Below are 57,671 nucleotides of genomic sequence, written 5' to 3'. Positions count from 1 at the left end.
AACATTAAGCAGTAACGATGGCAAAGTTAGCATTGTGTTAGATGGTGATTTTACTGATGTTTTGGATAGTGCCTCTGACTGGGTTGATCAGAGTCAGGTAAAGAATCTGACATTATTGCAGCACGATGATGACAGCAATATTACACTGGCGGTAAATAATCTGGGCGTAATGAAAATCAAACCAGACGAATATTTTAAAAATTTAGCAGATAGCTTGAAAAACAACGCAGCCATAAGCAAAGTTAAGCTGGGAATTGCTACTGAAAACCGCATGAATTACCGCTTCAGCCATCAGCAAAACGGTACTTTATTAAATGAAAGCTGTGTTGCATTAGTGGCAAATGGAAATCTGTATACAGTTTGTGCCAGCAGCGATAGTGCCTCTGATGATGCTCTGGCAGCTACTTTGAAAACAATTAATTTACAGAATAGTTAATGATGAGCTTTTCCGAGCTGGATAGAAAATTTATGCAAACCGCCCTTGATCTGGCCTGGCAAGGGCGGTTTTCTACTTCTCCCAATCCCCGGGTTGGATGTGTAATTGCTCATGGTGAGCAGATAGTAGGTGAGGGTTTCCATGTGCAAACTGGTTTAGCTCATGCTGAGGTTAATGCGTTGAAACAGGCTGGATCATTGGCTCTCGATGCTACTGCATATGTCACACTAGAGCCTTGCAGTCATACAGGTAAAACGGGGCCCTGTGCACAGGCGTTGATTGAAGCAGGTATTAAGCGCGTTGTTGTGGCCATGCTAGACCCTAATCCACAGGTTAGTGGCAAGGGTATAAAGATGCTGGAACAAGCTGGTGTGAATGTTGAAAGCGGATTGTTTACCTTACAGGCGCGTGAACTTAATCCAGGTTTCCTTTCTAGACAAGAAAGAAACAAACCTTATATCAGACTAAAAATTGCAGCCAGTCTTGATAGTAAAACTGCATTGAGTAATGGGCAAAGCCAGTGGATTACAAGTGATGCTGCTCGTAATGATGTTCATACATTGCGCGCTGAGAGCTGTGCAGTCTTAACAGGTATCAATACCGTTATTGCAGATGATCCACTGTTGAATGTGCGGAGGTTTACAACCTTGCGCCAGCCAGTGCGTATTATTTTGGATAGTCAGCTGCGTATTACTCCTGCTTTCCATGTGATTCAGGATGCAAATAGTCCATCACTAATTGTGACTACAATCCGAGACAAGGCTAAACATGCCGTTTTTGCACCATATCCCCATGTTTCCGTTGTAACCATGCCTCCAAACCAGTACGGACAAATAGAACTTTCCGAACTTTGGCCGATACTGGTTCAACGTAATATCGGTTTGATTCTCGCGGAAACGGGCGCGACCTTGAATTCTGCTTTACTGGCAAGCCAAGCAGTAGACGAAATTATTTATTATCAGGCGCCTAAGATTCTAGGTTCATCCGCAAGAAACGCAATCGAACTTCCTGAAAATCAAGAGGCATTGAATGAATCTGAATGGCAATCAGTCGATCTTAGACTGCTGGGTAATGATTGTCGCTGGACAATTCGCCATGAGCAGAGTGCTTCTTGGTTAAAAGGTAGTTTGTTATAGCAGTTAAAAATCTACCTATATCAAACATTCTTTAATTAATGTATCAAACACAGCTGAAAATAAAATTTCGTTGTGTAACAATATTCTCATTGTTAGTTTATTTTACTAATCCTACATAATGTATGCAGCATTATTGATATTACAATATTAATTATTACATTGCTCATTGATAATAAAGGCTTCGCTATGCGTATTCTATTAACGGGTTCAAAAGGTCAGGTAGGAAGTTGCTTGCGGGAAAGATTTCCTGAAAACTGGGAATTGATAGCCAGTGATTCTCAGACACTGAATATTACAGATGCACATAATGTGCTCAATATGGTTAAGACATTTGAACCGGATATGATCATCAATGCTGCCGGTTATACTAAAGTCGATGCCGCTGAAACAGATAGCGATAAAGCATTTGCAGTTAATGCAACCGGAACTCTGAATCTAGCACAGGCTGCACAGTCGATTGGTGCACGTTTGATTCATTTGTCCACTGAGCAGGTATTTGATGGCCATCATCATGTAGTGCTCACTGAAAATATGGCTCCTAATCCAGCAAATATTTACGGACACAGTAAATTGGCAGGTGAATTACTTGCTTTAAATGCCCATGTTGAAACTGCAGTCATCCGAACTTCTTGGGTTTACAGTGAACATGGCCACAATTTTGTTAAAATTATGTTGCAAAAAGGTTTGGAAGCACCGACTATCAGGGTCGTTGATGACCAAATTGGTTGTCCAACCTATGCCGGAGATTTAGCTGAAGCCATCATCCGCCTAGCTGAATTAAATAGTTCGCCACGTGGAATATTCCATTTTGCTGGTAGTCAGCAAATGAGCTGGGCAGATTTTGCTCAGCGCATTTTTATCGAAGCTGCCAAAATAGATGATCGCTATAGTAAAGTAAAGGTAGAACGCATCGCTACCGCAGATTATAAGTGTGCAGCTAAGCGTCCTGAGTTTGGTATTCTAGATAGCCGTACCTTGCAAAATATCCTACAGCAACCAGTAACCGATACGCCTTTATCGCAAGTCGTTAGCAAACTTTTAAAATAAAAAATATAAAATTAGCGGGTTAATAAAAACCCGCTAATTTTAGTTTGACGATTTATTTTTCTTTACGCATATCATGGTGTTCGATTACGAATCCTGCTTCCTTATAAGTACGGAATCTTTGTCTTGCCATTGCGACTTCATCCAGATCATTAGCCACCAGCTCTAATACACGCTCTGGTCTTTGTGGTGCGTCAGACCAATAAACATCTGCCAGATTAATAACCACCCAATCAGTTTTAATAGCAGGTAAATCATTGCCATAAGAAAGTAATACCCATTGTCCTTCTACGGGTAAAGGCTGTGAGTGAGGCCAGATTTCATGGGGTAGAAAACTAGTAGCGTTAAAAGACCACAAAGCATGATCAAGTTCGTTGACTTTACCTGCATCTTCTAGCCAAATTAATACACTTAGCCCGCTTTTAAACACTTTTTGTGTCAGCCGGCAGGTGAACGAAACTATGTCAGAGAGGTGCGTGTAAAAAGTGGTAGTGGCCATATCATCTCGCATTTAGACTTGTTGAAGCAGATACTCCACTAGTAGTGGCACGGGTCGGCCTGTTGCACCTTTATTAGATCCGGAATGCCATGCTGTACCAGCGATATCCAAATGTGCCCATGGGTAGGATTTTGTAAAATAAGAAAGAAATGCCGCAGCAGTAATCGTGCCAGCAGGCCGGCCACCTATATTTTGCAAATCCGCAAAATTGGATTTCAGCTGTTCTTTATATTCATCAAATAACGGCAACTGCCAAGTTTTATCGTTAATATTGTTGGCTGCTTCTAACAACTGTTCTATTAGTGGTTGATTATTGCCTAGTACTCCCTGAGCTACATGACCCAGAGCAATAATACATGCACCTGTCAAAGTAGCGAGATCGATAACAGCTTTAGGCTGGAAACGCTCCGCGTAGGTCAGCGCATCACATAAAATCAGCCTGCCTTCTGCATCAGTATTTAGCACCTCGATGCTTAATCCATTCATGGCTTTTACTACATCACCCGGCTTGACAGCATTACCCGATGGCATATTTTCACAAGTAGGAATAACTGCAACTAGGTTTAAGGGCAGCTTAAGTTTTGCTGCAGCTGCAAACGCTCCGATAACTGAAGCTGCGCCGCACATATCAAATTTCATTTCATCCATAGCTGCGCCGGGTTTAAGCGAAATACCTCCCGAATCAAAGGTTATACCTTTACCTACCAATACCACTGGTTTCTTATCCGCTTCAGGAGCGCCATGATATTGCAGTTCAATCAGGTATGCACCTGCTGTACTGCCCTGAGCTACAGCCAGTAACGCATTCATCCCCATTTCCTGAAGTTCTGCAGTAGACATGATACGAGCACTGGCACCTACGTTTTCAGCAATCCTAGCCGCTGTAGAGGCCAGATAGGATGGAGTACATACATTACCGGGTGCATTACCAAGGTCTTTACAGATATTCATTCCATAAACTATGGCTTCAGCTTTTATAAGGTATTCATTTACTTCTTGACTAGTATAATAATGTACTTGTTCCAATTTGATTGGCTTAGTATCTTTTTTAAAAGTGTCAAAACGATAAACTGCTTCACCTACAGCGATAGTAAATGCCTGTACCCATTTTTGCACAATGGCTTTTGAAACTAAGCTCAGATCCACATCAATCCGAATTTGTTCTTTGGCCCAGCATGCTACAGATGTTGCCAGTTTTTGTATGTTGACATAATCCTCTTCTTCTATACGTGCGACAGCTACAGCTTGTAGCTGATTCTGCTCAAATGTATGTGTAGCAAGAAAATCTTTTTCTTGCTGGTCTAATTGAGACAGCAAAGTATCGATAACAGTGTTATTGCGATTATTGTTGGCAGCGGCGATAATCAGTAAAGAACTGTTGTTTTGCGGCTGCAATAGTTCGGTTTTTATGCTAAATTCCATATTTCTTCTCCCAATCTAAGGGCGTTGTATATATTCTGTTCAAATCAGCTTTAGGCAGATTTGGATTCCCCTATTGTAACGCAGGCTGTCAATAAAATATGGACAGTCGCTGATGTGTTTATTAATTTATGATTTATCAACGCCAATTTATTAAAGAATTATCATGGACGGCCGTTGGCATATTCGTGATTTTACTTGTTGTACTGGTGGCTACTCAGGCAATCAATTTACTTGGAAGAGCAGCCAGCGGGCGAGTAGCCATTGATGCGGTAACAGCGCTGATTGGTTTTTGGACGATAGGTCTGACGCCGGTATTACTAATTCTGACAGCTTACATCAGCATCATTACAGTATTGACACGCTACTGGCGTGACAGTGAGATGGTAATCTGGCTATCCAGTGGCTTATCATTAAGAAATTGGATTTTTCCAATTATGAAATTCAGCATACCATTTTCTGTGCTGGTTGCACTGGTATCAATGCTGATACAGCCCTGGGCAGAATGGCGCAGCCGAGAATTTGCAGAATTACTGAAACAGAAACAGGAAATGTCTTTGCTCGAACCGGGCGTATTCAGGGAAATAGGCAAAAGCCATCCTCGAGTTTATTTCATTGAAACTTTTGATCCTGATACGGGCAAGGCCAGCAATCTTTTTGTACGTGAAAAAGAAAAAAATGGCAAAGACAGTACCATATTTGCCAAAAGAGGGGAGTTTAAACAGGATGGAGAAAAAAGAATTCTGACACTTGAAGACGGATTCCGCTATTACGGACAACCCGGACAAGCAGATTATCAAAGAGCTTCATTTAACAAAATGACACTTGTAATCAGTGTCAATACAATGATTATTGATCCGAAGCAAAATAGACATACCATACCAACAGCGGCACTATTAAGTAGTAATGAAGCTATTTATAAAGCTGAGCTGATGTGGCGGTTGTCACTACCGATTAGCGTAATTATTCTGGCTCTGCTTGCCTTACCTTTGTCTTATTTTAATCCGCGTACAGGACATACCTACAATATCCTGATTGCAATAGCCATCTTCCTGATTTACCAGAACGGACTCACTTTTCTACGTGACTTAGTTGAGAATGGACGTATTCCGCTTTGGTTGGGTATCATACCAATGCATCTGTTGATGTTTCTGGTATTTTTATTTCTATTACGCTGGCGGGATATGCCTTCAGCACCATTTAAAACAGCATTTACATCATTGCTGGGAGGCCGCTCCTAATGCGTCTGCTCAATCGTTATGTAATTAGCCAACTATCGATTTGTACAATTTATGCACTTTTAGCGCTGATTAGCTTGTACAGCTTTTTCGATATTATGGGGGAAATTAGCCATGTTGGTGACGGACGATATACGGCTGATAAAATGCTGTTTTATGTTTTATTGCTTATTCCTACTCATGCTTATGAACTGATGCCTCTGGCCGTACTGGTAGGTGCTTTGGTTTGTCTGAATCAAATGGCCAGCCATAGTGAATTTACCGTCATCCGAACATCTGGAATCAGTTTGGCCAGCATCATTGGTATGATGCTGCAATTTGGTCTAATGTTTGCAATTATCGCAGCATTATTAGGTGAATATGTGGTTCCTAAAACAGGACCATATGCAGAACAATATCAGTTGCACGCTCGTCAAAACACTATTAGTGCTGGAGATAGCGGTATCTGGCTCAAACAGGGCCAAGATATTGTAAATGTAGCAGAAATGTTGCCAGATGGTAGTTTAAAAGATATCAGCATATACCGACACGATGATCAATTTCATTTAAGTGAAACATTACATGCTGCCAGTGCTAATGTAGATGTGCATACTCAGGCGGGTAAACAGACAAAATGGCACTTGCATCAGGTAGACCAATCAATATTACAAGCACATCAGATTGTCGTAAACCATCTGGAAAATGTTGATTGGCATATGTCCATAAATCATCAGCTGCTCAATATTTTGCTGGTAGCACCAGAGCAAATGTCTATCATCGCATTATCTACGTATATCAAGCACCTGAAAAATAATCACCAGCAAATAATTCGTTATGAACTCGCTTGGTGGCGCAAAATTGCTTATCCATTAGCCTGCATTGTTATGGCACTGGTGGCATTGGCATTTACCCCCCAACAAAACCGGCGCGGTAATATGGGCTTGAAACTATTTTACGGCATCTGTTTGGGTTTGTTTTTTCATTTCTCGGGTCGTTTATTTGGTTTTACCAGTCAATTATATGGAGTGCCAACACCGGTAGCAGCATTTTTGCCGACACTTTTATTTTTAGGTTTGGCAGTCTATCTTATAAGACGACAAGAAAAAAGGTAGTAAGAATATATTGATGCCCTATAGGTAAAGAAGTTTATCAGTAGGGTATCAATTATATTTATCCACTATAGTAGTACATAATAAATAATTCACATAAAATTCAACAGAAATGAAATATTATTTTGATATTGAATACAGCTTAAGTTACAACTCTTCCGAATAATCAAAAATCATTTTTTTTACAATATCATATTATGATTTTTTTATATAAATAAGAATGATAGAGATAAGCTAGCTATTTTAAGCAAAATCGAATACAACTGAGCAAAAACAAATACGTCAAAAGAAATACTCTAAATAATTAGAATTTTGGATATAACTTTTTAAAAATATCTTTCAAATGTACGTGAATATTTGTTATTCAATATATTTTAATTTATTCATATAATTTCAGTTCATGATTCATCATGGGGAAATATAGGTCAGCAAAGTTACTCAAGAAACTAAATTTTAATTTATCAAAACTTTCAATGAATGATTAAATAATAATCTAAACAGCTTTTAAAAAGAGTTATCAAAGTTAATTTTAATAGCTATTTAATTTTTTCTTAAATCAAATAATATATATATTTAATAAAGCAATTTATGCAGTTTTTTCTGTTCGTTCATTTGTGTCAGAACACCTGCACTTTGAAGTAACTGAATATATGTAGTAATGTAACTATACTGCGCTTCTGCCAGTTTTTGCTCTGCATCAGCTTTGGCCTGCAAAGCCTGTAATTCGTCCAAATTGCTCCGTATGCCAACCTTACGTCCCAATTGCGTAGCTTGTAGTTTTACTGCATTGGCTTTCAATAATTGTTGTTGAGCCTGAATCTGGTATAGATTACCTAATGTTGTTTGATAAGCCTGATCTATGTTCAGTTCAATTTTACGTTCAGTAGCAATTAGTTGAAATTTATTTTGCTGTTCTTTGGCTGCTGCTTCCTTAATTTTACTGTGAATTATTCCTCCTGAAAATAAAGGCATAGAAAGTTGAACGGTTACAATTCCTCCTTTACTTCGCGTGCCATGATCCATACCATAAAACTGCTGAATCTGATGATTATCCTGATACCCACCATTTAGAGTTAATTTAGGCCAGTTTTCAGCTTTGGCGGCAATATAAGCCTGTTTAGCATTTTGCAGAGCCATTTTTTGCTGCTGCCATTCCGGATTATTTTTTTGTGCCAGCAACAGCCAGTCTGATTTACTTGTTTTCCCAAGTAAATCACCAAAATCGGTGTGTTTCAACCGCTTTATTTGTTTGGGATCCAATCCTGTAATATTAGCTAAAATATTTTGTGCTACCAACAAATCCGTCATAGAACTGACTTTTTTTGCGCGTGCAGCTTCATAGCCTGCCTGAGCTTCATTGGTATCTACAATAGTGGCCGCACCCTTATTGAATAAAGCTTTAGCCTGTTTGATTTGCATGGCGTAAGCTTCTTTTTCTTTTTCAATTGAAACTAATTTGTCTTCTATCAATAAAACCTGAAAATAGGCTTTTGCAACTTTAAAAAGTAAATCTTCTTTCACATTTTCCAGCTGCCAATCAGCCATGCTGGCCGTGATTTTCCCCTGCTGATATTGTGCCCATTTGGATTTATCAAATAATGATTGACTTGCCTGAACATTCCATCCGTGAGTCTGAGTCGTACTGGATAAAGAGGAAGGTTGTTTCTGGTATACATAGTTAGTATTTACTTGCGGCAGTAAAGCAGCTCGAGTTTGTGGCAGTTGTTCCTTTTGTACATCCCGCTCGCTTTGTGCCGCAGCATAATCTGCAGAGTAATTGATTGCAGCCTGCCAAGCTTCGAATAAATCGAATGCCTGTGCATTAGAGTGTAGAAATACGAAGCCGAGTAAAGTACAGATAAATTTTCTGCAATTTAAGGGGTAATTTTTGTGCATCAGCGTTCTCGCATACTTTCATCTACTTTGGTTTGTAACGGGCTTAATAAATAAGTAATAACGCGACGCTTACCGGTTTTAATTTCAGCAGTAACATTCATACCTGCAGTCAAATTAACTTTTTTACCATCTATCATTAAATAATTTTTGTCTAGAACAATTGTTGCAGCAAACACCAATCCCAGTTTTTCATCTTCAATAGCATCAAAGCTAACATTTTTTACTTTTCCGGTTAGATAACCATAACGAGTGTAGGGGAAAGATTCGATTTTAATAACTGCATTCTGCCCAGCTTTGACAAAACCGATATCTTTATTTGATACCATTGCTTCAATTTCCATCTGATCCTGATCAGGCACCACCACCATAATCTGTTGAGCGGCAGTCACCACACCGCCCACAGTATAGGTGGCTAGCTGCTGTACTGTACCATCAACAGGAGATTTCAAAGTCATTAGCTGTTTGCGTTGTAAAGCTTTTTCTGTTGCTTGAGTGAGTTGCTGTATTTGTTCGTTTGCCTGTCGAAGCTGATCTAGCGTATCTCGTTTAAGTGTACTGGTTTGTAATTGACGATTTTGCTCTGCTTCACGAATACTTTCCTGTATTTGCCGTAACTGACTGCGCTGACTAGCTAAATCGTTTTTATTCTGAATAAATTTGCTTTCCTGTTCATAGTAAGCGTGTTTCGAAACAAAATTTTGTGCCAGTAAGTCTTTATAGTCTGATGTACGGCTTTGTTCAATGGCTGTAGTTTGCTCCAGCTTGCTTACCTGAGACTGAGTACCTTGAAGCTGAGCCTGATGTTCACGCAGCACCGTTTGCAATTGTGCATCTTGAGTAAACCAAGTCTGATACTGATTTAAAGCCAGAGATTGTGCTTCTGTAATCTGATCAGGACTAAGGTGCCACTGTGTCGCAAGCTTCTTATCCAGTATAGGAGGCTGATGAGTATCTAATGCGCGGATTACGGCCTCCAGACGCAATTTATTCAAACGAGCCGCCTGTAAAGATTTTTCCGATTGTGCATAATCACTGTCAGAGCCAATGCCACTTAACTCGACAAGTACTTGCCCGTTTTTTACATGGTCGCCATTTTTTACTGCAATTTTATCTACTACCGAAGTTTCTAATGGTTGAATAACTTTGCTGCGTCCACCTGGTGTTGTTTTGCCCGTGGCCACTGCAACAATATCCAGCTTACCGATTAAAGCCCATAGAAGAGCGATTACTGCGAACAGGATAATCAGTCGAGCGGTCCACTTTGGTGCCGCAGAAAGTGGAGTTTCGGTTAATTCCAGATGTGCTGGTAAAAAGGCACGTTCATCTTTATCGCGTTTAGGTGGATCGAGCTGAAACCGTACGGCCCACACATTTTTCCATACTGTGCTATAGCGTTGCAGGAAATCTTTAAATGCTTGAATGCGAATACTCATATATTATTTTCTTATTCTGATTCGTTTCAGCTGTTTTGCAGCTGATATAAATAGCGATAATAGCCATCTGGTTTGGCCAGTAATTCTTGATGAGTACCTTCTTCTACAATGCTACCCTTATCCATGGCAATAATGCGATTAGCCATACGCACTGTAGATAAACGATGAGCAATAATCAAAACGGTACGACCTTTACAAATAGCCTGCATATTTTTCATAATTGCACGTTCAGACTCATAATCTAGCGCACTTGTCGCTTCATCAAGTATTAAAATACGCGGATTACCAACCAGTGCTCTAGCAATGGCAACACGTTGTCGTTGTCCGCCAGACAATCCTGCACCTTGCTCACCAACGATTGTGTCGTATCCTTCAGGCAACTCCATAATAAAATCATGTGCACCAGCCATTTTTGCTGCATACATTATTTTTTCTAACGGCATGCCAGGATCTGCAAGTGCAATATTAGCGCGGATACTTTGATTTAGCAGAACGTTTTCCTGTAAAACAACGCCCACCTGACGACGTAACCACGCAGGGTCTGCCAGTGCCAAATCATTACCATCTACCAGTACCCGTCCACGCTCTGGCGTATATAAACGTTGCACCAGTTTGGTTAATGTAGATTTGCCAGAACCGGAACGACCAACAATGCCTAGTATTTCACCCGGTTTAATCTTTAAGTTCAAATCACGTAGAATTTCTGCACCATCTGGACGATAGCGAAAAGAGATTTTTTCAAACTCGATTTGTCCTTTAATATTGGGTAAGGCCATACGTGAAGTGGGATTTTCTGTTGGGGTATTTAAAATGTCCCCAAGTCTGGACACAGAGATACCCACCTGCTGAAAATCCTGCCATAACTGAGCCAGACGGATAACTGGAGCGGCTACTTGCCCTGCAAGCATGTTAAAAGCGATCAACTGTCCTACAGTCAGTTCACCTTTAATTACCAGATGTGCGCCAAGCCATAAAGTAATAAGTGTGACCATTTTTTGGATAAACTGTACGCCTTGCTGGCCAATAGTAGCCAGACGGGCAACACGGAATCCAGAGCTGACATAAGCTGCGAGCTGCTGATCCCAGCGTCTGGTCATCTGAGGTTCTACAGCCATGGCTTTGATCGTACCAATGGCAGTTACCGATTCAACAAGAAAAGACTGATTATCAGCATTGCGCGCAAATTTTTCATTCAGTCTAGAACGTAGTATGGGACTGATGGTGGCAGACCAGAAGGCATAACAGGGTAGTGAAATAATCACTACCAATGTAAGCCATCCACTATAAAACCACATGACTATCAGAAATATAAAAGAAAAGCACAAATCCAGAACAGAGGTCAGTGCTTGCCCGGTTAAAAAGTTACGGATTTGCTCAAGCTCCCGTACTCTTGCCACCGTATCACCTACTCGGCGATGTTCAAAATAAGCCAAAGGCAGGCTTAAAAGATGACGAAAGAGTCTTGCACCTAATTCGACATCAATACGTGAGGTAGTATGGGCGAAGATATAAGTACGCAGTCCACTGAGGACTACATCAAAAATAATAATTACCAATAATGCAAAGGTAATTACATCAAGAGTAGAGAAACTGCGGTGTACTAGAACTTTATCCATGACTACCTGAAAAAACATAGGCGTCACCAGAGCGAAAAGCTGAATAAAAACCGATACTACCAATACTTCTAGAAAAATTCGGCGATATTTAATTACAGCAGGAATAAACCATGTGAAATCAAATTTAGCTAATTGCCCAAGTACAGATGCTCTAGAAGTAACCAGAATCAGTTGGCCAGAGTAACGCTGTGCAAATTCTTCTTGGCTGAGTATAACCGGCTTGCCCTGTGCTATATCCTGTATCAGATACCGGTCGCCATCTACTCTGGCTAAAATAAAATGTTGTCCATCCTCACGCCAGACTACTGCTGGTAATGCTACTAATGAAAGCCGCTCTATACGATGTTTTACCAGCTTTGCTTTCAGCCCTAAATCTTTTGCAGCAAGAAGCCATTGTTCAACATTTAAATCTTCTTTTTCTGTGTATTTATGCGTTATATCTGCCGGATTAACTGCAATACCATGATAGTGAGCCAATAAAACAAGCGCTGATAACGCAATATTACTTTTTTGTGCTGAAGATGTTTCAGATAATTCCGAAGATGGTTGCATAGGGGTGAGTAAACAAGTTAGTATAATTTACCACAATTTAACATAAATACTTAAAAATTAATACACCTAGAATAGTATAAAAAATTATGTGGTTATTATATTTATTAGTTAGTTATAATTTTTAATATTGAAATGGTATGTAATTTGATTATTAAATATAAGTATATATAATGAATTAAAAAATGAATTTTATATATATTTGTCTTACAAAATTAATGCCTATGAAATTATATTTAAATAATTTGCTAATCATACACTCTAATATTAATTTCAAGTTTCTCTTTAATTATATTAAAGAGTTTGTAACTTTATAGCCATATTCAGACTCAGGCTTAGATTGGAAAAGATATAATGAATATGGAAAAAATATTTAAATTATTAAATTTTTCATATTGTTAATAACATATTCTTGGCTTGCTAGGTTTAAAAATAAAACACTATGATTGGAACTAAACAAGAAAATGATAATAGATATATCGTGAAATAATAGATACATACAGATTATGGCAATTTAGATTTGCAGATTTTATAATTTATCTTTAACAGCCTTTTATTTACTAAAAAACATGAAAATTAGGCTAATAAATATTAAAATATTTCTACTTAATTGTATGATATTATTTATTTTTTTTCAACAGTTATTTTGACTATCGATTTATTTTAAGTTTTAAACAATATTTTTTAAACAAAAATAAAAATCAGAAATCCTTAGTCTCAAATGTTTAAGGATTTCTGATAGACATTAATAATTAAATTAAAACTGCACAACCTTGAGCTGGATCGCTGCTACGCGCAGCCAGCGCATCTTCAACGGTCATGCCTAAGGCTTTGGCTACACCGGCGCCATAATCAGGATGGCAGGCATGGCAATTGCGGATGTGGCGATATTTAATAAAATCAAGTGCATCCCCCATGGCTCGTGCGGTATTTTCGAACAATACTTGTTTTTGAGCATCACTCATCAGATTAAAAAGAGCTCGAGGCTGACTGAAATAATCATTATCGTCTTCATGAAAATTCCAGAAGTCTGCATCTCCGTGTATTTTTAATGGTGGCTCTCTGAATTCCGGTTGTTCTTGCCACTGATGAAAACTATTTGGTTCGTAATGTGGCAGACTACCGTAGTTGTCGTCTACTCGAGTTAAACCATCACGATGATTGCTGAATACGGGACAACGGGCTTTATTTACTGGTATCTGATGATGATTTACGCCAACGCGATAACGAGCAGCATCTGCGTAGTTATATAACCGAGCCTGTAATACTTTATCGGGTGAAACGCTTATTCCCGGAACCAAATTGCTGGGGGCGAAAGCAGCTTGTTCAACATCAAGATAATAGTTATCGGGATTACGGTTTAGTTCGAATTCGCCTACTTCGATCAGCGGATAATCTCCATGTGGCCAAACTTTGGATAAATCAAATGGGTGATAAGGTACTTTTTCTGCATCGGTTTCGGGCATGATTTGAACGTACATAGTCCATTTTGGAAAATCACCTTTTTCTATAGCATTGTAGAGATCTCTCTGATGACTATCCCGATCCTGTCCCATGATGTTGGCAGCTTCTTCATCGGTAAGATTTTTGATGCCTTGTTGGGTACGGAAATGAAACTTAACCCAAAATCGTTCTTTGTTGGCATTGATAAAGCTGAAGGTGTGGGAGCCAAAACCATGCATATGACGATAACTAGCTGGAATGCCTCTGTCTGACATAGTAATAGTAACTTGATGAAAAGCTTCGGGAAGCAGTGTCCAATAGTCCCAGTTGTAAGTAGGGCTACGCAGGTTAGTACGAGGGTCCCGTTTGACTGCTTTGTTTAAATCTGGAAATTTGCGAGGGTCGCGCAGAAAAAAAACCGGTGTGTTATTGCCAACTATATCCCAATTGCCTTGCTCGGTGTAGAACCGCATGGCAAATCCTCGAATATCCCTTTCTGCATCGCCGCCGCCACGTTCGGCTGCTACTTCTGAAAAGCGAACAAACATTTCGGTCTTTTTGCCAATCTGACTAAACAATTTGGCACATGTGTATTGTGTAATATCGTGAGTGACAGTAAATGTACCAAATGCACCAGAACCTTTGGCATGCATTCGTCGTTCGGGAATAACTTCGCGCACGAAATTAGCCAGTCTTTCATTTAGCCACAGATCCTGCGCCAATAATGGGCCACGAGGACCGGCGGTGAGACTGTTTTGATTATCAGATACCGGGGCACCCTGATCGGTGGTCAGGTGGGTAACTGGACATTTTTTTAAATCATGGTTCATGGTAAAGCTCCTTATTAATTTATTATTAACTAAGAAAGGCCTTTACTGCTCTGGCACCTTGATTATTATAAGCTTGGTATAAAAATACTAATGTAAATAACTTGTTATTTTACATTTTATTGAAGATGACAAATTTTTTTAAAACTTGTCAATTTAATTATATTTTAATGTTCATTGTTTAATTAAAAACATCAACCAGCCTGTTTTGGCTGGTTGATGTTTTTTAAATTTAGTTAATTATGATTTATTTTAGCTGAATTGATATTTTAAAGTTTTACGGTTAAACAGAAAAAGATGAGCCACAGCCACATGTGGTGGTGGCATTTGGATTGCGGATGACAAATTGCGAACCATGCAGGCTTTCGGAGTAATCAATTTCTGCTCCGACAAGATATTGGTAACTCATTGGATCAATCAAAAAGGTTAATCCGTCTTTTTCAATTTCAAAATCATCTTCATTTACGATTTCATCAAACGTAAAGCCATACTGAAAACCAGAACAACCTCCTCCAGTTACAAATACCCGCAGTTTAAGATCGGGGTTATTTTCTTCAGCAATCAAATCTTTAACTTTGGTACAGCAGCTTTCGGTAAATACAATGGGTGTTTCAATGTCGGTTTCTGACATGGCAATTCCTTTTAAAAGATGTGTGCATACTGGATTGTCTATCCTGCCGGCTAGTTATGGCAATAGGGGAACAAATGTTAATCCACAGCTTTCGTCAAGCCCATACATGATATTCATATTCTGAACTGCTTGTCCGGCTGCGCCTTTAACTAGATTGTCTATAACCGACAGAATTATCCATGTGTTATTTTCAGGAGCTGGCTGTAAGCTGATTCTACAAAGATTTGCTCCGCGAACAGATCGAGTTTCCGGCGTACTGCCAACTGGCATGACATCTACTACTTGGCTGTTACAATAGTATTCATCAATCAGTTCGGCTGGATTGTAACCATTTTTTACTTGTACATATATGGTGGCATGCATGCCGCGAATCAAGGGGGTGAGATGGGGAACAAAAACGAGATTGTTTCCCATCTGGGGGTGTAGATAATTAAGGGTTTGTCTTATTTCGGGTAAATGACGATGGCCGCTGATGCCATAAGCCCTAAAATTATCGCTGCATTCAGCATACAGATTGCTGGAGCTCGCTTTGCGCCCTGCACCGGAAACGCCAGATTTGCAGTCTGCTATTACTGGCTGATTATCAATCAGGCATTGCTTTTGCAGCAATGGGATTAAAGGCAGGCTGACGCAGGTCGGATAACAGCCTGGGTTCGCTACTAATTGTGCATTGGCGATGGTTCTACGGTTTAGTTCGCACAGACCATATACAGCTTTCGCAACCCATTCTGGGCTACTATGAGTAAATGGATACCATTGTTGCCACAGAGAAACATCTTTGATGCGGTAATCCGCTGATAGGTCAATAACTTTTACACCTTGTGCCAGTAAAGGTGGTGCTTCCTGCATAGCTATGCCATTGGGAGTAGCAAAAAAAACGACGTCACAATCCTTTAAACAGGCTTGTTCTGGATGTTGAAACACCAGATCATCGTACTGCCCACGCAGACTGGGAAAGTATTCACTTAATTTTATTCCTGCTTCACTTCGGCTGGTAACGGCAATGATTTCTGCTTCGGGGTGGTGGGCAAGAAGGCGCAGTAATTCTACTCCTGTGTATCCTGTAGCACCGACAATACCAATTTTAATACTCATAAATTTTTCCTGTTTTGGTAACGGGTATGTTGGTTAAATGACTACTTGAGCGCCCAGTTCGACTACACGGTTAGCAGGGATATGGTAGTAGTTTGTAGCTGTTGCGCTGTTTTTATATAGCCATTTAAATATGCGGGCGCGTAAGCGTCCCATATTGCCATGTTTGGTTCGAGCAGCAACGACGATGCTGTCATGAGAAAGAAAAAACGATGTATCCATGGTATCAAGTGTGATGCCTTGTTCGGCCATCAATGACAGAATGTGGCTAATGTTGGCGGTTTCCTGAAATCCGTAATTTGCAATTACGCGGGTAAAACGTGGCCCTATTTGCTTCATGGCAATGCGTTCATTATCGGCGATATAAGGTATTTCTTTGGTTTTGATACTGAGTAAGACATTGTAGCTATGTAAGACTTTATTATGTTTAAGGTTATGAAGTAATGCGCGAGGTACGCTGAATGGATCTGATACCATAAATACGGCATTACCTGTAACTACCTGTGGTGGGAAGTCATGTAGATTTTCGACAAAGTTATCAAGTGAAAATTCTTTGCTTTGCTGTGCCTGATGCAATTGCCATTGTCCACGGCGCCAGGTTGAAAAAAGAGTAACGACAATCAAAGCTACCATTACGGGAAACCAGCCTCCATGAATAAGTTTCAATAGATTGCTGCTGAAAAAAACCAGATCAAAGCAAAGGAACAATGAGGTAAGCATTACTGCAATGGGTATAGGCCAGTGCCAGTTTTTAATCATGACAACACAAAACAAGCATGAGGTAATGACCATGGTTCCGGTAACGGCGATGCCGTAGGCTGAGGCTAAATGTTCAGAATCGTGAAAAGCCAACACTACTAAGGTAACGGCGGTTAGTAATAACCAGTTGACTAATGGCAGATATATCTGACCAATTTCTTCATTATTGGTATGGATGATGTTCATGCGTGGTGCGAATCCAAGCTGAATGGCCTGACGAGTGAGAGAATAGGCACCAGCTATAACAGCTTGACTGGCAATAATGGTTGCAAAGGTAGCAAGTATGATTAATGGGATTAATAACCAGTGTGGAGCACTCAAATAGAAAGGATTGTTAATTGCCGTTGGGTTATGCATAATCAATGCTCCCTGTCCCAGGTAATTGACTATCAGGCTTGGCAACACTATTTTAATCCATGCTGTTTGAATGGGCTGGCGACCAAAATGCCCCATGTCGGCATATAAAGCTTCAGCACCAGTTACAGCCAATACAACACAACCCAATCCGATAAAGCCATCCCAGCCATGATCAATGGCAAATTTGATGCCATAGTAGGGATTGAATGCCAATATTACTCTTGGTGCCTGTACTATCTGATAGAGACCTATCAAGCCGATGGCACTAAACCAAACAAGCATAACAGGGCCAAACAATTTGCCGATTTTATGAGTGCCCTTTTTTTGTATCAAAAATAATCCGAATAGAATTGCCAGTGCTATTGGCATTACGTACGGCCGAAAGCTTTCATTGATGACGGTCAGGCCTTCAGCAGCAGAAAGTACAGAAACAGCAGGCGTAATCATGGCATCGCCGTAAAATAATGCTGTGCCGGTAAGCCCCATCATCATGGCAATCCAGACTGGTTTCCCTTTTAGATGCCGCATAGCCTGTTGCATGAGGACTACCACTCCACCTTCACCATTGTTGTCAGCTCGCAAAATAAAAAGTACATATTTCAAGGTGACTATTAGTAGCAATGACCAGAGAATAAGAGAAACAAAACCTAATATATTTGTTTCAATGGGCGCTAAGGAAGATGCGCGAAAGCTTTCTTTTAAGGCATACAGAGGGCTGGTGCCAATATCGCCGTAGACAATGCCCAATGCTGCAAGTGTCATTGTCGTATTGGCAGAAAACTGTATACGCATTTATTTACCCTATTGATGTGTTTAACAGGGGGAGCAGTTTAGTCTTAACATGGGGTTTAGCCAATCCCTTAAGACTGGGTTTTTATAGATTTTTTTGTTTATTAGACCTTGATGTGTGCTCTTGATGTGAAATGAGTGCTTATTTTTGGTAAATATGCAGGTTTCAGCCAGTTTAAGTTAAGGTAGTGGCAAGTATTGTTGTAATAAAACCAAGGGTTAAGCTAAAAATTTTTTATGATCGGACTTTTAAGAAGTTATAAGAATATAAGAACCGATACAATTGATTGATATGTCTAGTTTTATCGCATTATATGGGCAATCAAAATAATGGCAGGTGGTTTCTTTTTTTTCAACAATGAGTTAAAATAAAGAAATTTTTCGAATTATTGAGAAATGGCCCTGAGGCCATTTTTTTGTTTTTACGGAGCACAGATGGATATTCAGGGCATTTTGGAAAAAACTTTGCCAGGTCTGGGCTATGAGTTGGTGAATTATGAGCTGACTTCGCAAGGAGATTTACGGGTCTTTATTGATAAAGCTGAAGGCGGCATTTCTCTGGATGATTGTGTAGCTGTTAGCAACCACTTAAGTCGTGTATTGGCGGTAGAAGATGTTGATTATCAGCGTCTGGAAATTTCCAGTCCTGGTTTGGATCGTCCGCTGACTAAGCCTGCTGATTTTGCACGTTTTGCAGGACAACTGGCTAAGATTAAAACCCGTTTGCCGATTGATGGCCAGAAAAATTTTATCGGTCGCATCAATGGTATTGATGATAATGGTTTGATTAGTATTACGCTGGAAGAGGCGAATGAAATACGCAGGGCCAAACGTGCAGCGGTTGCAGCCGGTAAAACGGTATGTATTGAATGGCAGAATGTTGACAAAGCACGTTTAAAGCCAGAGTTTGATTTTTAAATTAAATTTTCATATTGTTGTAAGCGCAGGCTTGCAAGGAGAATTAAATGAGTCGTGAAATTTTACTACTGGCCGAAGCTTTGGCAAGTGAGAAAAACGTTGATACAGAAGTAGTATTTAGTGCACTGGAGTTTGCTCTGGCCAGTGCAGCTAAGAAAAAAACTGAGCGTGAAAATATGGATGTGCGGGTAGTGATTGATCGCAATACTGGCGATTACCGCAGTTTTCGCCGCTGGCTGATTGTGGCGGATGAGGACTATACGTATCCGGATATTCAGAAAACGATTGAAGAAATACAGGAAGAAATTCCGGATACTACGCTGCAAATTGGTGAATATTATGAAGAGCCAATTGAGAATGTTGAATTTGGCCGGATTGGTGCACAGACTGCTAAGCAGGTTATTCTGCAGCGCATTCGTGATGCAGAACGCGAACAGATTTTAAATGAATTCTTACAACGCAAAGATAATCTGGTTCTTGGTACGATTAAACGTATGGAACGGCATGGTGCTATTGTGGAAATCGGACGATTGGAAGCATTGCTGCCGCGTGATCAGATGATTCCTCGGGAAAATTTTCGAAATGGAGACCGTGTAAGAGCTCTGTTTTTACGTGTCGACCAGATCGGCAATCGCAATCAGGTTATCCTGACTCGTATTTCGCGTGAATTTTTGCTGAAACTGTTTGAAATGGAAGTGCCCGAAATTGAGGACGGTCTGCTAGAAATTAAAGAAGTCACTCGTGATCCTGGCTTACGCGCCAAAATAGCGGTGAAATCAAATGATGCCCGCATTGATCCGCAAGGCACCTGTATCGGTGTTCGTGGTTCTCGTGTGAATGCGGTTACTGAGGAGCTAGCTGGTGAACGTATAGATGTGGTGTTGTGGTCACCTGAAACCGCTCAATTTGTGATTAATGCATTAAGCCCAGCTGAGGTTACGCGCATTCTGATTGATGAAGATCACCATTCTGTAGATGTGATTGTAGCTGAAGACCAGTTGGCACTGGCGATTGGTCGTGGTGGTCAAAATGTACGCCTTGCCGCAGAACTGACTGGCTGGCAATTGAATATTATGACTGTGGAAGAGGCGCAGGAACGCCACGAAGCCGAAGATAAGGCTATACGTGAACTCTTTATAAACAATCTTGGTGTTGATGAAAATGTGGCCGAAGTGCTAGTTCAAGAAGGATTTACTAGTCTGGAAGAAGTGGCTTACGTGCCTGTTCAGGAAATGCTGGAAATTGAAGGTTTTGATGAAAGCACAGTTGAAGAGTTGCGTAACCGTGCTCGTGATGCGATTCTGACTCTGGCCATTGCCTCTGAAGAGCAGCTGGAACGCATGGATGAAGACCTGAAAAATCTTGAAGGTGTCGATCAGGAGATGCTGCATGATTTGGCTAATGAGGGAATTAAAACCCGTGATGATCTGGCTGAGCTATCAGTTGACGAACTGATTGAAATTACTGGCATTGATGAGGAAACCGCCAAGAAAGTGGTGATGGCTGCACGCGCCCACTGGTTTGACGAAATATGAGGGTACGCGAATGAGTAATCAAATAACTGTAGAACAATTTGCCTCGGAGCTACATATGTCTACTACTAGACTGTTGACACAGCTGGCCGAAGCAGGAGTACACAAACAGACAGCATCAGATAAACTGACTGCTGAAGATAAGAAACAGTTGCTGGTTTATTTAAAGCAGTCTAATGGTAGTCAGTCTGCCGGTACCATCACACTGAATCGTAAGAAGCAGGCCGAAAAGAGTACGGTAGGTGGGGTACAGGTTGAAACCCGTCGTCGTCGCCGTATTGTAGTGCCACCTGAAGAACAGCAGGTCAGTTTGTCTGAAGAAAAGCAGGCACCTGTAAAACATGAATCAGAACCAGTTAAGGTAGATACTGAAGCTGAGCTACAGGCGAAAAAAGCCGCTGAGGAGCAGGCTGAAGCCAAACGCAGAGAAGAATCTGCAGCTGCCGCAGCTGCAGAGGCGGCGCGTTTGAAAGCAGCAGCCACGGCCAGTAAAACCGAACCAAAACCTAAAGTGGAGGCTGTGCAGACAGAAGTGGTAAAACAGGAAGTGAAACAACAAGAAGTTAAACAACAGCAGGTTGAAGTGGTAGCTCCTAAGGCAGAAGTTTCTGCTGATAAAAAAGCAGCAGATAAAAATGAGCAGCACAAATCCAAACGCAATCGTAATCGTAATAATGCGAAGAAAGTGGATTTGGCTGCTTTGGTGGCCGAAGCAGCCAAACCGATTATTAGTCCGGAAGAGCAAGCTCAACGCGATGAAGAAGCACGTCGAGCAGAGGCTTTACGAGAACAGCGTGAAATGCTGCTGAAACAGAAGCAAGAGCGTCAGGCGCGCCGAGAAGCGGCCAAGCAACAAGCTATGGAACAAAGCAAAGCCGCCAGCGAGCAGAAATCAGCAGAAGTACGTTCAGCCAAACCGACTGAGAAGAAATCGGTTAGCAGCGCTTCTGTCAAAGCTGCGGATAGCGGGAATGATTCAGGTTCACGGCGCAAAAAAGATGAGCAACGTCATCAGCGTGAAGATGATATGCCTAAAAATAAATCTACTCGCGGAGGTAAAAACCGTCGCGGAACAGATATGGGTAATGGCGAGGACAGCCGTAGACGTGGTGGTAAAAAAGGTGGTAAGAAACAGCTTAAACTAGAGCCGAACCAGCATGCATTCCAAGCACCTACAGAACCGGTAGTACATGAAGTGCTGGTACCGGAAACCATCACGGCGGCAGAGCTGGCTCATAAAATGGCCGTTAAAGCAGCTGAAGTGATTAAGACCCTGATGAAGATGGGCATGATGGTGACCATTAATCAGTCATTGGATCAGGAAACCGCCCTGATTGTGGTAGAAGAAATGGGTCATATCGGTAAGGCTGCGGCAGCAGATGATCCTGAAGCATTTCTGGATGAGGATACGACTGTTACTGAAGCTGAAGCATTACCACGTCCACCGGTGGTGACAGTAATGGGTCACGTAGACCATGGTAAAACTTCTTTATTGGATTATATTCGCCGTGCCCGTGTGGTACAGGGTGAGGCCGGTGGTATTACTCAGCACATCGGTGCTTATCATGTTGAAACGCCTCGTGGTGTGATTACCTTCTTGGATACTCCGGGGCATGAAGCATTTACGGCTATGCGTGCTCGTGGTGCTCAGGCTACTGATATTGTTATTCTAGTTGTGGCTGCCGATGACGGTGTAATGCCGCAGACGATAGAAGCGATTGCTCACGCTAAAGCAGCCAAAGTACCTTTGGTTGTGGCTGTAAACAAGATTGATAAAGAAGGCGCTAATCCGGAACGTATTCGCCAAGAACTAACGGCACATGAAGTGGTGCCGGATTCATGGGGTGGTGATGTACAGTTCATCGATGTTTCTGCCAAGCAGGGTACGAATATTGACGCTTTACTGGAAGCAGTACTGCTCGAAGCGGATGTGCTTGAACTGAAAGCACCGGTTGATGCTGCTGCTAAAGGTATTGTTGTTGAATCACGGCTGGATAAAGGTCGTGGTGCTGTGGCAACTTTGCTGGTACAAAGTGGTACTCTGCACAAAGGCGATGTGGTGCTGGCCGGTACAACTTTCGGTCGTGTACGTGCTATGGTGGATGAAAATGGCAAAACTATTGCTGCTGCCGGCCCATCTATTCCAGTTGAAATTCTGGGATTATCTGATGTGCCTAATGCAGGTGAAGATTTCATCGTACTGGCAGATGAGAAAAGAGCTCGCGAAATTGCATTGTTCCGTCAGGGTAAATACCGCGATGTGCGCCTAGCCAAGCAACAGGCAGCCAAACTGGAAAACATGTTTAATAACATGGGTGAAAATCAGGCACAAAGTCTGCCGATTATCATTAAAGCCGATGTACAGGGTTCGTATGAGGCTTTGGCTGGAAGCTTGCGTAAACTATCTACTGATGAAGTACGTGTAGATGTATTGCATAGTGGTGTAGGTGGTGTAAGCGAATCTGATGTTAATTTGGCGATTGCATCCGGTGCTGTGATTATTGGCTTTAATGTCCGTGCTGATGCTACTGCACGCAAGCTGGCTGAGCATGAAGGTATTGAAATCCGCTATTACAACATTATCTATGATGCTATTGATGATGTGAAAGCTGCTTTGAGTGGCATGTTGGCACCTGAGCAGAAAGAAAATGTAATCGGTACGGTAGAAATCCGTCAGGTTATTACGGTATCTAAAGTAGGCAATATTGCTGGTTGTATGGTTACGGATGGTTTAATTAAACGTGACTCGCATGTACGCTTGATTCGTAATAATGTGGTTGTTCATACTGGCGAGCTGGCTTCATTAAAACGTTTCAAAGACGACGTTAAAGAAGTACGGCAGGGCTTTGAATGTGGTTTGATGCTGAAAAACTATAATGACATTATGGAAGGTGATCAGCTGGAAGCATTTGAAGTGGTTGAGGTTGCCCGTAAACTTTGAAGATAATGAGCAGTAACAGGCAGCCTAAAAGGATATTTTGGGCTGCCTGTATTATTGCCTGTTCACAGAAAGGATTGATTATGCGCAAACCACAACGCGGTTATGCACGTCAGGATCGTGTCAAAGAGCAAATTATGCGTGAGTTGGCCAATTTGGTACGTGTGGGTCTGAAAGACCCGAGAGCCGGTTTTATTACAATTAATGAAGTTGAAGTAACTCGTGATTATAGCCACGCTACTGTTTATTATACGGTGCTGGATGATGCTACACGTGCTGTTACTGAAGAAGCTTTAGAACATGCTAGAGGCTATTTGCGCAGTGAACTGGCGCGGCGAATTACTCTTTTCCGAACACCTGAATTGACTTTTATTTATGACGATTCTCTTGAACGGGGTATGAGTATTTCGCATCTGATAGATACGGTAGCAAAAGAAAATCCCATAGAAGATTGAAGATAAATTATAAATATAAGGTTGGTCTTTGAAGGCCAACCTTTTTTATATTCGGTGATAAATTAATATTATTGAATTAATTATCGACCGTAGTAAATTGTAATCGAAGCTTGAGCAATAGCATGGCTGTTGATTAAAAAACCTGCACAGCTGGTTGTTACATCCGTCGGCAAATCAATTTTATTGGTATCTAAAGCATAAACGGTAAAAATATAACGATGTGGTGGCGTGCCTTCCGGTGGGTAGAATCCTGAATAACCCAAGGTTCCTGTGTCATTACGTAGTTGCTGTGCACCTACGGGAAGATTTTGCCCATCTGCTGCTCCGGCATTGCGTTGTAATTCGGTTACGTCTTTAGGAAGATTGACTACCATCCAGTGCCACCAGCCTGCACCTCCAGTTGGTGCATCTGGGTCATGACATTGAATTGCAAAACTTTTGGTTCCGGCCGGTGCATTCTGCCATGCCAATGCTGGCGACTGATTATCTCGGTCACTTTGATAGGAGGAATCAACGGTATCGCCATTTTTAAATTCGGAACTGGTTAAAATAAAATTTTGGGTCATAATTTCCTCTCAATCAATTAATAATGTTAATGACTGTTTAATTTTGCGATATGTGCTGTGTTAAGTCAATTTTGCTGTGAATGTAGAGGTTTAAGGTACAGATATAATTATATGTATTGTATTTATGCAGAATGGCATAATGTTTATTATTCAGAGGATGTGATTGAGAAATTTTTTGCCTGTGTAGAGCCCAGTGATTGATGATAGCGTTGGTTGAAAATACTAATTACTTGCTAAAGTGAGTATTTGTGAAGGTATTTCTGCTTGCTAGAGGAATAGAGATAATTAATGATAGTTATCATTGTAAAATGACTTGTTGTTTTTGCTTTAAATGCTTTAGCTTCAGTTGATATAGAATGCTGATATATTAAGCTTACTGTATTTTTATTTATGTGCAGAATACAAAATATCTGTTTTGATTCGTTAGTGGGCAGAGTAGAAATTAATCTGATATTTAATTTGTAAAAATAATTTTTTTGATAGTGAATTATAAAATGTCCGATCAAAGCTTTTTACCCTGGGTATGTATTCCCGGCTTTATGCTGGATGAAACATTATGGGATGAGATGAAATCTTATTTACCTGTTTCTCAATCTGTATGCTGTGCTTCCTTGGCCAAAGGTGAAAATATTGAAACAATGGCGGAGAATATAGCTGCTTTTGCACCGAAACGGTTTGTACTGATCGGTTTTTCTCTGGGGGGATTTGTTGCAAGGGCTTTAGCTGCTAGATATCCGCAACGGGTTGCCGCTCTGGTGTTAATTGCATCGTCATTACGTGAAGATACTCCTGAACAGCATAAGGCTAAGCTGAATACATTAGAGATTCAGCAACATTTACATTTTCGAGGATTAGGAAACAAAGCCATTATGCAGACTTTACGTCCGGATAATCAGAATAATATGGATTTAATTGCTCGTATTCGTGGTATGAGTGAACGTTTGGGGTTTGAGGTTTTAAAACGACAATCACTGCTCAGTCGGGCAACGCCAACTGACCAGAAAATTTCTTGTCCAACTTTGGTTATTGCTGCAGCACAGGATCAGATGCGCTCTTTGGATGAGGCACAAGAGTTGCAGGAATTTATACCACAGGCCAGCCTTAAAGTTATTAACGATAGCGGGCATATGATTCCCTTGGAGCAACCGAAAGTACTTGCTCAGATCATTTCTAATTGGATAAACCTATTGTGATTAATTATGCTAAAAATTTTATTATTTTTGGAATAGGTTTATTTGGTAAAAGTAGAATATATCAATTTAAATTGATGCATTTAATGATTGTTACCAATAACAGTTGTGGTTTGAGCATTCTGCTCTAGCCATCTTTGTGCTGGTTCGATTTCACTAAAGTATTTTGGGTGTTGTAATGTCAATAAGTTGGCAAAACGTGCACCAAGCCGAATCCATATGTCTTCAACAACGATAGCGGTACGGCCGATGTCATGTGCATGTTGACGTAAAAATCGTAAGTGTTCTAGAGCCATATCGATGGTAAAGTCTTTCATTTGGCTCAAATCTAGCAATAAATCAGGCTGTAGTTTTTGATTAATGGCTGATAATAATGCTTCTTCCAGTTGATTGAAGTCTTTCAGTGTGAAGTCGTTATGTAATACTACTTTGAGACCGTAACTTGTTTTCTGAATAGATATCATTTATCTGCCTTTTTATTCCCTACTTATGTACAACGTGCGCCTATGGTCTATAACATCATACTGATGGTTAAATATACTGGCTATCTATATTACCGCTTTATGATTTAATATCGACCTGAAATGGGCAGTAGCTGTCGTAGGTATACAACTAAATTTTGTAATATGAAATTTAGATTTTATACAAATTGAATGACATTTCACATCTGTGAATAAAAACAGCTTTCATTAATGAAAGCTGTTTATCTGGGTAATTATCGGGATGTCATCTTGTAGGTATGGTGGCTGATGTATCAGTTATGGTTGTGAGCGTTCCAGAGGGTACAAAGCGGTAAAACACTTCGCCTCCTTGTATATATCCTAGCTTATCGCGAGCCATTTCGTTGATTGCATCTTTTCCATCAGCAAGATCTTTAACTTCAGCGGTGAGGGCACGATTGCGTTGTATCAATGCTTCATTACTGGAATTTTGCGCAACAACACTTTTTTCCAGTTTCCACATGTCTTGCCAGCCGCCATGCCCCATCCACAGGTCGTATTGCAAACTGGCTAGTGCCAATAACAGTACCCAGGTTACCCACTTCATCTTATTTGCCTATCGGTTTTGCCTAGATCCGGTTTAGCCCAGCTGATAAAAGGCTTTTTTACCTGGATAATAAGCAGCGCTACCTAGTTCTTCTTCAATTCGCAATAATTGATTATATTTGGCGATGCGATCGGAGCGTGACAGGGAACCAGTTTTAATTTGCATGCAGTTCGTACCCACGGCTAAATCAGCAATGGTGCTGTCTTCAGTTTCACCTGAACGATGGCTCATTACACTGGTATAGCCTGAACGTTTCGCCAGATCTACAGCTTTTAGTGTTTCTGATAAGGTACCAATCTGGTTAACTTTAACGAGTAATGAATTAGCTAGTCCCTGAGCAATGCCTTCACTTAAAATGGCGGGATTGGTGACAAATAGATCATCGCCTACCAACTGTACTTTTTTGCCCAATCGCTCTGTTAATAATTTCCAGCCATCCCAATCATGTTCACTCATGCCATCTTCGATTGAGACAATCGGATATTTGTTCACCAATTCTGTAAGATAATCTGCAAATTGCGCACTGGTCAGGTTTAATCCTTCTGCTGTTAATTGGTAATGTCCATCTTTATAGAATTCACTAGATGCACAATCCAAAGCCAGTACGATGTCTTTGCCGGGTTCATAGCCTGCGGCTTCTACTGCAGACAGTATCAGCTTGATTGCTTCTTCATGGCTGGACAGATCGGGTGCGAAGCCACCTTCATCACCAACGCAAGTAGACATTCCTTTGTCGTTGCACAATTTTTTCAGCTGGTGGAAAACTTCTGCACCGCATCGCAGAGCTTGGCGGAAAGATTCTGCACCTACCGGCATAATCATGAATTCTTGAATATCCAAACTGTTGTTGGCATGTGCACCTCCATTAATAACATTCATCATGGGCACGGGCATAGACATGGGTCCGGCTCCACCGATGTATCTGTATAAAGGTAAACCAGCATCTTCTGCAGCGGCACGGGCGACAGCCAGTGATACGGCGAGGGTAGCATTGGCTCCAAGACGACCCTTGTTTTCGGTACCATCCAAATCAATCATAATCTGATCAATGTAGCTTTGTTCGCTGGCATCGATGCCAATTAATGCTTGTGCAATCTCATTATTAACATTTTCTACGGCGTGTAATACACCTTTACCAAGATAACGCTGTTTGTCTCCGTCACGCAGTTCCAATGCTTCTTTTTCGCCGGTTGAAGCACCAGACGGTACTGCGGCTCTGCCCATTACGCCTGATTCTAGTAAAACATCACATTCCACTGTAGGGTTACCACGTGAATCGAGTATTTCACGCGCAAAGATGTCAATGATTGCACTCATGCAAGTCTCCAGATTTTTTAAATTTTTGTATTGTTGTGCGATAAATTGTACAAACAACAGGCCTGTCAATGATTAGCAGGTTGAGGTAATTAAGCTTGGTATTATACCGAAGCCTTGGTATGAGAACAGGGTAATTTACACTTGGATAAGACAGGCTGGAATTTGGAAAGCATTTTTTTGTATAGTACAGCAAATTTTGACCCTCTAAGCGTGTAGCTATGTTAATACAAAATATTGTTTTTGCTATTTGTATAGGGATAGTTTTAGCTTGATACGGATGCTTTGCTGGAATTGTCAGTGTTATGGAGGTATTTGCTTTATGTAATAAAATTATGAGGCTGATGATAGATTTTATCGAAAAGAAAATATCTTTTACTGTTAGTGTGTTAGAAGTTGTTCTAATATTTCTGGCTGTTTTGCCGTGAATATTGTTTGACAGTAAAGCATCGATTGGGTATAGTTCGCACTTCTCTACGGAGAGTTGGCCGAGTGGTCGAAGGCGCTCCCCTGCTAAGGGAGTATACGGGCAAAACCTGTATCAAGGGTTCGAATCCCTTACTCTCCGCCATTTTTGAAAAATCCCTGATTTGTTCAGGGATTTTTTATTTGTTCTCTTTTATTCTCATTTAGATAAATAAAACTGATTTGTTTTAAATAAAAATATCGAATCTTCTGGGCTGGACTGCCTTTCTAATTGTGCTCATTGAGGTTGAAATAGTCATTCTGGCTTTCTTTGTTGTAGCACTGATTGATGGTTTGTCAATAAACTTAATGCTTTTATTGTTTATTTATGTTAAATTATATAATGATTATTATTATCATTATGTAAATATAACGCCTTAGTTTAAGCGTTTTTTTGGCGTGATCATTTTCAGGAGTCTATTTTTGTATGCGCAAACTCGTCCATCATTCTTTTTCGCTGGCGCTTCTGCCTACTTTGGTTTCTCCATTATATGCCGCGGAGGCGGATTTGGCTGATGTGGTGGTGACTGCATCTGGTTTTAAGCAACAGGCAAAAAATGCTGCAGCTTCAATTACAGTAATTAATGCTAAGGAGCTGGAAACTAAAGAGTACCATGATGTGACTGATGCTTTGCAAGACGTTCCGGGCGTGGTGGTAACCGGTGGCGGCAGTACTAAGGACATTAGTATCAGGGGTATGTCTGGGGCGTATACGATGTTGCTGATAGATGGTAAGCGTGTAAATTCGCGTGGTGTGCGCCCGAATTCTGATGGGCCTGGGATTGAACAGGGTTGGATGCCGCCCATATCTGCTATTCAGCGAATAGAAGTGATTCGGGGACCGGCTTCGGCTTTATATGGCTCTGATGCGATGGGTGGTGTAATTAATATTATTACGAAAAAAACGGCTGCTGACTGGACAGGATCAGTGAAAGCAGATGGTACGATTCAGCAGCACAGTAATAGTGGCAATATATTGCAAAGTAGTGTGTATGTTTCCGGTCCTTTGATTAAAGAGCGTCTGGGTATTCGAGCTAATGCAGGATATTCTCATCGGGATGAGGATAAGTTTATTGGTGGCTATAAAGAACAACGTATGCGCAATGGTGATTTGGTGCTGTCTTGGACGCCTGATGATAGTAACACGGTTGATTTTGAAGTCAGCCGCAGTTTGCAGAACCGTAATGGTAAGGTGGGTAAAACGATCGATCCGACTCCGCGACGCGGAGCAAAACCAACTGATGACTATACGCTGTATGACCGTAATCAATATAGTGTCACTCATCGTGGATATTATGAAAATATTGATACTCAATCATATGTTCAGCGAGAGGAAAATGATAACCCGTCTCGTGATATGCATGAAAAAAATACTATATTCAATACGCAAACTCAGTTTCGCTTGCATCGGCATACGCTAAGTATTGGTGGTAGATGGCAGCGAGAGCAGCTTAATGATTCCGGTAATCAGTTGATTATTAATGGACGAAGATTAACAAAACTAGAGCGTGATTCCTGGGCAATTTTTGGACAGGATGAGTGGCGTATTGTGCCAACTTTTGCTTTAACTGGTGCGGCACGTCTTGATCATGATGAAAATTATGGTTCGGAGTTAACACCGAAGTTGTATGGGGTATGGACGCCGAATGATGAATGGACGATTAGAGGAGGATATTCCCGTGGCTACAAGGCGCCGGCGTTACGCGCTGCGTCAGATGGCTGGGGACAGGCAACTGGTGGTGGTTATTCTAATGGGATGATTGTGGGTAATTCCAAATTGAAACCAGAAAAATCAGATAATTTTGAAATTAGTTTTAATTGGGATAATAACCGTAATTTGTCCGGCGGGGTGACTGCTTATCACACTAAATTTAAAAATAAAATAACAGAAGTACGTACTTGTCAGGGCAAGGCTGGTTCAAATGCTTGCTCATGGCGAAATGAGTATTTTGATTTTATCAGTCAGCGTGAAAATGTGGATAAGGCGCTCTTGCGCGGTATTGAGGCAACTTTTGGCTGGAAAATTACGCCTAAAGTAGATTGGTCTGCCAATTATACTTTTACTCGGAGTGAACAAAAAAGTGGGCAGTTTAGTGGTAAACCGCTAAATGAGATGCCTAAACATATGTTCAATACCACGCTGAATTGGAATGCGAATACAAAATTTTCTAGTTGGGCGCGCTGGAATTTCCGCAGTCGTACTTCAGATTATTTGTCACGTACCTCTATGGCGATTGGTAAGCCTTCTTATGGTTTTGTGGATACTGGTCTGGTATATAAACCTCGGAAAGATTTGATTCTGAGTGGTGGGATTTATAATATTTTTGATAAAAGAGTTGATCAGCAAGATTATGGCCGTACTTTAGATGGACGCCGATATAATATCAGTGCACAAGTCAATTTTTAATCTGAGTATTTTAGTTAAACAAGGGGGGAAATTTCCCCCTTGTTTATTTTTAAATGATTTAGTTTATCTGCGGATTCTCTATCTGAATGATAAGTGCATAAAGCTACTGAGAAATCGGGGTGTAACATGTTTGGAAATTATAATTCATTGCATTTAAGTAAGATCTGGCTGTACCAGCTGATTGATTAAATACATTATCTTTGTAAATAAGAGTTTAATTTATATATTTAATAATTTAAACATATTTTGAGTGGTGATAGCGGCGATATCCTGCCAATGCATGTTACGCAAGTTGGCTATGATTTTAGCTATCTGAAGTAAATGCTCAGGACTGTTGCTGTGTTGAGGGTTAGGGGACATATAGGGTGCATCTGTTTCGATGACCAGATGCTGTAAAGGAAGCAAGGTGGCGATTTGGCGTATTTTTTTAGACTGTGGGCGCAAAAGCAGAGAACCAGCACCAATTAGAAAACCCTGTTTAATCCATGCCTGGGCTTCTTCTATGCTTCCAGAAAATGCATGTGCAATACCCCCATTAGTAAAACCACAGCGTTTAATACTGCGCAAACAGTCAGCTGTAGCATGTACATGATGAATGATTGTTGGTCGCTGAGTTGTTTTGGCCAATTGTAATTGGGCTTCGAAACAGTTAATTTGTTGGTTTTTATCACTTGTATTTTCAGCATGAACATAATCAAGTCCTATTTCGCCAATTAAGGCTTGTGAATGCTGAAGCAGCAATTTTTCCAGATTGTCGATTGCAGTATCGCTAAAGCTGTCTAAATACCATGGATGAATGCCGATTGCTGCGTATATGTAAGGTTGAGATTGTGCCAAATTAAGGGAGGTTATCCAGTCGTCTGGATTGGTTGCTGGCACGAGGAAGTGGCTGATGTTTTTTTCGGCAGCCAGCTGCAGCACTTGAGTCAGGTTCTCAATAAGTGGGCTATGGTTAAGGTGGCAGTGGCTATCGAAGAGCATGATATGAAAAACACGAGCATGAAGCTCGTGTGTTAAATATGTAGTACTAGTTTTGTGTTTGTTCGCTATCGATACTTTGGCCAGTTTCTGAAACTTCTTTTTCAGTGATTGAAGTATTGTCTGTGGCTGGTTTGGTGGTTTGCATCGAGGGATGTTGCTTAGCAATGGCTTGTTCTTCTGGTGAAACTTCACCTTTGAAGCGGTTATTCAAGTCAAAGCGTTTACCGCCGCGTGCCAAAGATTTGATATAACGTGGCCGGCGACAGTGATTAGCTAGTACACGCGCAATCAATGCTGGATCATATTGTGGCAGTGCTGTGATTAAGTCCTGATCAATACCAATTGCCAATGGTTTGAAATGTTTGAATACGTCGTACTTACGGTAGATATGTTCGGCAATCATATCAGTTTGTTTTTTCTTGCTCATGGTTTGTACAGCTGATTTGAGGGCTGCACCCAAAGCGGTTTCTTGACTCATATAGTTACTTCCTTGTTGTTTACGGCCACTTTAGTAATTGGAATTAATCAGTAGATGATTTGGTTCATTACTTGTATGGATGGCTATAAAAATTACATCTAGATATTGGTGGGCTATTGGTTATGATGGGCAATATTTGGTGTATTTACCTGTATATCCGCATTCTGGGCTCGATGGCGTAATGCATGATCTATCAATACCAGTGCAAGCATAGCTTCAGCAATCGGCGCGGCGCGTAAACCTACACACGGATCATGGCGACCATGGGTGGCGAGTATAACTGGTTGACCATGAATGTCGATAGAGTGTCGCGGTGTGGCGATGCTGCTGGTAGGCTTGATGGCTAGATTAATGTGAATATCTTGGCCACTACTAATTCCGCCCAGTATACCGCCAGCATTGTTGGATAGAAAGCCTTCTGGTGTCAGTTCGTCTCCATGTTCGCTGCCTTTTTGGCAAATACTTTCAAATCCGGCTCCGATTTCAACACCTTTTACGGCGTTGATGCTCATCATGGCATGGGCTATATCGGCATCCAGTCGATCAAATACAGGTTCGCCTAAACCTACTGGAACATTACGGGCAGTAACATGCAGTTTAGCTCCGATAGAGTCGCAGGCTTTGCGGATGCTGTCCATGTATTGTTCCAGTTCTTCAATCTGGCTCTGATTGGCAGCGAAAAAGGGATTGTTGTTTATAAAACTTTCGTTTTCGAATAGTATTTTTTTTTCGCCAATTTGGGTAATATAGGCAACGATTTCAGTTTGATAATGTTCGCGTAGCCATTTTTTGGCAATGGCACCAGCAGCGACTCGAGCGGCAGTTTCGCGAGCCGAGCTACGCCCACCACCACGAAAATCGCGAATACCGTATTTGTGCCAGTAAGTATAATCAGCATGTCCGGGGCGAAAGCTTTGGGCAATAGCGCCATAATCTTTACTACGCTGATCGGTGTTTCTAATTAATAATCCGATGGGTGTACCAGTGGTTTTGCCATCAAATATACCAGAAAGTATTTCGACAGTATCTTCTTCACGACGCTGAGTGACATGGCGGCTAGTGCCCGGTCTTCGTCGGTCTAGATCTTGTTGAATATCAAATTCACTTAGATTCATTCCAGGCGGACACCCATCTATCACGCAACCAAGTGCGGCACCATGGCTTTCACCAAAGGTGGTAACAGTAAAAATTTGCCCGAAAGTATTGCCAGCCATAGGTTTTACTCTGATTTTTGAGTAATTAATTTAAGTTGCTGTTGAGTTTAGCACGGTTTATACGGTTTAGGCATAATTTGTCTAAAAGCTATTTTGTTTTTGTGGCATAGGTATTGATGTTGTTATGAATTTACATGATTTGGAAGTGTTTTTTGAGTTTGCGGTGTCTATCTCTTTGGTATTTTGTTTATGTTTTATTGATTTTTAAGTTTAATGCCAGTATTGCCAAACAGGCTATCTTGCTGGTTGTTTCTTGTTTGAAGCAGATGGAGTGGCAGTAGGAGGGCTGCTTTTTTCGGTACCTGCTATGGTAGGCGGTTCTGCAGGTATTGGTTTGGTTTTAATAGGAAAATATATTGAGGTGCCTAGTCCGAAATTATGATTACCTCCGCCTATACCTATGGCGACGTTGGAAGGCACTCCTATGCTACAGGCACAAAGTAAGAAGCAGGCTATCTGTGAAACGATAAAAGGTTTCATGGCTTTTTTTCAAAGGAAATAAGTGTTTTATTATAAATCTTTCTTCTTGTCTGGCGATGAAATTGTTTGATGCTTTAAATAGACTGATTTTCTTTCGCAGGAATTTTTTTAATTTAATTTTTTCAGTTATACCCTCGGTTGACATTCTGTGGTTTGCTCTAACTGAAGTTATAGATAATATTAATTAGTGAAGTCAATGTTTTTAAACAATCGATTAAGCATTTCGGCCAGTTAAACAATAGTTTTACTGGCCAAATTTGTGCGGATGATAAGAGAAAATAAGTTTAGTCAGCAGGGGCGATGGTTTGTGCTACGTTGGATAGTCCCTGTGCTAGTGCATTAACCATGTTGCTGTAGCCATTACCTTGCTGCGGAATATGGATATTGAAATTTTTGTTGTTTTCAGTTGCTCCCTGCCAGCTGCTGTAACCATTGATGTTTATATAGCCATCATAGCTACCCTGAAAAGATTGGATGTATACGGTGAGTGTGGCTTTGGTTTTGTTTTCTGGTGTAAACCAATATCGCACGCTTTTTTTGTTTAGTTCATTAGCCAGAACCAGTTTGATTTCGTTGCTCAAGTCGTCTGCCCATAAATGTGTCTGGGCAAATTGAAGGGTGGTTGGAGTATCTTGATATACTAAATTACCTTGATTAAGTCGTTCTGCCAGAACAACTTTTATCTGTACCGGTATTCGCTGGCTTGTGGTGGGCAACTGATAATTGCTGCCTTGTAGTTGATAATAGGTCACTGGTGTGCCAGCACACGCGGTGAGGGTCAGAGCAGCAGTGCAGACAAGTGGTAGTATGATTTTCATTATCTGGCTCCTTTAGGTTCAGGATCATGGCCGCGACGGTTGAAGATAAGGGCGTTTGGTTGCTGTCTGAGGGTTTTCAAGGTTGGCTGTGCTTCTTTAAGAGTTGTATCTATACTTTTCAGGGTTTGCTGAATATCACCATAAAGTGGGGATGTGCTGGAAACACCTTGCAAAGTGGTGCGCAATTCTTTCAAGGTGGCGGTAAGCTCTGCTGGCAGTTGCTGGGTTTTATTCTGTGCCAGCAGTTTGTCTGCGCTGGCTAGGGTGGTTTTTAGCTGTGCTAGTGTGCTGTCCAGCTGTTTCATGGAATGTTCGATGGGTAGGTTATTGAGTTTTGTCAGTAAGGCAGAAAGTTGATTCTGAATCATATCTAATCCGGTTCGATTGCTGCCGATAACGGTGTATCCCTGATAGCGTGAGAGAGGTTTGAGCAGCGTTTCCCCCGGTTGAGCCTGTGTGAGGCTGATGTATTGATTACCGGTGATTAAGTTGTCTTTTTCTAACGAGGCAGAAAGACCGTGATTAAGTGCCTGCTGAATTTGTTGCTGCCAGATTTTGTCATCTTGTTTACTGGCATTAATTTCCATACGCCCGGGTTCGATACGCAGCCGAACGGGTACCCAGCCATGCTGAAAGAGTTTATGGCTGTCATTGAGTGCAAAATAGGGTACGTCGGCAACGGAACCAATATTAATGCCTTGATACTCTACTGGAGCCCCGACACTTAAGCCACGTACGGATTGCTGGAAGAAAACAACGTAATATTGGGCGCGTTTGGTAGGTAGGTTGTCTAGTTCTCGTTCGCTGTTGTATAGAGTAAATTCTGTATTATTGCCTACAGGTGTACCTTTGCCTTCAAACATAGTTTTAAATACGATGGCACCGGATAAAAGAGCAGGTAATGGTGCTGAGTCGATATGGACGCCGCCGCCAGATGCGGTAACCTGCACACCGGTTTGGAGCCAAAATTTGACTTTATCACCAATAAGGCTGTCGTAAGGGCTGTTGATATATATTTGGTAGTGAACGTTATTGTCTTTGGGATCAAAATAGGCCTTTTCTATCTGGCCGGCACTGATATCACCATATAAAACAGGGCTACCGGGGGTAAGCAGTTTGTCACTGTGACCCTTCAGGCGCAGACGGATTCCGCTCTGAGAAATGGCGCTAACAGGTGGTAAATCTGCTACGGTAAACGTTTCAGCTTTTTCTTTGCTGTGCCCAGGCGTAAAGGCAATATAGGAACCGGATACCAGCGTGTTCAGTCCGGTGATGCCGCTTTGGTCGATGCGTGGTTTGACTATCCAAAACTGTGTATCTTTACGCAGCATATTTTTGACATCAGCATTCATTTTGGCTTTGATTTGAACACCTTTTTCATCCGGGCTGATGCTGATTGATGTGACTTTGCCTACCGTAACATTTAATACTTTAATTTCTGTAGAGTTGATTGCAATTCCATCAGCATCATTGATATACAAGGTAATTTCCGGTCCTGTATGGCGAAGATGTTGTATGAGTAGCCAAGCGCCAGTGAGTAAGGCTAGGGCAGGAATAATCCATACCAGTACATTGAATGGAGGTTTATGCTTTACAATTGCTGTAGTTTGCGTTGTTTCGTTTTCGGTTTGGCTCATGATGTATGCCTTATTGCGCTGTTTTGATGCTGGGCTTGTTGTTTTGCTCATCCCAGATTAAGCGTGGATCGAAACTCAGTGCCGAGACCATGGTCAGGATTACTACGCCGCAGAAATATATGGTAGCTGAACCTGGCGCTACGTGGGCAAGTGGTGTAGAGAATGCGGACATCAGTATGATTACTACAAAGATATCTATCATAGACCAGCGTCCAATTGATTCAGTAATGCGATATAGAATGGTTAAACGGCGAGGGGACATCAGTGGGTGATAGGCTGCTGAATAAAGCAGTATCAGCATAGAAATGATTTTAAGCACAGGAATGGCCATACTGGCACTGAATATCACGACGGCGATAAATACATCTCCATCACTCCACATGTATTCGATACCATCAAGAATGGTGCTGGCAAGATTGGTACCTGGAGAACGAGTGATCATCATTGGTAATAAATTGGCCGGAATATAAAAAATAATGGCAGCCAATAAAAAGGACATGCTGATACTGAGGCTGAGAGGTTTGCGCCGGCTCAGATAAGAGCCACACACACCGCAGACATTTTGGGTATCTGGTTGTTCAAACAAACAGTAATTGCAATTAATGGTGTGGTCGCTGTAGATTTGTCTGGTAGGATCGTTTCCGGTAAGTCGCTGTATCTGATAAAAAATCCAATGTTCAGGTACGCCTTGAGAAGTGCGAATCAATAGAATAGCTAAAACCATCATAAACCAGAATGCCAACCCAAAATGCATTTGTGCCATGGCACTGATTTTAATGTATGACACCAGTGTGGCTATATAAAACACGTCTATCATAATCCAATGGCGCAGGCGTACTAGTGTTCTTGTGGCGTACAGCATACCAGGTAGAACTTGCTGATAACGCAGTCCGGTATATACGTATAGGCACAGCAGTAAAAACAGAACTGGTGAACCAAAAGTGAGAAAAAACATTACTTCTGCCAGTATTGAATAGTCCTGCTGGGCTAAAGTACCCATTATATAGGGAATGGTAAGGTCAACATGAATGCCAAGCATGTCTATAGTCATGTACAGTTGTGTATATACAATTGTCATGATAATTAGTGAGGCGATGGCAAAGGCTATTGGAGTATCAAGAGGGTGGGTTTCTATGCGAACCAGTCGCTGCTGGCAGCGCGGACATTCGGCAGATTCGCCAGGTATTAGAGCAGGAATGGTTAATGACAAGCCGCAGCAAGGACAGCCAACATGATGTGCGGGCAAGCTGCCGGCAGGCAGTTCTGTAGTTTGATGTTGCGCTGGTTGTATTAAACGGTAGCTCAAGATATTCGATTTCAGTAAAGAAAACAGCTGTACAAAAAATAACTTAACAGAGGGTTGGCATGCTCTGTTAAGTTAAATATACGTAATTTGAAGCGCTTGTGCAATTGACTTATAGTGCAGCCAGTACAGCATCACCCATTTGGCTGCATGAAACACGCTGGCAACCTTCTTCATAGATGTCACCAGTACGTAGCCCTTGTGCCAATACTTTGCCTACTGCTTGTTCGATTCTACATGCGGCTTGCTCATTATTTAGGCTGTAACGCATCAGCATGGCTAGTGAAAGTATGGTGGCAAGCGGATTGGCCAAATTTTTGCCAGCAATATCGGGTGCAGAACCATGTGACGGTTCATACATGCCTTTACCTGTTTCGTTGAGCGATGCGGAAGGGAGCATACCTATGGAACCGGACAGCATGGAAGCTTGATCGGAAAGAATGTCACCAAATATGTTACCCGTTACAATAACGTCAAATTGCTTAGGTGCTTTTACAAGTTGCATGGCTGCATTGTCGACATACATGTGGCTAAGGCTGACATCAGGGTAATCTTTATTCATATCGGTCATGATTTCACGCCACAACTCGGTGGTTTCCAATACATTGGCCTTATCTACTGAACAAAGTTTTTTATTGCGTTTTTGTGCTGCCTCAAAGGCAATCTTACCGATACGGCGAATTTCACTTTCGCTGTAACGCATGGTGTTAATACCTTCGCGTTCGCCATTTGGCAAGGTATGAATGCCGCGTGGTTCGCCAAAATAGATATCGCCGGTTAGTTCACGCACAATCAAAATATTTAGACCAGATACTACTTCTGGTTTTAGGGTAGAAGCATTGGCCAGCTCAGGATAGAGTATGGCTGGCCGTAGATTGCCAAATAAGTTGAGATCTTTTCGGATGGCAAGTAGTCCACGTTCGGGACGCAGTGGGCGTTCAAGGCTGTCGTACTGTGGACCACCGACTGCACCAAGCAACACTGCGTCTGCAGCGCGGCAGATTTTTTGAGTAAATTCTGGATAAGGATGGCCGTATTCATCATAGGCAGCTCCCCCTAATGGAGCATATTGATAATCTGCATCTAGTCCTTCTGCAATCAGTTTGTCTAAAACACGGACGGCCTGAGCAATAATTTCCGGACCGATTCCATCCCCCGGAAGAATAGCAAGGTGTTTACTCATTTTATTCTTTCTGAATGTTGTCTGACTGCCACTGATTGGCACTCAGTAATAATTTATTTTTAGTGTATGAAAACGAAACAGGTTTCTATGGAGTCAGGACTGATACAGCCATGGTTGCTGTTGTTTGTGGCTGCTTTCATAGGCTTTTATAGCATCCGCATGTTGCAAGGTCAGGCCGATTTCATCCAGACCATTGAGGAGACAATGTTTGCGGTGTTCGGTGATCTCGAAATAGTAGTGATGACCGCTGGGTGTGGTAACGGTTTGTTCGGGCAGATTGATGCTGAGCTGATAGCCTTCATGAGAAGTAACTTCATGAAAAAGTTGATCCACTACTTCTTCGGGCAAAATTATGGGTAATAGACCGTTTTTATAGCAGTTGTTGAAAAAAATATCTGCAAAAGATGGTGCAATGATTGCGCGAAAACCGTAATCATCTAGAGCCCATGGTGCGTGCTCGCGGCTTGAACCACAACCAAAATTCTTACGGGTCAGCAGAATGTGTGCACCCTGATAACGTGGCTGATTGAGTACAAAATCCGGATTCAGTGGACGTTTGCTGTTGTCCATACCCGGTTCACCGTGATCAAGATAACGCCACTCATCAAAAGCATTTGGGCCGAAACCACTGCGTTTGATTGATTTTAAAAATTGTTTAGGAATGATGGCATCTGTGTCTACATTAGCGCGGTCAAGCGGTGCTACCAGAGCCGTAAGAGTTGTAAAAGATTTCATGCGGGTGATTCAGTATGTGTAGTTAATGATTGAATTTAGTGCAAGCCCTATCGGGCTTGCACGCAGTTACATTTCTGAGCGTACGTTGTCTGAAGCATTACTTACTGCCTGACCACCGGCAGAAATATCACGACCAACGCCGGAAACTGTATGACAACCAGCCAGAAAACCAACAATGGCAACGCTTAAAAGCATCAGTTTTTTCATGGTTTTATCCTTGTAATATTATCGACTAGCTGCGTTGGACAGATGCTGACCCCCAGCACGGACGTCTTGTCCTACGCCATGAATTGTGTGACAACCAGAGAGTACAGCCATAACCATTGCAGCAATTAACAACATTTTTTTCATGCTTTACTCCTTCAACAAAGATAATAATTAACACATTCAATCAGAACTACATGCTTATCATGCACTTGCTGGCTTAAAACTGCAAGTTATTCACTTTATATGTGTCGCACATCAGTAAAATGGCCAGTGACTGCTGCAGCTGCTGCCATGGCAGGGCTGACTAGGTGAGTGCGACCACCGTTCCCTTGACGACCCTCAAAGTTACGATTGGAAGTCGAAGCACAACGTTCATGTGGCTGTAATCGATCTGCATTCATAGCCAAGCACATTGAGCAGCCAGGTTCGCGCCACTCAAAACCTGCGGCTGTAAAAATTTTATCCAGCCCTTCTGCTTCAGCTTGTTGTTTGACTCTTCCTGAGCCGGGTACTATTAATACCCGATTAACATTATCTGCCTTATGTCGTCCTTTCGCTACTTGGGCAGCAATACGTAAATCTTCAATTCTTCCGTTGGTGCATGAACCAATAAATACAACATCAACTGGAATTTCATTGACTGGTGTACCGGCAGTTAAGCCCATATATTGCAGTGCCCGCTGCATACCCTCCCGTTTTACTGGATCCGTTTCTGCATCAGGGTCGGGCACTTGTTGATTTACTGCAATTACCATTTCTGGTGAGGTTCCCCATGTAACCTGTGGTTCGATGTCTTCCGCATTAAAATGATAAGTTTTATCAAAGCTGGCTCCTGCATCTGAGACCAGTGTTTTCCAGTAACTAACAGCCTGCTCCCATAATTCACCTTTAGGTGCGAAATGGCGGTCTTTGATGTAATCGATTGTGGTTTGGTCAACTGCTACAAGGCCTGAACGGGCTCCTGCTTCGATGGCCATGTTGCAAAGGGTCATTCGACCTTCCATTGATAAATTGCGGATTGCTTCACCGCCGAATTCAATTGCATAACCAGTGCCTCCGGCAGTACCTATCTGGCCAATAATATATAAAGCAATATCTTTGGCGGTAATACAAGGTTTTAGCGTGCCGGTAATTTCAATCAGCATGGTTTTTGATTTTTTGGCAGTAATACACTGTGTGGCCATGACGTGTTCTACTTCTGATGTACCGATGCCATGAGCCAGTGCACCAAAAGCACCATGGGTAGACGTGTGTGAATCTCCGCAGACTACTGTCATACCTGGTAAAGTGGCGCCTTGTTCGGGGCCTACTACGTGCACAATACCCTGATTGATATTTTTGAATGGATAATATTTTTCTACACCAAAGTCGTGTATGTTTTTATCCAGTGTATTGACCTGAAGCTTGGAAATAGGATCGGTGATGCCTTTGTCCCAGTGGTCTGTAGGGGTGTTGTGATCAGCAGTAGCAACTATACTTTGCTCGCGCCACAATGGCCGATGAGCCAGCTTCAGTCCTTCAAAAGCTTGCGGGCTGGTGACTTCATGTACTAGATGGCGGTCGATATAGAGTAAAACTGTGCCATCAGCCTGTTGTTGGACAATATGGCTATTCCACAGTTTTTCATACAGGGTTTGTGCTTTCATTGTACTAGCTTTGTTTTGTTATGTTTTATGTGTGAAGCATCTTAATACTGTTAAGAAGGATTTACAAGCATTTTGTCTAAAAATATAAAATATTCAGATTTGAATGTAATTAAATGAATATTTTTAGACTTATTGTCTATTTTTTGCAAGTGTAGATGGCCTGAATATCTGTGTGAAAACGATTATAGTTGCTGTTTTCTGTTAATCTGGCGTTTGTTGTTATAATAATGACCACTATATGCACTAAGTAATGCAGCATATATATGTAGAAAGGACTGAAATATGAGTTTACCTGATGTGGCCGCAGCGCATCGCTTGGAATTGCAGAATTTTGAACGGGCAATTTTAGCCAAACAGACGCAGATTGAATCATGGTTTCGTACCCAATGGCGACATCACCACGCTCCTTTTTACGGTTCGGTGGATATTCGTAACAGTGGATATAAACTTGCCAGTATTGACATGAATCTGTTTCCGGGTGGTTTTAACAACCTGAATCCTGTTTTTTTGCCTTTGGCTTCTGTAGCGGCACAGGATGCAGTGGAACGTGCCTGTGCAGAAGCACAGTCTGTTTTGCTGATACCTGAAAACCATACGCGCAATACTTTTTATCTGCAAAATGTTTACGCACTCTATTCTATATTGCGTCATGTGGGATTAAATGTGCGAATTGGTACAATTAATCCCGAAATTACTCAGATTACCACACTGGAAACGGCGCTTGGTGACCACATTACACTCGAGCCAGTATTGCGGCAGGGTAATCGATTACAGCTAGCAGATGGTTTCACTCCTTGTATGATTTTGCTGAACAATGATTTGTCAGGAGGCGTACCAGATATTCTTCAGGGGCTGGAACAGAAACTATTGCCACCATTAAAAGCGGGTTGGACCACGAGGCGAAAAAGTACTCATTTTCATGCATATAATCAGGTGGCAGCAGAGTTTGCCAAAGTGGCAGGCATAGATGAGTGGACGATTAATCCATATTATGAAGTATGTAGTGGTTTAGATTTTGCCAGCCACGAAGGTGAAAACCGTCTGGCAGATACTGTGGAACGTCTCTTACAACGTATTCAGAATAAATATGATGAACTGGGCATTCAGGATAAACCTTTTGTGATTGTTAAAGCCGACGCCGGTACTTATGGTATGGGGGTGATGAGCGTTCATTCGGCAGATGAGGTGCGTGGCCTCAATCGCAAAAAACGCAATAAAATGGCTAAAATCAAAGAAGGTCTGGAAGTCAGTGAAGTGATTGTGCAGGAAGGTATTTATACTTACGAAACACTGCATGGTGCTACCGCAGAACCTGTGGTTTATATGATGGACCGGTTTGTAATCGGTGGCTTTTACCGTGTGCATGAGGGACGCGGACCAGACGAAAATCTGAATGCTATGGGTATGCATTTTGTGCCATTGCACTGCAATATTGTCTCACCTGAAACTGAGATTACGGAAGAAGATGCTGCCAGCAAACGCGAATTTCAGCCATGGGAACAATTGGGTATCGTGCAGACAGAGAATGTTAGTCAGGCCAATGATTGTGAAAGTGTCCGTCTTTATGTGTATGGTGTGCTGGCCAGATTATCGTTGCTGGCTGCAGCTATAGAGCTGGAAAATATGCCTGAAATAGCGGTTTGATTTACTTCTATTATTCAGACTTTCTCACTGCAACGTAATTTAGAGTAAGCAGAAAATTTTGTTTCAAAATAATATTAATTTCATAAAGTACGATTCATAATGAAAAAAACGCGCGTTTTAACTGGTGTTACACCCAGCGGCATACCACATCTTGGTAATTATGTGGGTGCCATTCGTCCGGCTATTCAGGCGAGCCAGAATCCAGATGTGGAATCTTTCCTTTTTTTATCTGATTATCATGCTTTAATTAAATGCCATGATCCGGAAAAAGTTCATGAATCAACCAAAGCTGTTGCTGCAACATGGCTGGCCTGTGGCCTTGACCCTGAGCGTACAACTTTTTACCGTCAGACTGATATTCCCGAAGTAATGGAACTGAACTGGATTCTGACCTGCAATACAGCTAAGGGGCTAATGAACCGTGCCCATGCGTATAAAGCAGCCGTACAGGAAAATGCAGAAAAAGGGCAGGAGGACCTAGATCACGGTATTGAAATGGGGCTTTTCTGTTATCCGATGCTCATGAGTGCAGATATTCTGATATTTAATGCCGATAAGGTACCGGTAGGGCGTGATCAGATTCAGCATCTGGAAATGGCGCGTGATATAGCAGGCCGTTTCAATCATCGTTTCAAGCCTTTGTTTACTTTGCCCGAAGCTCAAATAGATGACAATGTGGAAACATTGGTTGGTCTGGATGGCCGAAAAATGAGCAAAAGTTACGGTAATACCATTCCATTATTTGAATCGGAAAAGAAATTGCAGAAAGCGGTAAATAAGATTGTTACCAATCTGAAAGAACCGGGCGAACCGAAGCAGCCTGATGAAAGCCCCCTATTTGATATTTATAAAGCTTTCTCTACACCGACAGAAACGAGCAGCTTTACTCAGATGCTTGCTGAAGGTCTGGCTTGGGGCGAAGCTAAAAAAATGCTAGCAACAAAAATCAATGAAGAGCTGGCTGAAAAGCGTGAGCGATTTACTCAGCTGATGGCAGAGCCCTCATTGATTGAAGATATTTTGCAGGCAGGTGCGGTAAAAGCGCGTGCACAGGCAAAACCGCTGCTAGAGGAAGTACGTGAAGCAGTAGGCATTCGTTCATTAAAATAAAGTACTGGTTTAACCGGCTGGAAGTTGATTTTGAGCCGGTTAAATTATCTGTAGGTAAATATAATGAAAATCCTGTTTATAGCCGACCCAATGGCTGGCTTCAAAACTTATAAAGACACCACTTATGCCATGATGCGGGAAATGGCTGCACGAGGCTGGACATTGTTTCACACATTAGCCAGTCAGCTAAGTGTGCAGCAAGAATATGTTGTGGCAGAGGCTAGCGAATTTGGCTTTACCGAAGCCAGAGATGATCATGACCACTGCTGGTTTAGTCCTTTGCCTCAACAGCAATATCGGCTAAACAGTTTTGATGCAGTGATCATGCGTACTGACCCGCCATTTGATATGCAGTATTTATATGCGACTCAATTGCTGACTTTAGCCGCCAAACAAGGTGCCCGTGTTTATAACAGCGGGCAGGCTATGCGAGATTTCAATGAAAAACTAGCTATTTTAGATTTTACAGAGTTTACTGCTCCGACTTTGGTCACTACCCGTGCAGCAGATGTGCGTGCTTTTTTGCATGAGTACCACGATATCATTATTAAGCCGCTGGATGGTATGGGGGGTATGGGGATTTTCCGATTGCAGCAGAATGACCCTAATATCAGCAGTATTCTGGAAATGCTGATGCGTTTAGACAGCCGTACAATCATGGTACAGCGTTATATTCCTGAAATTGTTCATGGCGATAAACGCATATTAATTATTGGTGGGCGAGTTGTTCCCTATGCATTGGCACGTATTCCACAGCAGGGCGAGACACGAGGCAATCTGGCTGCAGGTGGCCATGGCGTGGCGCAGCCATTGAGTGAACGAGATAGGCAAATTGCTGAAACATTGGCTCCGGAACTGGTACGCAGAGGTATTCTGCTGGCTGGACTGGATGTGATTGGTGATTATCTGACGGAAATCAATGTTACCAGTCCGACTGGTTTTCAAGAAATTAGCAAGCAAACTGACTGTGATGTGGCTGCTATATTTGCCGATGCTGTTGAAGAAGCTGCACGTTTATATGGTTCCCCGCTTTAAAAAATCTTGTGCAGCCATATCCGATTTTAAAAGGACAATAATATTATCATGCCGGAAAATAATAAGCAGTATGCCAATACTATCAAAGGTAAAACCGGTATACGCCGCATATTCAACGCCTATGGTTACTCTCTGGCTGGTTTGAAAGCGGCTTGCAGCGAATCGGCTTTTCGTCAGCTGTTGTGGTTAAATGGAATTTTGATTGTGCTGGTTTTTGTATTGGATTTTGGCATCCTGACGCGTATGGTTTTAATTATGGCTTCGTTTTTAAGCTGGATTGTAGAGCTCTTTAATACGGCTATTGAAGCAGCTGTCGACCATACTTCGTTGGCAAAACATCCGCTGGCCAAACGGGCTAAAGATACAGCATCGGCTGCTCAATTATTAACCATGTTACTACTGGCAATTTTATGGGTGCTAGCGTTGTGGCGAGATTATCTGGTTAACTGGTTTTAAACCATAGTCACATTGTTGCCATTGTGTACGAGAGCTGCCTGATTAAGAATTTCTAAAATTCTTCAGACATATTGACAATCCGATATCTGTTTATCGGTAAGGATAGATTATGCATTTTCTGATGATTTTATTACCGGTTTTCGGAATTTTTGTTACTGGATTCATCTGTCAGAAAATCCTTAAATTCGATATAGCCGGATTATCGAAAATGTCTTTGTATATTCTTTCTCCCTTTCTGGCCTTCAAAACGTTTTACAGCCATCAGCTGACTTCTGCTTATGCTTATTATGCTTTCTATGTATTGATTTTGTGTATCGGACTGATTGTACTGGTGTATCTGTGGTCGAAAATTTGTCATTACCGCAATCAGGATAATTGCGCCCTGATTTTGGCATCATGTTTTATGAATAATGGAAACTACGGTACACCGGTGATTCTGGTATTTTTCGGGAGTGCCGGTTTTGATATCGCTGTAATTCTGATGGTACTGCAACAGTTTGTTATGAGTACATTAGGCACTTATTTTGCAGCAAAAGGCAGCAATGATGTTGAAGGCATCAGCCAGCGCACAGTTTTGAAAAAAGTCTTACGCATGCCGATTGTACATGGTGCTTTATTGGGTTTGATATTTCAGATACTGCATATTCCACTCAGTAAAGAAATACTGCTGGCTGTAGGAATGATAGGAGATTCTTCCATTCCAGTTATTATGCTTATTTTGGGTATGCAGCTGGCTACATTACATATTAAGCAGATTGAACTGCCTAAAATAAGCTTTGCGTTGATACTCCGATTGATAGTATCGCCTTTGTGGGCTGTGCTGCTGGTGTACTTTATGCCGCTAGACCTGATGGCGAAAAAAATATTGATTGTTCTTGCTGCTATGCCGACAGCAGCCAATACCACATTGATGTCTGTACAGTTCAACACCAAACCACAACTAGTTTCTTCTGCTACTTTTTTCAGTACGGTATTAAGCTTGATTACCTTGCCGACAGTGCTGATACTGGTGCAGCCGCCGGTTATGAATCTGTAAGCAATTGAGTAGCGAGAGATGCAATTAAATGTATATTCGATTTACGCTTATCTGAATCAATTACAAACCTTTTGTTGGTTTTCTGGATCTTAATGTTGTCTGATGTTACTTTATGTAACAAGACTTATTACTCGCTCTATAATGTTCTTCTACTTGAAATGAATTATAACAATATGCAATACAATTCATTTCAGGATAAAAGACATGGGTATTAACAGACAATTTAGTTGCAAAAGTATTGTATATCTATTGATTACGGTAGTTGGCTGGGGAATTATGTATCCCGCATCCAAACATGCCGTATCTTCAGGTATTGATGGCTATTATCTTACTTTCATTCGTTATGTTTTGGGGGCAGTGCTTGTCAGTGTGATTTTAATCATTCTAGAAGGTAAAAAAAGTTATCAAACTGAAGGTAAAACCTTGTTACTCTGGTTTTTTGGAAGTATCGGCTTTGCAGGACTAAATTTTCTCACGTTTATTGGAATAGGTTATTCTTCAGCAGAACATGCAACGATTATATTAGCTCTGATGCCTTTATTATCGCTTGCGCTAACATGCATTATTCATCGTAGCTTCCCCGATTCTAAAACTAGTTTCTGCATGCTATTAGCTTTTACTGGTATTGTTTTGGTAATTACTAATGGTAATTTTAGTCATTTGAGGGCTTCATCTAGCTTTATCGGCGATTTGCTACTATTGGCAGCCACTATCTGCTGGGTAATATATACCTATTTTGCCAATATTATGATTTCAGTATATGGCTGGAGTGCTTTACGTGTCACTGCGTTAAGCTCTTCCTTAGGAACACTGAGTATAATATTCATTACTATAGCGGCAACATTATTTGGTTACGCCAGTTATCCAAATTTTCAGGCAATGGCAGCCAGTAAATTTGATATTTTTATTTTGGTTATAACTACTTTAGTGATTATCAGTTGGAATGCAGGTATTAAAGCGCTAGGCACAATCAATGGAGTTTTATTTGTTAATTTGGTACCCGTTATATCGTACATTATTGGCCTTTTGCAAGGGCATCACGTTTCGTATATTGAAGTTTTGGGAATGGTAATTACGCTTATAGCATTAATAATGAATAATCTTTATATGCGTAAAAATCAGGCAGATATTTAGTTGTTGAAATGAAAAACCATTTACAGGGTATGAATTTAGCTAGTCTTGAACTGTTTCTCGTAGCAGCTGAAAATGAAAATTTCTCAGCTGCTGCTGAGTATTTGAATATTACGCCTGCTGCTGTTAGCCGCTCTATTAAAAGGCTTGAAGAAAGGATTGGTATTGAATTATTCAGTCGAAATACACGTAAAATCAAATTAACACCAGAAGGAAAAATTTATTATAAAAAATGCTCTGAAATTTTAGAATCATTAATCAGTATTGAGCAAGAGCTTAAACTACAAAAAGAGTCTGTAGCTGGAAGACTAAAAATCAGTGTTCCAGAAAGTTTTTTTAACTATAAAATGGCGCCATATTTAAATAAATTTTGTGAACTATATCCAAATCTGAAGCTAGATTTTCATGTAACTAATCGAAATATTGATTTTGTGGCTGAAACTTATGATTTATCAGTGAGGTTGATTCAGCCTGAGACCAAACTTGAGCCCTTTTTAATTAAAAAAAAATTGCATGATGCCACATCCGGTCTGTTTGCTAGTCCTGAATATTTGTCTAACAACAGCATGATACAATCGCCTTCAGATATTAAAAATCATCAGTGTATCAATTTCAGCATAAGCGAAAATAACAAAAAATTCTTATGGAATTCTGTAGATAATCATTCAAAAAGGGATTTTCATTATTCGAACCAGATCCAAGTGTTTGACAGCATTCTTGCGACTAAGGTTCTTGCATTGAATGGTTGTGGAATTGTACATTTATTTAAATTTGCGGTGCAGAATGAGTTGCAGAGTAATAAATTGGTAGAAATCTTACCTGAATATTCTATTAATCATATATGGCAATTTTGTTTTCTTTACCCAGAGTCAAATAGGAATTTAGCAAAACTTAGAGTTTTTATCGATTACTTCATTGAAAACATTAAATAATCAAGCAAAAATATATAGTATATATGCTGATAGTATTCAGTATTTCAATAATCAGGTGATTTTCATTTTTTTAATACCATTTTTTATATCAGAATATATATTATTAGCGGTTTATACTGAATCTGATTCAAAAGATGAAGTATAAAAAATCACAATTTAAGTTATTTTTAAATCATAGAAATGTAAAGATTTTTGATTTTATTGATGTTCAGAACTTATCGTTATCAAGATAAATCGGTATCATAGTCGCCTATCTGCTGGAATAATAAACTGGGCTGCTTATGACAAAGTTAAAATTTACCAAAATGCATGGCTTAGGTAATGATTTCATGGTTATTGATGGTATCAACCAGAAATTTAACCCGAGTACAGCACCAATTGCCGCATGGGCACAACGGCATACCGGAGTTGGATTTGACCAGCTTCTTCTGATTGAAGCACCACGACAAGCAGATGCTGATTTTCGCTATCGGATTTTCAATGCAGATGGTTCTGAAGTGGAACAGTGTGGAAATGGCGCACGGTGTTTTGCCCGCTTTGTTTACGATAAAGGGTTAACCAGCAAAAAGCAGATTGTGGTAGAAACAGCTGGCGGCGTGATTATGCCCCGTTTAAACGATGATGGTTTGGTAACAGTAGACATGGGTGTGCCATTGTTGGCTCCGGAGCAAATTCCGTTTGCCGCTATTGATGAAGAAGATGCTCGTAGTATCAGCCATCAGCTCGTAATCGGCAATGAGACTGTTAGTGTTACCTGTATCAATATGGGCAATCCGCATGCGGTGATAGTGGTGGAAGATATTGAGCAAGCACCTGTACACCGGCTGGGAGCAGCTATTGAAAACCACAAACAGTTTCCTCAACGCGTTAATGTCGGCTTTATGCAGATTGTGGCACCACGCCGGATTCGTCTGCGTGTTTTTGAGCGAGGTGTAGGAGAAACTCAGGCCTGTGGTACGGGTGCCTGTGCTGCAGTTGTAGCCGGAATCAGTTTGGGATTGCTGGGCGATGATGAACCGGTAGAAGTTAATTTGCCTGGGGGGCAGTTATTAATCAGTTGGCAGCAGCAACCTGATGCTCATGTATGGATGACAGGGCCTACCCAGAGTGTTTTTGATGGAGAGATTGATTATTTATGAGTATCAAAGAAGCAGATATACGTGCGTTTTTACATGCTCAGCCAGAGTGGCTGTATGAACATGCGGCAGAGTTTAACCTGCGACCTATTGAAAGCAAGATAATGTCTTTCCAGCAGGGCAGGATGCAGTTTATGCAGCGTAAAACGGAAAAAATGGCTTCACAATTGGTACAGATGTTGGGAGAAGCGGATGCTAATCATACTTTGATGGCTAAGTTCATGGCTTTCGATCGACGCCTGCTCTTTGTAAATACGGTCGCTCAATGGCAGCGGGCAATCAGCGATGGCTTGAAAAACGAATTTGCATTACCTGATTTTGCCTTGAAAATTGTTACCGAAGCACCTAAAAGTGTGCGTATACCTGCTTCTTTAATAGCAGATGAGAAGGTTAAAGCTGTAGCTAAAAAATTGAATAAGCCCATATGTGGTACCTTACCTGTGGTTGTGTTACGGGAATTATTGCCTCCACAGCCTCGTCTGGAGAGCTTTTTACAACTGCCATTGTGCTGGCAGGAACAGACTTTAGCAATTTTGGTAGTCGGCCATAAGGATGAAGCTCATTTTACATCGGATATGGCTACTGAATGGGTAAGCTATATGGCAGAAAATATGGCCGTGGTGCTGGCACGTCTGCTAAAACTGGTACGCTGATGACTACATTAATCATTTATGCGGTTGTGATGATTTATGCAGTCCTGTTTGTGTGGCAATGTTGTAAATATCAATTTTATGGCTGGCTGGCTGCAGCGTTAACCATTTGGGTGATTTTGGCTGCTATGAGTAGTGTGGTATTGCCGGGTATTGCTGGTTTGTTTAAACCGTTAAATTTATTTCTGATGCCAGTTTATGTGTTATTGGGTTCGGTATTTATGCTTCATCAGCGCAATAGACTTCAAAGCAACGGTTATTTATCTAATTTGCTTTATAGTAGTTGGTTGCAGTTTGGAGCGCTGGCTATCTGTTTGACACTTATTTTATGTCTAATCAAAAATACAATTTTATTAGTGCCTTTGGTGGTTAGTGTTTTACAGATGCTTACTTGGCAACCTTTATACTGGATTGGAACTCAATGGTTATTGATGTTAATGCTATTTTCACGTACAGAAAATAAGGAAAAATCGGTATGGCGCATGCAGACATTGTTGCTCTTTTGTTTATTTACTCAACTGATTTATCTAATGTTAAGTTTTAGAGGAAAATTGTAGTTAGAGTTTGCTATTGTTTTTGAGCTAGGTCTTAACTTAGTAACCTTTTATTAAGTATCAGATAATAAAAAAGCCAGACTTTCCAGTCTGGCTTTTTTAATTTGATGTGCTTAGTGAGAAGCAGCTTCAGCAGAAGCGCCAGAAGCAACAGCAGGAGCTGATACTTCAGAAGCTGGAGCTGGTTCAGAAGCCGGAGCTGGTTCAGAAGCTACAGGAGCTGAAACTTCTGAGGCAGCAGAAGCAGCAGGAGCTGATTCATCTTTATTACAAGCAGCCAAGAACAAAGACATCAGGGCAGCAGCAGCTAACAGAGATTTTTTCATGATTATGTACCTTAATCTGTATCAAAAAGTATTACTTTAGTGATGGAAGTCCAGTTTTTGCACACTATATCATTTCTTCAATAAATAGCTACAGTGCGCATAACTTGTGCAAATCGAATTATGCCCCGCCTTGCAAACTAATGCAATCTGCCAAAGGTGTATTTTTGTTAAACAGCTACAGAAGCTTGTTGAGAACGGCACGTTAGAATCTAGTCTGGTGCAGGATATACTTACTAGATAAGCAATAAGCTTAAGGTATGGGTATAGTTATAAGATATTGATAAAATTTAATAAAAGTAAATAATATTCAGCAATAATGTTACAGTTTAATGATTACCCAACAAAATTACTGCAAATTAGAGAAGTTGTTTTTTTACAACAAATTTACATATTTATGGCTTATACACCTTGGATGCTGCTTGGTTTAGCTGCTGACACTGTGGATGATTTTTTTGCAATCTTGCCACAATTAAATTAACAAGGGATGTTGATAGATCGGCTTATGTGCTTTGGGTTTATCCTAATTACAGTCTTCAATCCATTTATCAATATCTAAACTTATTAACATTGTAGTAATAACAATTAATCACAATGAATGTGTGCTAATTTCATATTCAGAAATCAACAAAGATTGTTGTTTGGTTTTTTAGAATAGGTTGTGTAGCCAATTTTTTATTTTGAGAGGATGAAAGCGATTCTCAGCACGAGCCATTGCTTTGAAATGATGTACACACAATATAGACTATTACTTCGGTTATTCTACTGAAACATAGCTGTTGAAAAGTTAGTGTTGATAAAACCTATTTGGGATAGATATCGTAAATTGGTTGAAAAACAGTTTATAGTATTTTTTAAGAAGTAATTTTTCAGCTTATATTCAATTATTTTAGGTTATGGTTTGTTCTTTGGGTTGGCTAGTGTTAAAGGGAAATCACAACAGGCTTATTCCCTTAGTCACTGTCTGAAGCCATTGTTCGATATAATGACAAGTTTTGAGTATTCAGCAAGCATTTATCAGGCATGGCTACTGAATTTTGAGTAATTTTGTTTCTAAGCAGGAAAACTTATCATGACAGATACCCTTGAACGCGAGAGCATGCAATATGATGTTGTTATTGTGGGTGCTGGGCCGTCAGGTTTATCTGCTGCCATACGTTTAAAACAATTGGCCGCTAAACAACAGCGCGAGATTAGTGTATGCGTTGTCGATAAAGGTTCTGAAGTTGGAGCGCATATTATTTCGGGTGCTGTAATTGACCCTCGTTCATTATCTGAGCTGATTGAAAATTGGCAGGATAAAGACGCTCCGTTGTCGTGTGTGGTGAAACAAGACAGTTTGCTGTTTTTAACCGAAAAAAAAGCTTACCGTCTGCCAACGCCAGCCAGTTTTAATAATCAAGGCAATTACATCATTAGTCTGGGCGTGTTTTGTCGTTGGCTGGCGCAGCAGGCGGAAGAATTGGGTGTAGAAATATATCCTGGTTTTGCTGCTACAGAAATACTTTATCATGCTGATGGTTCGGTACGGGGAATTGCCACCGGCGATATGGGCGTTCAACGCGATGGTACTCATGGTGACCAATATCAGCAGGGTATGGCACTGTTGGCACAACAGACTATTTTTGCTGAAGGTTGCCGCGGTTCGCTTACTAAAGTACTGATGCAGCAATTTGATTTAAGAAGAGACTGCCAGCATCAAACTTATGGAATCGGAATTAAAGAATTATGGGAAATCGCACCGGAAAAATCCAAGCCCGGAACAGTGATTCATACTATAGGCTGGCCATTGGATCAGAAAACCTATGGCGGTTCTTTTTTGTATCATTTGAATGATAATAGAGTAGCAGTTGGTTTTGTGATTGGTCTGGACTATCAGAACCCTTATCTGTCTCCGTATGCAGAAATGCAGCGCTACAAAACTCATCCGGCCATTAGAGCTACATTAGAAGGTGGTAAACGTATTGCTTATGGTGCAAGAGCGCTGAGTGAAGGTGGCTTGCAAAGTTTGCCCAAACTAACGTTTCCGGGTGGTGTTCTGGTTGGTGATACTGCTGGTTTTCTGAATGTGCCGCGAATTAAAGGTATTCATGCCGCTATGAAATCCGGTATGCTCGCAGCAGAGGCCGTTGCTGAGGTATTAAGCGAGGAAGCTGGCGAAAGCAGTAATGCAGAGGCAGTAAATTATACAAGTTTATTTAGAAACAGTTGGTTATTTAGTGAGTTGAATAAAGTCCGCAATGTACGTCCTGCATTCAAGTGGGGTCTGTTGGGAGGCCTAGTTTATGGTGCACTAGAAGAATATGTGTTCAAGGGTAACGCACCATGGACTCTAAGGCATCAGCGGGCGGATTATGCGTCTTTACGACCAGCACAAGATTGCCAGAAGATTGATTATCCTAAACCGGATGGCAAACTCACATTTGATCGTATGAGTAGTGTATTTTTGGCTGGTATCAGCCATGCTGAAAACCAACCTGTACATCTTAGGTTACATAATCCAGAATTGGCCATTAGTGTTAATTATCAAAAATTTGCTAGTCCGGAAACGCGTTATTGTCCTGCTGGGGTGTATGAAATTATAGAAGAAGCAGGAGAACCACAATTGCAGATTAATGCGCAGAATTGTGTACACTGTAAAACCTGCGATATTAAAGATCCTGAGCAGAATATTGACTGGGTGTGTCCTGAAGGCGGCAGCGGACCAAATTATGCCGATATGTGACTGCCGGCATGAAAAATATCAGAGTTGAACATATACAGACCAGCTATCTGCTGCTGGTCTGTTTTATGATTTAATGTTCGCGTTCATGAAAAAAAGCGTAAGTGGCATCATGAAATAATTCTACTTGCGGATTTTCTTCATACTGCAATTCAGCAATTTCGTTATCAAAAGCTGTTCGAATAGATTCTGTAGCTAGTTCTGCTAAATCTGCGGGTAAGGCTCTCAATAAACCTTTCAGTGCAGTGGCTAGCACACGGTTTTGCATGAGTAGGGCTTCGTTATTTTCTTCGAGAAATTCAATTCGTTGTTCTAAGGTACTCATTATTTAATTCCTAATAAAATTGGACAAAATATACATTATTTTAGCATTTTAACCTACAAAAGTTGTTATAATTACCTATATATGGCACAGTGAAAATTCATGTGAAGCGAGCCAGAATACATCAGACGATAAGAAGTGAGGGCATGGTGAAAAACCAGTATGAACAACAAAATCAATTTGTTTTTACTTTGAGTGAAGATAATCCGCCTGCACAGCAATCTATGACTAATACAGATAGTGAGTCGGCTGAAGCCAAACCTGATTGGGTACGTAATCTTGAACAACTGCGCCAGAATAAAAAGAAGCATGATAATCATGCTGTTCATCATGATGTGAACAAGAGTATTAAGCCGACGGTGGTTGTACATCAAACCAGAAGACACGAGCAGGCTTTTCATACTTCTGCTGTGGTAACAGGTACAGTACCTCACAACCGGCAGCCTGCTACAGCTAAACCAAAAAAACCTAATCCTTCCCAGTATAATCAGACTGATGAGGTTGTATTGGATCCGATACAGCGAGAACGTGTTTATCGTGCCTACCTGCAGCAATGGCAGCAGCAGAGTACGTTGGAGGCTCAGCAACAAGAATCTGCCTTGAATGATACAGCATTACTGATTCAGGAAGACTGGCTGGCTGCCCAAAGCTGTTTGCAAAGTGCTCCGATAGATGAAACTTTGCCATCTGGCTGTACTGTTCAACTAAAAGGAAATCAGGCAACGGTTGTGCAGGCTGAGACTTCTGAGTCTGATGTTACTGATGTCAATACAGACTTTAGTGAAAATGGCCAGCCAGTAATTCATGTACATATGCATGTAATCGAGCCGCGAGGTACAGCAAATCGTGCTGTTACCTGCATTTCAGAACAGGCTCTATTACAGCAGCTTACTGAAAAATTACGCCCTCATCTAGCCGATGTATTATCTGGTATGGTCAGGGTAGCGGTACAGAAACATACTGCTGGGCTAGTAACAACGCTACAGCGTGAGCTATTGGCGGAAGTGCCTTCGGCAGTGGATGACGTGCTTAAATATAACTTGACACAAGTTATGAACAATTTTAAGAAAAGACAACGTTAAAAATTGAATGACTATATTTTAGCTTTGCTATATGCAACTGCAAAAAATAGTATCTGAAGTTGCTAACAGATCTATTGATTATTAGAAATAAAGAATTTTTCAAACATGGCATAGTTGAAAGAAATTGTATTTCAAATAAAATTATGCTTATTGGGATTATTTTTAATTAAGAGAAGCATAAAATTTAATGAGATAGTAACGCATAAAATGTACGGCTACTAAATAATTTATATATGTATGATTAAGTATAAATTCTTAAGATTTTAAGATTTCAGGCATGTTTTGTTAAAGATGGTGAATCAAAAGTAGGTGTGTTATACTGCGCGCCGTTCTGAAAAATTTATCAGTCAGCCAGTATAGCTCAGTTGGTAGAGCAGCGCACTCGTAACGCGAAGGTCGTAGGTTCGATTCCTATTACTGGCACCATCAAACCCATATTTATCAATATTTTATAGCAAGTATGTGACAATTCTGAGTCACTTTCTTTATATATCGAAATCTTTAGTGTATCGTTACGCTTTTGACCAATAGTCTTGCATTTATGGCCACTATCGTAAAGCGCGGCGAAAAATATACTGCGCGCGTTCGCATTAAAGGTAATGAGATATCTAAAACATTCACTTCTAAAACAGAGGCGCGGGAGTGGGCTACGCAAACTGAAGCTGATATAAATAATCGAAAACTTGGATTAGCTCCCAAAAATATCACTGTTGGTGACCTTATTCAACGATACATGAAAGAAGTTACTATCAAGAAACGAGGCAGTAAAAATGAATGTATTAGGCTTGGGTTAATTTTAAAAACAGATTTAGCAAACGTTCTTACTTCGGAGTTATTACCTGTGCATGTCGCGCAATGGCGTGACGATAGATTAAAACAAGTTCAATCTCCAACGGTTGCGCGAGAACTAAGCACGCTATCAAGCGTTTTTAATTACGCTTTAAAAGAATGGAGCTTGATTAACGATAATCCAGCAAGAAAAATTACGAGGCCTAAAGGTAATAAAGCAAGAACGCGCAGGCCTACAGATGATGAGATTACGCGTATTTGTTTTTGGTGTCACTATGATGATGACACCCCGCCGGTGCTCAAAAAGCAGAGGGTGGCTTTAGCATTCTTGTTTGCAATAGAAACAGCTATGCGGGCTGGCGAGTTGTGTGGCCTAAAATGGCATGATATCGACTTTAAACGCAGGGTAGCACACTTAGAAATGACTAAAAACGGTTACTCTCGTGATGTCCCGCTATCAAAGGCAGCACTAAAACTACTTCGCCAGCTTGAACAAATCAATTTAACTACTGTTTTCGATCTTGACCCCGACTCATTAAGCACCACATTCAGGCGCGCTTGCCGTAGTTGCGGAATATATGATTTACATTTTCATGATTCGCGCCGCGAAGCTTTAACAAGAATGTCTAAAAAGGTTGATGTAATGAATTTGGCGAAGATTTCAGGGCATAGAGATATAAAAATATTGCTTAATACATATTATGCCCCCGATGCATCCAATCTAGCAGATTTACTTGATTAGCTGTTTTCTTTCTGCGAATTTCTTAACCTCCAAAGGAATCCATAAAGAATGCGCGGTTTTATTTAACTTAACCGGTCGAGGGAAATCAGGTTTACAGGCGATGCGGGTTTTAAAATGACCGGGGGAGCATGAAAAAAAATTAGCGCACCGTTCTGCGTTCCATAAATTGCTATTATCTGTTTGAGCCCGTATAAGGGCATCAAGTTTATCAAGAATTCCGGAAAATAAATTTACTATTTCA

At 41.0% G+C, this 57,671-nt stretch carries 52 protein-coding genes and 2 tRNA genes (1 of these 54 running past the window's edge); 26 read left to right on the top strand and 28 right to left on the bottom strand.

Features of this window, described 5'->3' with window-relative positions:
- From BHC43_RS08640 to rfbD, 3 genes are all read left to right on the top strand, one after another.
- Nucleotides 1–436, top strand: partial view of a cytochrome C gene (locus tag BHC43_RS08640; protein ID WP_100157132.1) — the 3' portion only. 155 nt of this gene lie to the left of the window's left edge; only the last 436 of its 591 coding nucleotides appear in the window; the start codon falls outside the window, past its left edge; its stop codon occupies nt 434–436.
- Complete coding sequence (gene ribD, locus BHC43_RS08635; RefSeq protein WP_100141318.1) at nt 436–1,572, top strand: bifunctional diaminohydroxyphosphoribosylaminopyrimidine deaminase/5-amino-6-(5-phosphoribosylamino)uracil reductase RibD; 1,137 nt, start codon at nt 436–438, stop codon at nt 1,570–1,572. Before BHC43_RS08640 ends, ribD begins: the two co-directional genes overlap by 1 nt.
- 186 nt (nt 1,573–1,758) lie before the next feature.
- Entirely contained in the window at nt 1,759–2,619 is an 861-nt protein-coding gene (gene rfbD, locus BHC43_RS08630) for a dTDP-4-dehydrorhamnose reductase (RefSeq protein ID WP_100157131.1), read from the top strand.
- A gap of 52 nt (nt 2,620–2,671) precedes the next feature.
- Here rfbD and BHC43_RS08625 read toward each other — a convergent pair whose 3' ends face one another.
- Complete coding sequence (locus BHC43_RS08625) at nt 2,672–3,115, bottom strand: DNA polymerase III subunit chi (protein WP_180297464.1); 444 nt, start codon at nt 3,113–3,115, stop codon at nt 2,672–2,674.
- Nucleotides 3,116–3,127: 12 nt separating this feature from the next.
- Complete coding sequence (locus BHC43_RS08620; RefSeq protein WP_100157129.1) at nt 3,128–4,537, bottom strand: leucyl aminopeptidase; 1,410 nt, start codon at nt 4,535–4,537, stop codon at nt 3,128–3,130.
- A 128-nt stretch (nt 4,538–4,665) separates the two neighbouring features.
- On the opposite strand from BHC43_RS08620, the gene lptF reads away from it, so the two are divergent.
- Together lptF and lptG are read left to right on the top strand one after the other, a co-directional pair.
- Complete coding sequence (gene lptF, locus BHC43_RS08615; protein ID WP_100157128.1) at nt 4,666–5,775, top strand: LPS export ABC transporter permease LptF; 1,110 nt, start codon at nt 4,666–4,668, stop codon at nt 5,773–5,775.
- Nucleotides 5,775–6,863: an LPS export ABC transporter permease LptG gene (lptG, locus tag BHC43_RS08610; protein WP_100141313.1), complete on the top strand. Its 1,089-nt coding sequence runs from the start codon at nt 5,775–5,777 to the stop codon at nt 6,861–6,863. The genes lptF and lptG overlap by 1 nt, the downstream gene beginning before the upstream one ends.
- 570 nt (nt 6,864–7,433) lie before the next feature.
- Here the strand turns inward: lptG and BHC43_RS08605 are convergent.
- The 7 genes from BHC43_RS08605 to BHC43_RS08575 all read right to left on the bottom strand — a co-directional run bounded on the left by BHC43_RS08605 (nt 7,434) and on the right by BHC43_RS08575 (nt 18,255).
- The gene (locus tag BHC43_RS08605) at nt 7,434–8,756 is read right to left on the bottom strand and encodes a TolC family protein (protein WP_100157127.1); all 1,323 of its coding nucleotides are present in this window, start codon (nt 8,754–8,756) and stop codon (nt 7,434–7,436) included.
- Nucleotides 8,756–10,183, bottom strand: a complete 1,428-nt coding sequence (locus BHC43_RS08600) for an HlyD family type I secretion periplasmic adaptor subunit (protein ID WP_180297467.1) — start codon at nt 10,181–10,183, stop codon at nt 8,756–8,758. The genes BHC43_RS08605 and BHC43_RS08600 overlap by 1 nt, the downstream gene beginning before the upstream one ends.
- A 32-nt stretch (nt 10,184–10,215) precedes the next feature.
- Nucleotides 10,216–12,357: a type I secretion system permease/ATPase gene (locus BHC43_RS08595; protein WP_100157125.1), complete on the bottom strand. Its 2,142-nt coding sequence runs from the start codon at nt 12,355–12,357 to the stop codon at nt 10,216–10,218.
- A 749-nt stretch (nt 12,358–13,106) separates the two neighbouring features.
- On the bottom strand, nt 13,107–14,627 hold the full coding sequence (locus tag BHC43_RS08590) for a catalase (RefSeq protein WP_100157124.1): 1,521 nt from the start codon (nt 14,625–14,627) through the stop codon (nt 13,107–13,109).
- A gap of 280 nt (nt 14,628–14,907) precedes the next feature.
- On the bottom strand, nt 14,908–15,255 hold the full coding sequence (erpA, locus tag BHC43_RS08585; protein ID WP_100141308.1) for an iron-sulfur cluster insertion protein ErpA: 348 nt from the start codon (nt 15,253–15,255) through the stop codon (nt 14,908–14,910).
- A gap of 54 nt (nt 15,256–15,309) precedes the next feature.
- On the bottom strand, nt 15,310–16,350 hold the full coding sequence (gene argC, locus BHC43_RS08580) for an N-acetyl-gamma-glutamyl-phosphate reductase (protein ID WP_100157123.1): 1,041 nt from the start codon (nt 16,348–16,350) through the stop codon (nt 15,310–15,312).
- A 33-nt stretch (nt 16,351–16,383) separates the two neighbouring features.
- Nucleotides 16,384–18,255, bottom strand: a complete 1,872-nt coding sequence (locus BHC43_RS08575; protein WP_257378012.1) for a potassium transporter Kup — start codon at nt 18,253–18,255, stop codon at nt 16,384–16,386.
- Nucleotides 18,256–18,687: 432 nt separating this feature from the next.
- On the opposite strand from BHC43_RS08575, the gene rimP reads away from it, so the two are divergent.
- From rimP to rbfA, 4 genes are all read left to right on the top strand, one after another.
- Nucleotides 18,688–19,170 carry a ribosome maturation factor RimP gene (gene rimP / locus BHC43_RS08570; RefSeq protein ID WP_100141306.1) on the top strand — a complete coding sequence of 161 codons (483 nt, stop codon included), beginning with the start codon at nt 18,688–18,690 and terminating at the stop codon, nt 19,168–19,170.
- Nucleotides 19,171–19,217: 47 nt separating this feature from the next.
- Nucleotides 19,218–20,705 carry a transcription termination factor NusA gene (gene nusA / locus BHC43_RS08565; protein WP_100157122.1) on the top strand — a complete coding sequence of 496 codons (1,488 nt, stop codon included), beginning with the start codon at nt 19,218–19,220 and terminating at the stop codon, nt 20,703–20,705.
- Between the two features lie 10 nt (nt 20,706–20,715).
- Entirely contained in the window at nt 20,716–23,643 is a 2,928-nt protein-coding gene (gene infB, locus BHC43_RS08560; protein WP_100157121.1) for a translation initiation factor IF-2, read from the top strand.
- A gap of 80 nt (nt 23,644–23,723) precedes the next feature.
- Entirely contained in the window at nt 23,724–24,095 is a 372-nt protein-coding gene (rbfA, locus tag BHC43_RS08555; RefSeq protein WP_100157120.1) for a 30S ribosome-binding factor RbfA, read from the top strand.
- A gap of 80 nt (nt 24,096–24,175) precedes the next feature.
- On the opposite strand, the gene BHC43_RS08550 is transcribed toward rbfA, so the two are convergent.
- Entirely contained in the window at nt 24,176–24,661 is a 486-nt protein-coding gene (locus tag BHC43_RS08550; RefSeq protein ID WP_100157119.1) for a YbhB/YbcL family Raf kinase inhibitor-like protein, read from the bottom strand.
- 494 nt (nt 24,662–25,155) lie between these two features.
- Between BHC43_RS08550 and BHC43_RS08545 the strand changes: the two genes are divergently transcribed.
- Nucleotides 25,156–25,854 carry an alpha/beta fold hydrolase gene (locus BHC43_RS08545; protein ID WP_100157118.1) on the top strand — a complete coding sequence of 233 codons (699 nt, stop codon included), beginning with the start codon at nt 25,156–25,158 and terminating at the stop codon, nt 25,852–25,854.
- 80 nt (nt 25,855–25,934) lie between these two features.
- Here the strand turns inward: BHC43_RS08545 and BHC43_RS08540 are convergent, their stop codons facing one another.
- From BHC43_RS08540 to eno, 3 genes are all read right to left on the bottom strand, one after another.
- Nucleotides 25,935–26,315 carry a SpoIIAA family protein gene (locus BHC43_RS08540; protein WP_100152031.1) on the bottom strand — a complete coding sequence of 127 codons (381 nt, stop codon included), beginning with the start codon at nt 26,313–26,315 and terminating at the stop codon, nt 25,935–25,937.
- A 262-nt stretch (nt 26,316–26,577) separates the two neighbouring features.
- Nucleotides 26,578–26,898 (bottom strand): cell division protein FtsB, encoded by a 321-nt coding sequence (ftsB, locus tag BHC43_RS08535; protein ID WP_100152032.1) that lies wholly within the window; start codon nt 26,896–26,898, stop codon nt 26,578–26,580.
- Between the two features lie 33 nt (nt 26,899–26,931).
- Nucleotides 26,932–28,215 carry a phosphopyruvate hydratase gene (gene eno, locus BHC43_RS08530; RefSeq protein WP_100141299.1) on the bottom strand — a complete coding sequence of 428 codons (1,284 nt, stop codon included), beginning with the start codon at nt 28,213–28,215 and terminating at the stop codon, nt 26,932–26,934.
- Between the two features lie 475 nt (nt 28,216–28,690).
- On the opposite strand from eno, the gene BHC43_RS08525 reads away from it, so the two are divergent.
- A tRNA-Ser gene (locus BHC43_RS08525) sits at nt 28,691–28,783 on the top strand.
- 321 nt (nt 28,784–29,104) lie between these two features.
- Entirely contained in the window at nt 29,105–31,084 is a 1,980-nt protein-coding gene (locus BHC43_RS08520; protein WP_100157117.1) for a ligand-gated channel protein, read from the top strand.
- A 219-nt stretch (nt 31,085–31,303) separates the two neighbouring features.
- On the opposite strand, the gene BHC43_RS08515 is transcribed toward BHC43_RS08520, so the two are convergent.
- The 12 genes from BHC43_RS08515 to leuC all read right to left on the bottom strand — a co-directional run bounded on the left by BHC43_RS08515 (nt 31,304) and on the right by leuC (nt 41,766).
- Nucleotides 31,304–32,065 carry a TatD family hydrolase gene (locus BHC43_RS08515; RefSeq protein WP_100152034.1) on the bottom strand — a complete coding sequence of 254 codons (762 nt, stop codon included), beginning with the start codon at nt 32,063–32,065 and terminating at the stop codon, nt 31,304–31,306.
- A 46-nt stretch (nt 32,066–32,111) separates the two neighbouring features.
- Nucleotides 32,112–32,543: a ProQ/FINO family protein gene (locus BHC43_RS08510; RefSeq protein WP_100157116.1), complete on the bottom strand. Its 432-nt coding sequence runs from the start codon at nt 32,541–32,543 to the stop codon at nt 32,112–32,114.
- Between the two features lie 113 nt (nt 32,544–32,656).
- Nucleotides 32,657–33,757: a chorismate synthase gene (aroC, locus tag BHC43_RS08505; RefSeq protein WP_100157115.1), complete on the bottom strand. Its 1,101-nt coding sequence runs from the start codon at nt 33,755–33,757 to the stop codon at nt 32,657–32,659.
- A gap of 234 nt (nt 33,758–33,991) precedes the next feature.
- A complete protein-coding gene (locus BHC43_RS10615; RefSeq protein ID WP_143558409.1) occupies nt 33,992–34,237 on the bottom strand; it encodes a hypothetical protein in 246 nt (81 codons plus the stop codon).
- 284 nt (nt 34,238–34,521) lie between these two features.
- Nucleotides 34,522–35,055 carry a PqiC family protein gene (locus BHC43_RS08495; RefSeq protein ID WP_100157113.1) on the bottom strand — a complete coding sequence of 178 codons (534 nt, stop codon included), beginning with the start codon at nt 35,053–35,055 and terminating at the stop codon, nt 34,522–34,524.
- Nucleotides 35,055–36,692: an intermembrane transport protein PqiB gene (pqiB, locus tag BHC43_RS08490; protein WP_100157112.1), complete on the bottom strand. Its 1,638-nt coding sequence runs from the start codon at nt 36,690–36,692 to the stop codon at nt 35,055–35,057. Before pqiB ends, BHC43_RS08495 begins: the two co-directional genes overlap by 1 nt.
- 10 nt (nt 36,693–36,702) lie before the next feature.
- Nucleotides 36,703–37,998: a paraquat-inducible protein A gene (locus tag BHC43_RS08485; protein WP_257378011.1), complete on the bottom strand. Its 1,296-nt coding sequence runs from the start codon at nt 37,996–37,998 to the stop codon at nt 36,703–36,705.
- 109 nt (nt 37,999–38,107) lie between these two features.
- Nucleotides 38,108–39,178, bottom strand: coding sequence for a 3-isopropylmalate dehydrogenase (gene leuB, locus BHC43_RS08480; protein ID WP_100157111.1), 1,071 nt, complete (start codon nt 39,176–39,178; stop codon nt 38,108–38,110).
- Between the two features lie 93 nt (nt 39,179–39,271).
- Nucleotides 39,272–39,913 carry a 3-isopropylmalate dehydratase small subunit gene (gene leuD / locus BHC43_RS08475; RefSeq protein ID WP_100157110.1) on the bottom strand — a complete coding sequence of 214 codons (642 nt, stop codon included), beginning with the start codon at nt 39,911–39,913 and terminating at the stop codon, nt 39,272–39,274.
- A gap of 66 nt (nt 39,914–39,979) precedes the next feature.
- A complete protein-coding gene (locus BHC43_RS08470; protein ID WP_100141290.1) occupies nt 39,980–40,120 on the bottom strand; it encodes an entericidin A/B family lipoprotein in 141 nt (46 codons plus the stop codon).
- 18 nt (nt 40,121–40,138) lie between these two features.
- Complete coding sequence (locus BHC43_RS08465) at nt 40,139–40,264, bottom strand: entericidin A/B family lipoprotein (RefSeq protein ID WP_100141289.1); 126 nt, start codon at nt 40,262–40,264, stop codon at nt 40,139–40,141.
- Between the two features lie 95 nt (nt 40,265–40,359).
- Complete coding sequence (leuC, locus tag BHC43_RS08460) at nt 40,360–41,766, bottom strand: 3-isopropylmalate dehydratase large subunit (protein WP_100157109.1); 1,407 nt, start codon at nt 41,764–41,766, stop codon at nt 40,360–40,362.
- A 282-nt stretch (nt 41,767–42,048) separates the two neighbouring features.
- On the opposite strand from leuC, the gene gshA reads away from it, so the two are divergent.
- The 10 genes from gshA to BHC43_RS08410 all read left to right on the top strand — a co-directional run bounded on the left by gshA (nt 42,049) and on the right by BHC43_RS08410 (nt 51,453).
- Nucleotides 42,049–43,410 carry a glutamate--cysteine ligase gene (gene gshA, locus BHC43_RS08455; protein WP_100157108.1) on the top strand — a complete coding sequence of 454 codons (1,362 nt, stop codon included), beginning with the start codon at nt 42,049–42,051 and terminating at the stop codon, nt 43,408–43,410.
- A gap of 99 nt (nt 43,411–43,509) precedes the next feature.
- Nucleotides 43,510–44,520: a tryptophan--tRNA ligase gene (gene trpS / locus BHC43_RS08450; protein ID WP_100157107.1), complete on the top strand. Its 1,011-nt coding sequence runs from the start codon at nt 43,510–43,512 to the stop codon at nt 44,518–44,520.
- A 60-nt stretch (nt 44,521–44,580) separates the two neighbouring features.
- Nucleotides 44,581–45,555 carry a glutathione synthase gene (gene gshB / locus BHC43_RS08445; RefSeq protein ID WP_180297466.1) on the top strand — a complete coding sequence of 325 codons (975 nt, stop codon included), beginning with the start codon at nt 44,581–44,583 and terminating at the stop codon, nt 45,553–45,555.
- 48 nt (nt 45,556–45,603) lie between these two features.
- Nucleotides 45,604–46,011, top strand: coding sequence for a diacylglycerol kinase (locus BHC43_RS08440; RefSeq protein WP_100141284.1), 408 nt, complete (start codon nt 45,604–45,606; stop codon nt 46,009–46,011).
- 109 nt (nt 46,012–46,120) lie between these two features.
- Nucleotides 46,121–47,047 carry an AEC family transporter gene (locus BHC43_RS08435; RefSeq protein WP_100157105.1) on the top strand — a complete coding sequence of 309 codons (927 nt, stop codon included), beginning with the start codon at nt 46,121–46,123 and terminating at the stop codon, nt 47,045–47,047.
- A gap of 204 nt (nt 47,048–47,251) precedes the next feature.
- Entirely contained in the window at nt 47,252–48,181 is a 930-nt protein-coding gene (locus tag BHC43_RS08430) for a DMT family transporter (RefSeq protein ID WP_100157104.1), read from the top strand.
- Between the two features lie 8 nt (nt 48,182–48,189).
- Nucleotides 48,190–49,110: a LysR family transcriptional regulator gene (locus BHC43_RS08425; protein WP_100152047.1), complete on the top strand. Its 921-nt coding sequence runs from the start codon at nt 48,190–48,192 to the stop codon at nt 49,108–49,110.
- A gap of 281 nt (nt 49,111–49,391) precedes the next feature.
- Nucleotides 49,392–50,249, top strand: coding sequence for a diaminopimelate epimerase (dapF, locus tag BHC43_RS08420; protein WP_100157103.1), 858 nt, complete (start codon nt 49,392–49,394; stop codon nt 50,247–50,249).
- The gene (locus BHC43_RS08415) at nt 50,246–50,899 is read left to right on the top strand and encodes a DUF484 family protein (protein ID WP_100141279.1); all 654 of its coding nucleotides are present in this window, start codon (nt 50,246–50,248) and stop codon (nt 50,897–50,899) included. Before dapF ends, BHC43_RS08415 begins: the two co-directional genes overlap by 4 nt.
- Entirely contained in the window at nt 50,833–51,453 is a 621-nt protein-coding gene (locus tag BHC43_RS08410) for a hypothetical protein (RefSeq protein ID WP_144078750.1), read from the top strand. Before BHC43_RS08415 ends, BHC43_RS08410 begins: the two co-directional genes overlap by 67 nt.
- Nucleotides 51,454–51,563: 110 nt before the next feature.
- On the opposite strand, the gene BHC43_RS08405 is transcribed toward BHC43_RS08410, so the two are convergent.
- Nucleotides 51,564–51,776, bottom strand: coding sequence for a hypothetical protein (locus BHC43_RS08405; RefSeq protein WP_100141277.1), 213 nt, complete (start codon nt 51,774–51,776; stop codon nt 51,564–51,566).
- A 1,069-nt stretch (nt 51,777–52,845) separates the two neighbouring features.
- Between BHC43_RS08405 and BHC43_RS08400 the strand changes: the two genes are divergently transcribed.
- Nucleotides 52,846–54,498 (top strand): electron transfer flavoprotein-ubiquinone oxidoreductase, encoded by a 1,653-nt coding sequence (locus tag BHC43_RS08400; protein ID WP_100157102.1) that lies wholly within the window; start codon nt 52,846–52,848, stop codon nt 54,496–54,498.
- Between the two features lie 70 nt (nt 54,499–54,568).
- On the opposite strand, the gene BHC43_RS08395 is transcribed toward BHC43_RS08400, so the two are convergent.
- Nucleotides 54,569–54,820: an NGO1151 family protein gene (locus BHC43_RS08395; RefSeq protein ID WP_100141275.1), complete on the bottom strand. Its 252-nt coding sequence runs from the start codon at nt 54,818–54,820 to the stop codon at nt 54,569–54,571.
- A gap of 143 nt (nt 54,821–54,963) precedes the next feature.
- Between BHC43_RS08395 and BHC43_RS08390 the strand changes: the two genes are divergently transcribed.
- The 3 genes from BHC43_RS08390 (at nt 54,964) to BHC43_RS08380 (ending at nt 57,430) form a co-directional block, all read left to right on the top strand.
- Nucleotides 54,964–55,899 (top strand): hypothetical protein, encoded by a 936-nt coding sequence (locus tag BHC43_RS08390; protein WP_100157101.1) that lies wholly within the window; start codon nt 54,964–54,966, stop codon nt 55,897–55,899.
- Between the two features lie 350 nt (nt 55,900–56,249).
- A tRNA-Thr gene (locus BHC43_RS08385) sits at nt 56,250–56,325 on the top strand.
- A 115-nt stretch (nt 56,326–56,440) separates the two neighbouring features.
- Nucleotides 56,441–57,430, top strand: coding sequence for a tyrosine-type recombinase/integrase (locus tag BHC43_RS08380; RefSeq protein ID WP_100157100.1), 990 nt, complete (start codon nt 56,441–56,443; stop codon nt 57,428–57,430).
- On the opposite strand, the gene BHC43_RS10840 is transcribed toward BHC43_RS08380, so the two are convergent.
- Nucleotides 57,419–57,671: hypothetical protein (locus tag BHC43_RS10840; protein ID WP_100157099.1), on the bottom strand; the 253-nt coding region annotated here is incomplete at its 5' end. The genes BHC43_RS08380 and BHC43_RS10840 overlap by 12 nt on opposite strands.

The organism is Snodgrassella alvi, assembly GCF_002777855.1.
Taxonomy (GTDB): domain Bacteria; phylum Pseudomonadota; class Gammaproteobacteria; order Burkholderiales; family Neisseriaceae; genus Snodgrassella; species Snodgrassella alvi_E.
The sequence above is the reverse complement of the archived record's forward strand: the minus strand, read 5'-3'. Positions and strand labels throughout refer to the sequence as shown.

Excerpts from the sequence above, each read along its gene's own strand:
- ribD (WP_100141318.1), top strand. The coding sequence starts at position 436 with ATGATGAGCTTTTCCGAGCTGGATAGAAAATTTATGCAAACCGCCCTT.
- rfbD (WP_100157131.1), top strand. The coding sequence starts at position 1,759 with ATGCGTATTCTATTAACGGGTTCAAAAGGTCAGGTAGGAAGTTGCTTG.
- BHC43_RS08625 (WP_180297464.1), bottom strand. The coding sequence starts at position 3,115 with ATGGCCACTACCACTTTTTACACGCACCTCTCTGACATAGTTTCGTTC.
- BHC43_RS08620 (WP_100157129.1), bottom strand. The coding sequence starts at position 4,537 with ATGGAATTTAGCATAAAAACCGAACTATTGCAGCCGCAAAACAACAGT.
- lptF (WP_100157128.1), top strand. The coding sequence starts at position 4,666 with ATGATTTATCAACGCCAATTTATTAAAGAATTATCATGGACGGCCGTT.
- lptG (WP_100141313.1), top strand. The coding sequence starts at position 5,775 with ATGCGTCTGCTCAATCGTTATGTAATTAGCCAACTATCGATTTGTACA.
- BHC43_RS08605 (WP_100157127.1), bottom strand. The coding sequence starts at position 8,756 with ATGCACAAAAATTACCCCTTAAATTGCAGAAAATTTATCTGTACTTTA.
- BHC43_RS08595 (WP_100157125.1), bottom strand. The coding sequence starts at position 12,357 with ATGCAACCATCTTCGGAATTATCTGAAACATCTTCAGCACAAAAAAGT.
- BHC43_RS08590 (WP_100157124.1), bottom strand. The coding sequence starts at position 14,627 with ATGAACCATGATTTAAAAAAATGTCCAGTTACCCACCTGACCACCGAT.
- erpA (WP_100141308.1), bottom strand. The coding sequence starts at position 15,255 with ATGTCAGAAACCGACATTGAAACACCCATTGTATTTACCGAAAGCTGC.
- argC (WP_100157123.1), bottom strand. The coding sequence starts at position 16,350 with ATGAGTATTAAAATTGGTATTGTCGGTGCTACAGGATACACAGGAGTA.
- BHC43_RS08575 (WP_257378012.1), bottom strand. The coding sequence starts at position 18,255 with ATGCGTATACAGTTTTCTGCCAATACGACAATGACACTTGCAGCATTG.
- rimP (WP_100141306.1), top strand. The coding sequence starts at position 18,688 with ATGGATATTCAGGGCATTTTGGAAAAAACTTTGCCAGGTCTGGGCTAT.
- nusA (WP_100157122.1), top strand. The coding sequence starts at position 19,218 with ATGAGTCGTGAAATTTTACTACTGGCCGAAGCTTTGGCAAGTGAGAAA.
- infB (WP_100157121.1), top strand. The coding sequence starts at position 20,716 with ATGAGTAATCAAATAACTGTAGAACAATTTGCCTCGGAGCTACATATG.
- rbfA (WP_100157120.1), top strand. The coding sequence starts at position 23,724 with ATGCGCAAACCACAACGCGGTTATGCACGTCAGGATCGTGTCAAAGAG.
- BHC43_RS08550 (WP_100157119.1), bottom strand. The coding sequence starts at position 24,661 with ATGACCCAAAATTTTATTTTAACCAGTTCCGAATTTAAAAATGGCGAT.
- BHC43_RS08545 (WP_100157118.1), top strand. The coding sequence starts at position 25,156 with ATGTCCGATCAAAGCTTTTTACCCTGGGTATGTATTCCCGGCTTTATG.
- BHC43_RS08540 (WP_100152031.1), bottom strand. The coding sequence starts at position 26,315 with ATGATATCTATTCAGAAAACAAGTTACGGTCTCAAAGTAGTATTACAT.
- ftsB (WP_100152032.1), bottom strand. The coding sequence starts at position 26,898 with ATGAAGTGGGTAACCTGGGTACTGTTATTGGCACTAGCCAGTTTGCAA.
- eno (WP_100141299.1), bottom strand. The coding sequence starts at position 28,215 with ATGAGTGCAATCATTGACATCTTTGCGCGTGAAATACTCGATTCACGT.
- BHC43_RS08520 (WP_100157117.1), top strand. The coding sequence starts at position 29,105 with ATGCGCAAACTCGTCCATCATTCTTTTTCGCTGGCGCTTCTGCCTACT.
- BHC43_RS08515 (WP_100152034.1), bottom strand. The coding sequence starts at position 32,065 with ATGCTCTTCGATAGCCACTGCCACCTTAACCATAGCCCACTTATTGAG.
- BHC43_RS08510 (WP_100157116.1), bottom strand. The coding sequence starts at position 32,543 with ATGAGTCAAGAAACCGCTTTGGGTGCAGCCCTCAAATCAGCTGTACAA.
- aroC (WP_100157115.1), bottom strand. The coding sequence starts at position 33,757 with ATGGCTGGCAATACTTTCGGGCAAATTTTTACTGTTACCACCTTTGGT.
- BHC43_RS10615 (WP_143558409.1), bottom strand. The coding sequence starts at position 34,237 with ATGAAACCTTTTATCGTTTCACAGATAGCCTGCTTCTTACTTTGTGCC.
- BHC43_RS08495 (WP_100157113.1), bottom strand. The coding sequence starts at position 35,055 with ATGAAAATCATACTACCACTTGTCTGCACTGCTGCTCTGACCCTCACC.
- pqiB (WP_100157112.1), bottom strand. The coding sequence starts at position 36,692 with ATGAGCCAAACCGAAAACGAAACAACGCAAACTACAGCAATTGTAAAG.
- leuB (WP_100157111.1), bottom strand. The coding sequence starts at position 39,178 with ATGAGTAAACACCTTGCTATTCTTCCGGGGGATGGAATCGGTCCGGAA.
- leuD (WP_100157110.1), bottom strand. The coding sequence starts at position 39,913 with ATGAAATCTTTTACAACTCTTACGGCTCTGGTAGCACCGCTTGACCGC.
- BHC43_RS08470 (WP_100141290.1), bottom strand. The coding sequence starts at position 40,120 with ATGAAAAAACTGATGCTTTTAAGCGTTGCCATTGTTGGTTTTCTGGCT.
- BHC43_RS08465 (WP_100141289.1), bottom strand. The coding sequence starts at position 40,264 with ATGAAAAAAATGTTGTTAATTGCTGCAATGGTTATGGCTGTACTCTCT.
- leuC (WP_100157109.1), bottom strand. The coding sequence starts at position 41,766 with ATGAAAGCACAAACCCTGTATGAAAAACTGTGGAATAGCCATATTGTC.
- gshA (WP_100157108.1), top strand. The coding sequence starts at position 42,049 with ATGAGTTTACCTGATGTGGCCGCAGCGCATCGCTTGGAATTGCAGAAT.
- trpS (WP_100157107.1), top strand. The coding sequence starts at position 43,510 with ATGAAAAAAACGCGCGTTTTAACTGGTGTTACACCCAGCGGCATACCA.
- BHC43_RS08440 (WP_100141284.1), top strand. The coding sequence starts at position 45,604 with ATGCCGGAAAATAATAAGCAGTATGCCAATACTATCAAAGGTAAAACC.
- BHC43_RS08435 (WP_100157105.1), top strand. The coding sequence starts at position 46,121 with ATGCATTTTCTGATGATTTTATTACCGGTTTTCGGAATTTTTGTTACT.
- BHC43_RS08430 (WP_100157104.1), top strand. The coding sequence starts at position 47,252 with ATGGGTATTAACAGACAATTTAGTTGCAAAAGTATTGTATATCTATTG.
- BHC43_RS08425 (WP_100152047.1), top strand. The coding sequence starts at position 48,190 with ATGAAAAACCATTTACAGGGTATGAATTTAGCTAGTCTTGAACTGTTT.
- dapF (WP_100157103.1), top strand. The coding sequence starts at position 49,392 with ATGACAAAGTTAAAATTTACCAAAATGCATGGCTTAGGTAATGATTTC.
- BHC43_RS08415 (WP_100141279.1), top strand. The coding sequence starts at position 50,246 with ATGAGTATCAAAGAAGCAGATATACGTGCGTTTTTACATGCTCAGCCA.
- BHC43_RS08410 (WP_144078750.1), top strand. The coding sequence starts at position 50,833 with ATGGGTAAGCTATATGGCAGAAAATATGGCCGTGGTGCTGGCACGTCT.
- BHC43_RS08405 (WP_100141277.1), bottom strand. The coding sequence starts at position 51,776 with ATGAAAAAATCTCTGTTAGCTGCTGCTGCCCTGATGTCTTTGTTCTTG.
- BHC43_RS08400 (WP_100157102.1), top strand. The coding sequence starts at position 52,846 with ATGACAGATACCCTTGAACGCGAGAGCATGCAATATGATGTTGTTATT.
- BHC43_RS08395 (WP_100141275.1), bottom strand. The coding sequence starts at position 54,820 with ATGAGTACCTTAGAACAACGAATTGAATTTCTCGAAGAAAATAACGAA.
- BHC43_RS08390 (WP_100157101.1), top strand. The coding sequence starts at position 54,964 with ATGGTGAAAAACCAGTATGAACAACAAAATCAATTTGTTTTTACTTTG.
- BHC43_RS08380 (WP_100157100.1), top strand. The coding sequence starts at position 56,441 with ATGGCCACTATCGTAAAGCGCGGCGAAAAATATACTGCGCGCGTTCGC.